Origin of the sequence: Agromyces sp. NPDC058136, from assembly GCF_042884375.1 — a bacterium.
GTDB lineage: Bacteria > Actinomycetota > Actinomycetes > Actinomycetales > Microbacteriaceae > Agromyces.
In genome coordinates this window covers 5,298-62,675 of the sequence record NZ_JBHVUA010000004.1, presented here as the reverse complement: position 1 = coordinate 62,675, position 57,378 = coordinate 5,298, and the positions used below count along the sequence as shown (strand labels likewise).

The window sequence follows — 57,378 nt, the reverse complement described above, 5'->3', positions numbered from 1 at the left end:
TCTGGACGGGCGGCGACTGCCACATCTACGACAACCACGTCGAGCAGGTGCGGCTCCAGCTCGAACGCGAGCCGTACGCGCCGCCGCAGCTGCGCCTGACCCGGGTGCCCGAGTCGATCCTCGACTACGAGTACGACGACTTCGTCGTCGAGGGCTACCAGCACCACCCGGCGATCCGCGCCGCCGTCGCCGTATGAGCGGCCTGAAGGCGGATGCCACGGCGCCCGCGCCGCACGCTTCCTCATTGAGCGAGGCCGCACCCGTGGCATCCGACCCTGCTGCCCATGACGCACCGCACCTCGGCCTCGTCTGGGCGGAGGCCCACGGCGGCGTCATCGGACGCGACGGCGGCATGCCCTGGCACGTGCCCGAGGACCTCGCCCACTTCAAGGCCGTCACCCTCGGCGCGCCCGTGATCATGGGCCGGAAGACCTGGGAGTCGCTGAACCCCCGCTACCGCCCCCTGCCCGGGCGCCGCAACATCGTCGTCACCCGGCAGCCCGCCTGGGCGGCCGAGGGCGCCGAACGCGCCGGCTCGCTGGGCGACGCGCTCGCGCTCGCCGCGGGTGCGGGGGAGCCCGTCTGGGTCATCGGCGGCGGGCAGCTCTTCGCCGAGGCGATCGGGCTCGCCGACGTGATCGAGGTGACCGAGCTCGTGCACCCCGACGGCTTCTCGCCCGAGCCCGGCGACGTGCTCGCCCCGCCCGTGCCCGACGCCTTCACCCTGGTCGCCGCCGACCCGGCCGACGGCACGCACGTCTCCCGCACCGGCATCCACTACCGCTTCCTCACCTACCGCCGCGCCTGACCGGCCCACCCGACCCAGCCGGCTCTCATTCGCTCTATCTGCCTCCCATTCCCCGTCCTCGGCACGTTTCGTCCGTCGGCCTGACGGCGGTGCCTCCGCGTGTCCGCCCTCTCCGATCAGCGTGTCAACGGGAGATGCCGACGGACGAAACAGCGCACTCGTCCTCCACAACGGTCGTCCGCCGCAAACCGATCCCGAGATCGGGAGTGTGCTCGCTCGGGCGGAGGCCCGCACCCGATCGTGGGGGAATGCCGATCACACAGAAGCGCAGGGTGCGGAGCATCGCGCGAACCGATGAACTGCGGGCGGCCGGGGTGTCCGCGCGTGCGCTCGCCGGCGCCGTCCGCAGCGGTGCGATCATTCGACTCCGACGAGGCGTGTACGCCCGGGCGGACGCGCCGATCGACGTTCGACGGGCCGCCGCGCACGGCGGGATGCTCTGCTGCCTGTCGGCGGCCCGGCAGGCAGGGCTGTGGGTGGTCGAGCACGCCGGGTTGCACGTGGCGATCGGCCATCGGGATCGCGTGCACGCGCATCCCGGTTGCCGCTGCGTCACACATCGGACGGTCAGACCTGTCGTGCTCGGTCGACGTAGCAGCATCCGTCGAGCACTGCTGGAGATTCTCCGGTGCGCCGGCGACGAGGCGTGTTTCGCCTCGCTCGAGTCGGCGCTCGCGCGCGGTCTGCTCTCCTCGGCGGATCGAGAGTGGCTCGGCATCCGCATGCCCGCTCAGCACCGGTGGATGCTGGAGTTCGCGCGTGACGACGCTGCCAGCGGTCTGGAGTCGCTGTTGCGATTCCGACTCCGCGCCGACGGCATCGTGTTGCAAGCGCAGGTCGAAATCCCCGGCGTCGGTCGCGTCGATTTCGTCCTCGGCGACCGGCTGATCCTGGAGGTGGACGGCGTGCTCGGACATGCGGACGCGGTGGAGTCGCGCCACAAGGATCTCGTTCGGGACGCCATCGCCGCCGGTTTGGGGTTCGACACGCTGCGCTTCGACTACGAGATGGTCGTGCGCGACTGGCCCACGGTACGAGCGGCGGTGCTCGGCAAGCTTGGACTGGGGTTGCACGTCAGCGTCGGAGTGCTTCGTTTCGGATGATGGTGCGTACCGTCCGTCGGCATCTTGGGCGACGAACGGGCGGTTCTGGCCGTCGAAGCCGCGTGTCGACTGCGTGCGCCGACGGGCGTCGTCGCGCGCAACGTCGCCCCGCGGCATCCGCTCGAACCGATACGCTGGTGGGCGTGACTCAAGAGAACCCCTTCGGACAAGTGCTCGTCGCGCTCGTCACGCCGTTCACGGCTGACGGCGAGGTCGATTGGCCCGGGGTCGAGAAGCACATCGATCACCTCATCGAGGGCGGTGCCGACGGCATCGTCGTCACCGGCACCACCGGCGAGACGTCGACCCTCACCGACCCCGAGAAGATCCGGCTCGTCGAGGTCGGGAAAGACGTCGCAGCGGGCCGCGCGAAGATCATCACGGGCGGCGGCTCGAACGAGACCGCCCACGCGATCGAGCTCTACAAGCACTCCGAGCAGGCCGGCGCCGACGGCATCATGATCGTCACGCCGTACTACAACAAGCCCACGCAGGCGGGCATCCTGACGCACTTCAGAATGGTCGCGGATGCCACCGATCTGCCGGTCATCCTCTACGACATCCCGGGGCGCACGGGCGTGCCGATCAAGTACGAGACGATCCTGCGGCTCGCGAAGCACCCGAACATCCTCGCCGTGAAGGACGCCAAGGGCGACTTCTCCGAGGTCAGCCGCGTCCTGAACCAGACCGACCTCATGTACTTCTCGGGCGACGACGCCAACGTGCTGCCGCACCTCTCGATCGGAGCCACCGGGCTCATCGGCGTCACCGCGAACATCGCGCCGGCCCCGTACCGCACGATGGTCGACGCGGTGAACCGCGGCGACCTGAAGGCGGCGACCGAGGCGCACCAGCAGCTCGAGCCGCTCGTGCGCGCCGTCATGACGCACGTGCCCGGCACGGTCGCGGCGAAGTACATCCTGCACGGCCTCGGCCGCATCTCGAGCCCGCGCGTGCGTCTGCCCCTCGTCGGCCCCGAGGAATGGGAGGCCGCGCTGATCGAAGACGAGATCGACCTCGTCAGCGGCATCCCGGGCGTCGACTTCCACAACTTCCGACCCGACCGCAACGCCGCCGCCGGCGGCGCCCTGCCGAAGGTCGCGGGCACCACCCGCTGAGCGGGCGCGCCCACCACGAGACATCCGCGGCGCCATGCGCGTCGCACCGAACTGAACACCGCAAACGTTAGGAGGGCACTGTGCCCGATACCGTCATCGATCCCGCTCCGCTCGAAGCCGGGACGCTCCGCATCATCCCGATCGGCGGCCTCGGCGAGGTCGGCCGCAACATGACGAGCTACGAGATCGACGGCAAGATCCTCATCGTCGACTGCGGCGTGCTCTTCCCCGAGGAGCACCAGCCGGGCGTCGACCTGATCCTGCCCGACTTCGGCTTCCTCCGCGACCGCCTCGACGACATCGTCGGCGTCGTGCTGACGCACGGCCACGAAGACCACATCGGCGCGGTCCCGTACCTCCTGAAGCTCCGCCGCGACATCCCCCTGATCGGTTCGCAGCTGACGCTCGCGCTCGTCGAGGCGAAGCTCAAGGAGCACCGCATCGCGCCCTTCACGCTCGTCGTGAAGGAAGGGCAGCACGAGGAGATCGGCCCCTTCGACCTCGAGTTCGTCGCGGTGAACCACTCGATCCCCGATGCGCTCGCGGTCGCGATCATCACCGACGCGGGCACGGTGCTCGCGACGGGCGACTTCAAGATGGACCAGCTGCCGCTCGACGGCCGGCTCACCGACCTGCGCGAGTTCGCGCGCCTCGGTGAAGAGGGCGTCGACCTGTTCATGGTCGACTCCACGAATGCGGATGTCCCGGGCTTCACCCCGCTCGAGCGCGAGATCGGCCCCGTGCTCGACCAGGTGATCTCACGGGCGACGAAGAAGGTCGTCGTGGCGAGCTTCTCGAGCCACGTGCACCGCGTGCAGCAGGTGCTCGACGCGGCGCACGCGAACGGTCGCCGCGTGGCCCTCCTCGGCCGCAGCATGGTGCGCAACATGACGATCGCCGCCGACCTCGGCTACCTCAACGTGCCGGCGGGCGTGCTCGTCGACTACAAGAAGGCCGGCGACATCCCCGACGACAAGATCGTCTACATGTCGACGGGTTCGCAGGGCGAGCCGATGGCGGTCCTCAGTCGCATGGCGAACCGCGACCACCAGATCGAGATCGGCGAGGGCGACACCGTCATCCTCGCCTCGAGCCTCATCCCGGGCAACGAGAACGCCGTGTACCGCGTGATCGACGGGCTGACGAAGCTCGGTGCGAACGTCGTGCACAAGGCGAACGCGAAGGTGCACGTCTCGGGGCACGCGGCCGCGGGCGAGCTCCTCTACTGCTACAACATCCTGAAGCCGGCGAACGTGCTGCCGATCCACGGCGAGTACCGTCACCTGCAGGCGAACGCGAAGCTCGCCCGCGACACCGGCATCCCGGCCGAGAACGTCTTCATCGGCGAGAACGGCACGGTCTACGACATGACCGACGGCGTCGTGCGCGAGGCCGGCCAGCTCGACCTCGGCTTCGTCTACGTCGACGGCTCGACGGTCGGCGAGATCACCGACGCCGACCTGAAGGACCGCCGCATCCTCGGTGAAGAGGGCTTCATCTCGGTCATCGTCGTCGTGGATGCCACGACCGGACGCGTCATCTCGGGCCCCGAGATCCACGCCCGCGGCTTCGCCGAGGACGACGCCGTGTTCGAGGACGTCAAGCCGAAGATCGTGGCCGCCCTGGCCGACGCCGCGCAGAACGGGGTGCGCGACTCGCATGCCCTCCAGCAGCTCGTGCGCCGCACGCTCGGCACCTGGGTGAACCGGCGCCTGCGCCGCCGCCCGATGCTCGTGCCGCTCGTCATCGAGGCGTAGCCGAGAGGACCGACGGGCGGAGTATCGAGGCGTAGCCGCGAGGACCGACGGGCGGAGTATCGAGGCGTAGCCGAGAGGACCGACGGGCGGAGTATCGAGGCGTAGTCGCGCGGCGGGCGGGCGCGGATCGCGCCCGCCCGCCATCCCGTGTCACGCGAAACACGGCCGAAACACCTCGGTCGTAGCATCCGCGCATGTCGACGTTCGAGCTGCGCCCTGCCGTCCCCTCCGATGGGGCGTTCCTCGCCGACATGGTCGTCGAGGCGGCGAACTGGCGGCAGGGCGGGGCTCGTCCGCGCCCCGAGGTGCTCGCCGACCCGATCTCGCGGGGCTACATCGCGGGGTGGCAGCGGCCGGCCGATCGCGGCGTCGTCGCGGTCGATGCGGGCGGTCGCCCGGTGGGGGCGGCGTGGTACCGCCTGTTCTCGGCCGATCAGCGGGCGCACGGCTTCGTCGCGACGGGGGTGCCCGAGTTGATCATCGGGGTGCGCCCGCTGTGGCGCGCGCAGGGCGTCGGTCGGGCGTTGCTGCAGGGGCTCGCGGGTGCGGCCCGGCAGGCGGGATTCGCACGGCTCACGCTCTCGGTCGAGCACGGCAACTTCGCGCGCACGCTGTACCGATCGGAGGGGTTCGCCGTGGTCGAGACGGTGGGCGGGCGCGACACGATGGTGCGTACGCTCGCCTGATCGACGCCGCGGCGGATCGCAGACACTCGCCCGCCGTTGCAGGGCGGCGTCGGTCGTCGGCCGTAACGTTGACCCTATGGCTACGAGCACCAAGTCGAACGGGCGCGCCTCGGGCACCTCGTCCCGCGGCGGTGCCTCGAGAACCGCGCCCACGAAGAAGCTGCCCGCGCAGACGACGCGCGGAAGCGCCGCGGCGAAGAAGGCGGCGGCCGCGCAGCCGTCGGGGCCGAACTTCCTCGTGAAGACGTGGATGGGTCTTGCGCACCTCGCGGGCGGCGCCGCGCGCGCGCTCGGGCCCGAGACCCTCCAGAAGGACGAGCGCCGCGACGGCCTGCCGTTCTTCCTCGTCGTGCTCGCGATCGCGGGGGCGGTGGTCGAGTGGTTCTTCATCAACGAGCCGGTCGCGCAGACCCTCGACTCGTGGAGCTTCGGCGGGCTGTTCGGCCGGGTGGCGTTCGCGCTGCCGGTGATCATGCTGATCTTCGCGGTGTGGCTGTTCCGCCACCCGAGTTCGGTGCACGACAACACGCGCATCGGCATCGGGCTGGGTCTCCTTCTCGTGAGCGTGTCGGCGCTGTGCCACATCTTCGGCGGGCAGCCCGAGCCGAGCGAGGGCATGGCGGTGCTGGCGCGTGCCGGCGGCATCCTCGGGTGGATGCTCGCGGCCCCGCTCATCCTCCTCATCACCGAGGTGGGGGCGGCGATCGTCGTCATCGTGTTCGTGCTGCTGTCGCTGCTCATCATCACCAAGACCCCGCCGACGCGCATTCCGGCGCGGTTCCGAGAACTGTACGAGTGGCTGTTCGGTGCGCCCGACGAGGCGCAGCAGGCCGAGCCGGAGGACACGGCGAAGCCCTCGCGCCGCGACCGGCGCAAGAGCGTGCCGACCGAGCTCGACGGCATCGACGGCGACGACGAGGAGGAGTCCGCGGGGCTCCTGCCGTGGTGGCGGCGCAACGCGTCGAACCGCGAGGAGGACCCCGAGTTCGAGGCACCCGGCGTCGAGGGGCTCACCGAGGTGTTCGGGCAGGGTTCGGCCGCGGGCAGCTTCGACAGCCCGATCGAGGGCGGAGGCGCTGCCGGTGCGGCTGCCGCCGGGGTCGGCGGCGCGTACGGCACCGAGGTGCTCGGCGAGCTCGAGCGGGCCGAGTCGGCGCTGCAGCAGTTCACGGGTGAGGCGCCGCAGGCGGGTCGGGGCCTTCGGGGCGACGACGCCGGGGCGACCCAGGCGGTGCCGCTCTACGACGCCGCGGCCGACTTCACGGGCGATTCCCCGATGGCCGATGCGCTCGCCGCCGAGGCGTCCGAGTTCGACGGCGGAGCCGAGACGCCCGACCGGCCGTACTTCCTGCCGTCGGCGTCGACGCTCGCGGCGGGTCCGCCGGCGAAGACGCGTTCGCAGGCCAACGACGAGGTCGTGCGTCAGATCACGGGCGTGCTCGAGCAGTTCTCGGTCGACGCGAAGGTCACGGGCTTCTCGCGCGGCCCGACGGTCACGCAGTACGAGATCGAGCTCGGCCCGGGCGTGAAGGTCGAGCGGGTCACCGCGCTGTCGAAGAACCTCTCGTACGCGGTCGCCTCGAACGAGGTGCGCATCCTCTCGCCGATCCCGGGCAAGAGCGCGATCGGCGTCGAGATCCCGAACGCCGACCGCGAGACGGTGACCCTCGGCGATGTGCTGCGTTCGCAGGCCTCGGTGGGGGCGAAGCACCCGATGACGATCGGCGTCGGCAAAGACGTCGGCGGTGGCTACGTCATCGCGAACCTCGCGAAGATGCCGCACCTGCTCGTCGCCGGCTCGACCGGCTCGGGCAAGTCGAGCTTCGTGAACTCGATGATCACGAGCCTGCTCATGCGGGCGAAGCCCTCCGACGTGCGCATGGTGCTCATCGACCCGAAGCGCGTCGAGCTCGCCCCGTACGCGGGCGTGCCGCACCTCATCACGCCCATCATCACGAACCCGAAGAAGGCGGCCGAGGCGCTGCAGTGGGTCGTGAAGGAGATGGACATGCGGTACGACGACCTCGCGTCGTTCGGGTTCCGCCACATCGACGACTTCAACAAGGCCGTCGTGAACGACGAGATCATCCTGCCGGCGGGCAGCGAACGCAAGCTCAAGCCGTACCCGTACCTGCTCGTCGTGGTCGACGAGCTCGCCGACCTCATGATGGTCGCCCCGCGCGACGTCGAGGACTCGATCGTGCGCATCACGCAGCTCGCGCGCGCCTCCGGCATCCACCTCGTGCTCGCGACGCAGCGCCCCTCGGTCGACGTCGTGACGGGCCTCATCAAGGCGAACGTTCCGTCGCGGCTCGCGTTCGCGGTGACGAGCGTCACCGACTCTCGCGTCATCCTCGACCAGCCGGGCGCCGACAAGCTCATCGGCCAGGGCGATGCGCTGTTCCTGCCGATGGGGGCGTCGAAGCCGCTGCGCGTGCAGGGCGCGTGGGTCACCGAGGCCGAGATCGAGAAGGTCGTCACGCATGTGACGCGCCAGGCTCGCCCCGAGTACCGGCAAGATGTTGCGGCCGCCGTCGAGCGCAAGGAGATCGACTCCGACATCGGCGACGACCTCGAGCTGCTGCTCGCGGCCGCCGAGCTCGTCGTGTCGACGCAGTTCGGTTCGACCTCGATGCTGCAACGCAAGCTGCGGGTGGGCTTCGCGAAGGCCGGGCGCCTCATGGATCTCCTCGAGTCGCGCGAGATCGTCGGCCCCTCCGAGGGCTCGAAGGCGCGCGACGTGCTCGTGACGGCCGAGCAGCTGCCCGGCGTGCTCGCGAAGCTGCGCGGCGAGCCGAGCGGGCCGAGCGCACCGCCCGCCGCCCCGCAGGGCGCGCCCGCCGCACCGCAGTCGATGCCGACCCCGTCGAACGAACCGTACGACGCACCCGACGACCGCTACGACGACCCGGTGGGGCGCATCACCGAGGGGCTCGAAGAGGTCGAGGCCGACGGCGGCGACGAAGACGCGTGGGGGCTCACCGGTCGCGACTGATCGGCCGCTATCCTTGGGCGTATGACCTCCTCCGCCGGCACCCCCGGGCGATCGGCGAACTGGAATCTTCCCAACGCCATCACCGTCGTGCGCATCCTCGCCGCACCCGTGTTCTTCTGGCTGCTGCTCGCCGATGCGGGCGCCGACGGGCCGTTGCGCTGGTGGGCGGCGGGCCTGTTCATCGTGGCGATCGCGACCGACGGCATCGACGGGCACATCGCCCGTTCGCGGGGGCTCGTCACCGACCTCGGCAAGATCCTCGACCCGATCGCCGACAAGCTGCTGACGAGCGGCGCGCTCGTCTGCCTCTCGCTCCTCGGCGAGCTGTGGTGGTGGGTGACGATCCTCATCATCGTGCGCGAGGTCGGCATCACGGTGTGGCGACTCGTCGAACTGCGCCGCGGCAACGTGGTGCCCGCCTCCTCGGGCGGAAAGCTCAAGACGCTCGTGCAGGCCGTCGCGATCTCGCTCGCGCTCGTCCCCCTGTGGACGATCGTCGGCGACTGGATCCTCTGGGTGAACTGGGCGGTCATGGGCCTCGCCCTCGTGCTCACCCTCTGGTCGGGCCTGCTCTACGTTCGTGACGCGGTGCGCCTGTCGCGGGGCGCGAGCACCGCGGGCTGAGTCACGCGATGGGCACTGATGCGGCCGGCGTCGGGCAGAGCGACCGGATGCCACGCGCCGACGCCGCGTCGCTTGTCGCACGGCTCACGGCCAGGGGGCTGCGGGTCGCCGTGGCCGAGTCGCTCACGGGCGGGCTCGTCGCAGCCGAGCTCACCTCGGTGCCGGGGGCGTCGCTCGTCGTGTCTGGCGGCGTCGTCGCGTACGACACGGCGGTGAAGCGGTCGCTCCTCGGGGTCGACGCCGCGCTCCTCGAGCGCGAGGGGCCGGTGCACCCCGAGGTGGCCCGGCAGATGGCGCGCGGGGTGCGGCGGGCGCTCGCGGTCGACGGCCGATCGGCCGACCTCGGGCTCGCGACGACGGGCGTGGCCGGGCCCGACTGGCAGGGCGGGCGGCCCCCCGGCACGGTGTACGTCGGGGTGTCGTTCGGTGACGACGACGCGGCGATCGAGCTGTCGCTCGCGGGCGACCGCACCGGGATCCGCCGGGCGACCGTGCAGGCCGTCATCGAACTGGCCCTGCGGCGGCTCGAAGGCTGAACGCCGCGCCGCGCCGCGCCGAGACGAGACGCTACCGCGGCACCCGGTACCGGTGTTCGGGCCGCCCGGCGCTGCCGTAGCGCGGCGCGACCTCGGCGGCCCCGGTCGCGACGAGGTGCTCGAGGTACCGCCTCGCGCTCACTCGCGACATGCCGAGGGCCTCGGCGATCTCGGCGGCCGACGCGTCGCCGGTGCAGGCGGCGAGCCCCGCGGCGACCCGTTCGAGGCTCACCGCCGAGAGGCCCTTCGGCACGGCGCCGCGCCGCACCGGCACGCTGCCGAGCGCCTCGTCGACGGCGCGCTGGTCGAGGGCGGCGGGCGCGGCGCGGTCGGCGGCGATGCTGCGCCGCACCTCGTCGAGGCGATCGCCGAGGCTCGCGCCCGAGAACGGTTTGACGAGGTAGTGGCGCACGCCGAGGAGGCGTGCGGCGCGCACCGTCTCGAGGTCGCGGGCGGCGGTGACGGCGATCACCTCGACCTCGTCGCCGGTCGCTCGCAGTCGTCGCAGCACGTCGAGCCCGCCGAGGTCGGGGAGGTACACGTCGAGCAGCACGAGGTCGGGCCGGTGGCGGGCGATGAGGGCGAGCGCCTCGGCGCCCGTGTGGGCCTCGGCAACGACCGTGAAGCCGGCGTGGGCGGTGACGAAGGCGCGGTTGACGCGCGCGACGGCGAGGTCGTCGTCGACGACGACGACGCGGAGGGCGTCGCCGGCGGAGGCGGGGGAGGGCGCGGTCATCGGACGGCTCCGCTCGTGGCATCCGAACCGATCGCGGAAACGCCGAGGCCGCTCGCGGACTCGCCCTCGCCCCAGGGCAGTCGCACGGTGAACCGCGCGCCGCCGAGCGGCGAATCGTCGACCCGCGCGCCCCCGCCGAGCCGGTGCGCGATGCGCTGCACGATCGCGAGGCCGATCCCGCGCCGCGCCTTGCCGGGCACGGGGGCCTTGCCCGTGACATCCGGTTCGAAGATCGCGGCGCGCTGCGCGGGCGGCACGCCGGGGCCGTCGTCGTCGACCCGCACGACGACGACGCCCGGGTCGAGGTCGTCGCGCACCTCGAGCACGATGCGTCCGCCGAGCACGCACGCCTCGATCGCGTTGTCGAGGAGGTTCGCGACGATCGTGACGAGTTCGGTGCGGGGCTCGCCGCCGACGGTCGCGTCGAGGTGGGTGTCGGCGGCGAGCTCGACGGTGACGCCGAGCTCCTGCGCGCGGGTGCGCTTCGCGAGCACGAGCGCGGCGATCTCGAGGTCGGCGAGCCCGTCGTGCTCGTCGAGCGTCGAGAGGGCGCCGCCCGAGCCGACCCGTTCGATGAAGTCGAGCGCGGCGTCGAGGTGTCCGAGCTCGAGGAGCCCGCTGACGACGTGCAGCTTGTTCGAGAACTCGTGCGACTGTGCCCGCAGCCCGTCGGCGAGGCTCTGCGCCCCGGCGAGCTCGCGCAGGGTGGTCTCGAGTTCGGTGCGGTCGCGGAGGATCGCGATCGAGCCGATCTCGCGCCCGTCGACCCTGACCCGGTCGCGGTGCACGAGCAGCACCCGTTCGCCCGAGAGCACTGGGCTCTCGCGCTCCTCGCCGGAGGCGATGAAGCGGGCGAGCTCGGGGTCGAGCACGTCGTCGACGGCGCGGCCGAGCACCGCCTCGGGGTCGTCGAGGTCGAGGAGGCGTGCGGCGGCGTCGTTGACGAGCACCACCCGGCCGGTGTCGTCGACGGCGACGAGCCCTTCGCGGATGCCGTGCAGCATCGCCTCGCGCGTCTCGAGCATCGCGCGGATCTCCTCGGGCTCGAGCCCGTAGATGCGGCGGCGGATGAGCCGCGCGATCCACGTCGCCCCGATCACTCCGATGATCGCGGCGACGACGAGCGCGACGAGCAGCAGCGTGAGGCTGCCGAGGAAGTCGGCGCGGAGCTCGGACTCGAGGATGCCGACCGAGACCTGCCCCATGACCTCGCCGTCGTCGTCGAAGATGGGCACCTTCACCCGCCACGACTCGCCGAGGGTGCCGGTCTGGGTGCCGACGTAGATCTTGCCCGACAGGGGGATGGCCGGGTCGGTCGAGACCTTCTCGCCGATGCGGTCGGGGTTCGGGTGCGAGTAGCGGATCCCCGCGTCATCCGAGACGACGACATAGGTGACATCGGATGCCTCGCGCACGACCTCGGCGACCGGCTGGATCGTCCTGGCGGGGTCGTCGTCGTCGAAGGCGGAGGTGATGACGGGGAGCCCGGCGACCGACTGGGCCACCGCGATCATCCGGTCCTGGTAGGCGTCGCGCAGCTGCTGCTCCTGCAGCCACATGGCGGTGAGCCCGGTGCCGACCACGGTGACGAGCACGATCGCGAGCTGCAGCAGCAACAGCTGCATGCCAAGCGTCATCGACCGGACCACCAGTCAAGTGTGACGCACGCGCGCGGGTCTCCCGGCACGGAGGACGTGACCAATACGACCGAATCGACCGAAACGACCGCATCCTCCGAAACGACCACTACGACCGTTACGACCGCAGCATTCCCTCGGGCGCAGGCCGTCCCTAGCGTCGTCCCGAATCGATCGTCGCCCGTCGAAGCCGCCGGGCGCTCAAGGAGGAGAATTGCGATCTCGCACCTGGCCGAGCAGCTCGGCCGTCCACAGCAGCACCAGCACCGCCCGCCCGGCGATCCGCCGCGGTCTCGCCGGCCTCGGGCTCGGCCTCGCCGGCGCCCTCGCCCTCGCGGCGTGCAGCACTCCCGCGGCGGGCGACGACGCAGCCGGCGACGGCGGGTCGGCCGCGGTCGCGCTCGACTCGGTGAACCTCATCGCCCCGGCCGACCCCGGTGGCGGCTGGGATCAGACCGCGCGCGCCATGTCGCAGGTGCTCACCGACGAGGACCTCGTGGGGTCCGCCCCCGTCGAGAACATCGGCGGCGCGGGCGGCACCGTCGGGCTCGCCGCGCTCGCGAACGAGCAGGACCCGGCCACGCTCATGGTCACCGGGCTCGTCATGGTCGGCGCCGTCGAGACGAACGCCTCGGCGAGCCGCATCGAGGACACGACGCCGATCGCCCGACTCACCGAGGAGGCGCTCGTGCTCGTCGTGCCCGCCGACTCGCCCTACGAGACCGCGGAGGACCTCGTCGACGCCATCGTGAAGGAGGGTGCGGCGATCTCGGTCACCGGCGGTTCCGCGGGCGGCGCCGACCACATCCTCGCGGGCATGCTGCTCGTCGAGGCGGGCGTCGATGCGGCGGACGTGCCGACGACCCTCAACTACATCCCGAACTCGGGCGGCGGCGAGGCCGTGACGATGCTGCTCGGCAACACCGTGCAGGCGGGCATCTCGGGCGTCGGCGAGTTCGTCGAGCAGATCGAGGCGGGTGCCCTGCGTGCGCTCGCGGTGTCGTCGCCCGAGCGCGTCGAGCTGCTGCCCGACACCCCGACCCTCGTCGAGGAGGGCTACGACGTCGAGCTCACCAACTGGCGCGGCGTGCTCGCCCCCGGCGGCATCTCCGAGGAGGAGCAGGCGGCCCTCACCGAGCTCGTCACCGAGATGCACGCCTCGGGCGGCTGGGCCTCGGTCCTCGAGGAGAAGGGGTGGAGCGACGCGTTCCTCGCCGGCGTCGAGTTCGACGACTTCCTCGCCGCCGACATCGACGAGGTGACCTCGACCCTCCAGACGATCGGACTGGTCTCCCCGTGACCTCCCCGATCCCGGTTCCCCCCGACGACGCCCCCGCGTCGGGGGGAACCCCCGCGGGCGGGGCGGGTGCCGTCACCGGCGCCCGCCCGCCCGTCGGCGAGTTCGTCTTCGCCGGAATCTGCGCGGCCGTCGGCGTGTACACGATCATCGGCGCCGGGTTCATCAGGGTGCCGCCCGGTTCGGCCAGCGTGCTCGGGCCCCGGGTGTTCCCGTACGCCGTCGGAGTGCTGCTGCTCGTGGCATCCCTCGTGGTGATCGCGCAGGTGCTGCGCGGCGGGCGCGGCACGCCCGACGACGGCGAGGACATCGATCCCGACGCGCCGACCGACTGGCTCACGGTCGCGAAGCTCGTCGCCTGCTTCGCGACGCAGCTCGTGCTCATCGACTGGGCCGGCTGGCCGATCGCGGTCGCCGTGCTCTTCGCGGGCGCCGCCTGGTCGCTCGGCGCCAAGCGCTGGTGGGTCGCGCTCGCCGCGGGCCTCGGCCTCGGACTCGTGACGCAACTCGTCTTCGGCGCCTGGCTCGGTCTCTCCCTGCCCGCAGGGCCACTTCTCGACTGGATCCCGATCTTCCATGGATAGTCTCACCGCACTGCTCGAGGGCTTCGCCACCGCCCTCCAGCCGCACTACCTGCTCTACGCGCTGTTCGGCGTGTTCATCGGCACCGCCGTCGGCGTGCTGCCGGGCATCGGCCCCGCGATGACCGTCGCGCTGCTGCTGCCGCTCACGTACTCGCTCGACCCGACCGGCGCGCTCATCGTGTTCGCGGGCATCTACTACGGCGGCATGTACGGCGGGTCGACGACCTCGATCCTGCTGAACACGCCGGGGGAGTCGTCGTCGATCGTGACGGCGCTCGAGGGCAACCGCATGGCGAAGGCGGGTCGGGGCGCGGCGGCGCTCGCGACCGCGGCCCTCGGCTCCTTCGTCGCGGGCACGGCGGCGACCCTCGCCCTCACCTTCCTCGCTCCCGGCATCTCGAAGCTCGCGGTGCAGCTCGGCCCCGCCGACTACTTCGCGCTTGTCGTCGTCGCGTTCCTCACCGTGGGGGCGCTGCTCGGGTCGAGCGCGTCGCGCGGGCTCGTCTCGCTCGGCCTGGGGCTCTTCCTCGGCCTCATCGGCACCGAGGTGCTCTCGGGGCAGCAGCGCTACACGCTCGGCGTGCCGAGCCTCACCGACGGCATCGACGTCGTCATCATCGCCGTCGGCCTCTTCGCCCTCGGCGAGACCCTGTACGTCGCGTCCCGGCTCCGGCACGGTCCGGTGCGGGTCATCCCGGTGACGAAGGGGTGGCGCAGCTGGATGTCGCGACGCGACCTCGCACGATCGTGGCGGCCGTGGCTGCGGGGAACGGCGATCGGGTTCCCGATCGGCACGATCCCGGCGGGCGGCGCCGATGTCGCGACGTTCCTCTCGTACGCGACGGAGCGCAAGCTCGCGAAGGGCAACGCCCGCGCCGAGTTCGGCCGCGGCGCGATCGAGGGCGTCGCGGGGCCCGAGGCGGCGAACAACGCGGCGGCCGCGGGCGTGCTCGTGCCGCTCCTCACGCTCGGCCTCCCGACGACCGCGACGGCCGCGATCATCATCTCCGCGTTCCAGTCGTACGGGATCCGCCCTGGGCCGATGCTCTTCGAGAACCAGTCGGGGCTCGTGTGGGCGCTCATCGCGAGCCTCTACATCGGCAACGTGATGCTGCTCGTGCTCAACCTGCCGCTCGTCGGCATGTGGGTGAAGGTGCTGCGCATCCCGCGGCCGTACCTCTACGCCGGAATCCTCGCGTTCGCCGGGCTCGGCGCGTACGCGCTGCACTTCAACGTCTTCGACACGCTCGTGCTGCTCGTCGTCGGGCTCATCGGGTTCCTCATGCGCCGCTACGGGTACCCGGTCGCGCCGATGGTGGTCGGCGGCATCCTCGGACCGATGGCCGAGGAGCAGCTGCGCAAGTCGATGGCGATCAGCCAGGGGGACCTCTCGTATCTCGTGCACAGCCCCTTCGCGATCGCGACGTACTCGGCGCTCGCCGTGATCGTCGTCGTCGGGCTCTGGTTGAAGCGTCGCCGGGCCCGCTACGAGGCCTCCGCGGCCGACCCGATCACCGCCTCGCTGCCCGCCTGGGACGAAGAACGGAGGTGACGGAATAGTCTTCGTGAACACCCTGTTACATACGGCAGGTTCACACGAAAGGCCCAGTGTGCGACGCTAGATTGGAAGCACGAGCAGTCAGGTAGACTGACGCTCCCGTTTCCGGCTCCAGCGGAGTCGAGGCAGTGTAGAAGGAGGTTCCCCGATGGTTCTGGTTCGACAGGAAATCGGCGATGTGTTGAGGGACTTCCGCCTGCAGAAGGGGCGCACGCTCCGGCAGGTCGCGTCCAAGGCGAGCGTCGCACTGGGCTACCTGAGCGAGGTCGAGCGTGGTCAGAAAGAGGCCTCGTCCGAGATCCTCGCCTCGGTCGCCGAGGCGCTCGACACGCCCATCTCGGTGATCATGCACGAGGTCGGCGACCGCATCGCAGTGCTCGAGGGGCTCTCCGTGGTTCCCGACAGCCTGCCCGACGAGCTCGTCGCCGAGTTCGACGCCGAGATGATGGTCCGCTGAGCTGCGCGACCCGATCGTTCTCGCTCTTCGCTTCGGCCGGTCCTCGGACCGGCCGAAGCCATGTCCGGAGGTTCCGTGAAACTCAGTGAGTTCCAGATCGCCGTCGACCGCGAGTTCGGCTCGGGCTACGGCGGCGTGGTCGTGAACGACCTCGTGCTCGCCTCGCTCGGCGGGCGCACGGCCCGCGAGGCGCTCGCCGCGGGCGTGCGGCCGCGCGAGGTCTGGTTCGCCCTCTGCGAGGCGACGGATGTCCCGGAGGGCCGCCGGCACGGCGCCGGCCGCCCCGTGCCGGGGGAGTCGCGCGGCTGAGTCGTCCGAAGACGCGTTCGACACGCCGAGTGCGTGTTCGAACATCCGTTCGGTTCCTGCGCTAGGCTCCTCAACAGCAGGAGGAACGACGAATCCGTCCACATCCCGGCCCTCGCGGGCCCGCGATGTCGGTGGCCGGCCGTACGGTCGACTCGTCGCAACACACCGCAACCGCCTTGTCGCGAGACGCCGCGGGTCAGCACCGGTCAGCCGGGGCCCGCAACGTGGAACGACAGCCTAGAGGCAGCAGCACACGAGCATCGAAGGAGTCCACACCATGGCATCACCCGCAGACCGCGAGAAGTCGCTTGAAGCCGCTCTCGCCCAGATCGACCGCCAGTTCGGCAAGGGGTCGGTCATGCGTCTCGGCAGCGAAGACCGCGCCCCCGTCGAGGTCATCCCCACCGGGTCGATCGCCCTCGACGTCGCACTCGGCGTCGGCGGGCTCCCGCGAGGCCGCATCGTCGAGATCTACGGCCCCGAGTCGTCGGGTAAGACGACGCTCACGCTGCACGCGATCGCCAACGCCCAGCGCGCCGGCGGCATCGCCGCGTTCGTCGACGCCGAGCACGCGCTCGACCCCGAGTACGCGAAGAAGCTGGGCGTCGACATCGACGCGCTGCTCGTCTCGCAGCCCGACACGGGCGAGCAGGCGCTCGAGATCGCCGACATGCTCGTGCGCTCGGGCTCGATCGACCTCATCGTCATCGACTCGGTGGCGGCGCTCGTGCCCCGCGCCGAGATCGAGGGCGAGATGGGCGACTCGCACGTCGGCCTCCAGGCCCGACTCATGTCGCAGGCGCTGCGCAAGCTCACCGGCGGTCTCAACCAGACCAACACGACGATGATCTTCATCAACCAGCTCCGCGAGAAGATCGGCGTGTTCTTCGGCAGCCCCGAGACGACCGCCGGCGGCAAGGCGCTGAAGTTCTACGCCTCGGTCCGCCTCGACATCCGTCGCATCGAGACCCTGAAGGACGGCACCGAGGCGGTCGGCAACCGCACCCGCGTGAAGATCGTCAAGAACAAGATGGCGCCGCCCTTCAAGCAGGCCGAGTTCGACATCCTCTACGGTGTCGGCATCTCGCGCGAGGGCAGCCTCATCGACTACGGCGTCGACCAGGGCATCGTCAAGAAGTCGGGTGCCTGGTACACCTACGACGGCGACCAGCTCGGCCAGGGCAAAGAGAACGCCCGCAACTTCCTGCTCTCCAACCCCGACATCGCCGCCGACATCGAGCAGAAGATCCTCGTCAAGCTCGGCATCGGGCAGGCCGGTGCGGCTGCCGCTGCAGCGGCCCCGGCGAACGTCGAGCCGATCGCGGCGAAGCAGCGCAAGGGCGCCTGAGCGGCGAGCAGCACCAGATGACCGGGGAGGGGAGCGATATGCACGACCCGTCGGCCGAGCACCTCGCCCCGGTCACCTACCTGCCGTGGGTGCGGCACGACACCGCGCCCCCGGCCGAAGAACGTCCCGACGAGGGTTCGGCGGCGCGCCGATCTGCACCGGCGCGCCGCCCTCGTCGGGCATCAGAGCTGCTCGGCGAGCGGCCCGCGCCCGATGGTGCCGACGGCTGGTACGTCGAGCCGGGTGACGAGCGTCCGGCGGTTCCCATGCGGAGCGAACCGGCCGCGGTGCGCGGGGCTCGGCCCGAGCGGGCGGCGGATGCAGAACGGCCTGCGCGCGCCGAGCGTGCGCCGCGACCCGAGCGTGCGCCGCGTGCGCCGCGCGCCATCAGGAGCATCGGCGAGTCGGCGGCCGAGCCCGAAGAGACCGGCGTCGAACGCGACGAGCGCATCGACCGGCTCGTGGTCTCGCGACTCCGGCGCTCGGCGCTCTCGGTCTCCGAGGTGCGTTCGGTGCTCGCCGAGCACGGGCTCGACGACTCCGAGCTCGACGAGTGGATCGAACGCTACGAACGGCTCGGCTACCTCGACGACGCCCGCCTCGCCGAACAACTCGTGCACAGCCACGGCGTGCGGCGCGGCAAGGGCAGCGGCGCGATCCTCAACGAACTCAGCCGCCGCGGGGTCGACGCCTCCGTCGCGCGGGCCGCGGTCGACGAGCTCGACCCCGAGACCGAGCTCGAGAACGCGCGCACCGTCGCCGAGCGGCGTGCGCGTCAACTCCGCGGGCTCGATCGGCAGACGGCCGAGCGGCGGTTGTCGGCGTTCCTGCAGCGGCGTGGCTACTCGGGTCAGGTCGTGCGCGAGGCGGTGACGGCGGCGCTGTCCGGCGAGGGCTCGTAAACTGGTTCGATCATGAGCTCCATTCACGAGGTCGCCCGCGCCGAGGCGACGATGCCCGCGCCGCGCACCTACGAGGTCCGCACCTTCGGCTGCCAGATGAACGTCCACGACTCCGAGCGTCTCAGCGGTTCGCTCGAGGCTGCGGGCTACGTGCCCGCCGACGGCACCGAGCCCGACATCGTCGTGATCAACACGTGCGCGGTCCGCGAGAACGCCGACAACAAGCTCTACGGCAACCTCGGCCATCTCGCGAGCGTCAAGCGCCGTCACGCGGGCATGCAGATCGCCGTCGGCGGCTGCCTCGCCCAGAAGGACAAGAACGTCATCCTCGAGAAGGCGCCCTGGGTCGACGTCGTCTTCGGCACGCACAACATGGGCTCGCTCCCGAGCCTGCTCGAGCGCGCCCGCCACAACGACGAGGCGCAGCTCGAGATCCTCGACGCGCTCGAGGTCTTCCCCTCGACCCTGCCGACGAAGCGCGATTCGAGCTACAGCGGCTGGGTGTCGATCTCGGTCGGCTGCAACAACACCTGCACCTTCTGCATCGTGCCCGCGCTCCGCGGCAAGGAGAAGGACCGTCGACCGGGCGAGATCCTCGCCGAGATCCAGGCACTCGTCGACGACGGTGCGATCGAGGTCACGCTGCTCGGCCAGAACGTGAACTCGTACGGCGTCGAGTTCGGCGACCGACAGGCCTTCAGCAAGCTGCTGCGCGCAGCCGGTCAGATCGAGGGGCTCGAGCGCATCCGCTTCACGAGCCCGCACCCGGCCGCGTTCACCGACGACGTCATCGACGCGATGGCCGAGACGCCGAACGTCATGCCGCAGCTGCACATGCCGTTGCAGTCGGGCTCCGACCGCATCCTCAAGGCGATGCGACGCTCGTACCGCTCCGAGAAGTTCCTCGGCATCCTCGACCGGGTGCGCGCGAAGATCCCGAACGCCGCGATCTCGACCGACATCATCGTCGGCTTCCCGGGTGAGACCGAAGAGGACTTCCTCGAGACGATGCGCGTGGTCGAGGCATCCCGTTTCGCGTCGGCGTTCACCTTCCAGTATTCGATCCGCCCCGGCACCCCGGCCGCCACGATGGAGGAGCAGGTGCCGAAGGAGGTCGTGCAGGAGCGCTACGAGCGGCTCATCGCCCTGCAGGAGCGCATCTCCTGGGAGGAGAACCAGCGCATGGTCGGGCGTCCGGTCGAGGTCCTCGTCGCCAACGGCGAGGGCAAGAAGGACGCCGAGACCCACCGCCTCAGCGGTCGCGCCGAAGACAGCCGACTCGTGCACTTCGAGGTGCCCGCGGGCTCCGAGCTGCCCCGCCCCGGCGACGTCGTCTCGGTGGTGATCACCCAGGCCGCGCCGTTCCACCTCATCGCCGACGCGACCGACGAGACGCCGCTCCGCATCCGCCGCACGCGTGCCGGCGACGCGTGGGATCGCGCGCAGGCCGAGAGCTGCGGCGTACCCGCGAGCCCGGGCGCCGGTGCGGGCGCATCGGCCACGCCGGGTCGTGTGTCGCTCGGCCTGCCGTCGCTGCGCGTGCGCGGCGCCGAACCGCTCGTCGCGCCGGGGGTCGGCACGCTGCCGATCTACGACCCGACCGACGGTCAGCGCTGACGTGAGCCTCATCGCCGTCGTCGGTGCGACCGGCACGGGCAAGTCGGCGTTCGCGCTCGACCTCGCCGAGGCCATCGAACGCACGGGTCGTCGCGCCGAGGTCGTGAACGCCGACGCGATGCAGCTCTACCGCGGCATGGACATCGGCACCGCGAAGCTCTCGCCCGCCGAACGGCGGGGTGTGCCGCACCACCTCCTCGATGTGCTCGAGGTCACCGACGAGGCCTCCGTCGCCGAGTACCAGCAGCTGGCGCGGGCGCGCATCGACGAGATCACTGCGCGCGGTGACGCGGCGCTGCTCGTCGGCGGTTCGGGGCTCTACGTGTCGTCGGTCATCCACGACTTCCGCTTCCCGGGCACCGACGCCGCGGTGCGTGCGCGCCTCGAGGCCGAGCTCGCCGAGCACGGTCCCGGCATGCTGCACGCACGGCTCCGGCAGATCGACGCCGAGACGGCCGCGAAGGTCGATCCGCAGAACGGTCGTCGGGTGGTCCGGGCGCTCGAGGTGATCGAGGTGACGGGCGAGCCCGCGGCGGCACGCCTGCCCGACGAGCCGGTGCCGTGGCGCGAGCACCGCATCGTGCACCTCCGCGCCGATCGCGCGACGCTCGTCGAACGGCTCGACGAGCGCGTGCACGAGATGTGGCGGCAGGGGATCGTCGACGAGGTGCGCGGGCTGGTGCCCGCGGGCATCGAGCGCGGGGTCACCGCGCGCAAGGCGATCGGCTACGCGCAGGCCCTCGCCGAGCTGCACGGGCGGATGCCACGCGCCGACGCCGTGGCCGAGACGCAGCAGCTGACCCGCACCTATGCGAGGCGTCAGGTCGGGTGGTTCAAGCGCTACCGCGACGCGGTCGTCATCGACGCCGACGACGCGGTCGCCCGGGGCGCGGAACTTGCCCGTCAGGCCGCCCTAGACTGAGTCGCATGCCGTTCGATCTGCGATTCACCAAGGGCCAGGGCACGGGCAACGACTTCGTGCTCTTCAGCGATCCCGAGGGTGAGAACGAGCTGTCGCCGACGCAGATCGCCGCAGTGTGCGACCGCCGCTTCGGGGTCGGCGCCGACGGCGTGATCCGTGCGGTGCGTTCGCAGAACCTCGACGACGGCGCCGCGGCGCTCGCGGCCGACCCGCGCGCGGTCTGGTTCATGGACTACTGGAACGCCGACGGCACCGTCTCCGAGATGTGCGGCAACGGCATCCGCGTGTTCGTGCGCTACCTGCTCGATCAGGGCCTCGCCGAGCTGCACCCGGGTGCCGAGATCGCGATCGGCACGCGCGCCGGCGTCCGCACGGTGACGCGAACGGCCACGGGATTCCAGGTCGACCTGGGCCGCTGGCGTCTCGACGGCGGCGAGCCGCTCGTGCGCGGAAAGCAGCTGCCGGTCGCCCGTCCGGGCCTCGGCATCGACGTCGGCAACCCGCACGTCGTGGTGGCCCTCGCCGACGACGACGAACTCGAGGGGCTCGACCTCGGCTACGCGCCGATCCTCGACCCGGTGCCCGCCGCGGGCGCCAACGTCGAGTTCGTGGTTCCGGCCGAGCCGCTCGTCGAAGACGGGGTCGGCCGCATCCGCATGCGGGTGCACGAGCGCGGCTCGGGCGAGACGCTCTCATGCGGCACGGGCGCGGTCGCCTCGGCGCTCGCGGTTCGGCACTGGGCGGGTGCGGGCGCCCCGAACGACTGGCGGGTGCAGGTGCCGGGCGGTGTGCTCGGCGTGCGCATGTTCGAAGCCGCCGACGGCGAGCGCGTCGCCCTCGCCGGCCCGGCCGAGCTCGTCTTCGACGGCGTGCTCACCCTCGCCTGAGCGCCGCCCGGGCATAGGCTCGGACGATGGACCGCGACGCTTCCGCTCGAGTGCGCGGCGGCGCGTTCCCCTGGCTCCTGCTCGCGGGGATCGCACTCGTCGCGATGAACCTCCGCGGGCCGCTCGTCGCCATCGCGCCGGTCATCGGCGACATCGAGGAGGATCTCGGTCTCTCGTCGACGGCCGCGGGCCTGCTCACGAGCCTGCCGGTGCTCTGCTTCGCGCTCGGCACGCCGATCGCGGCCTGGACGATCCGGCTCACGGGCGCCGAGCGGGCGGTCGCCGTCTCCCTCGTCGGAACCCTCGCGGGCACGATCATCCGATCGGGTGGCACGACCGAAGCCGCGTTCGCCGGCACGATCGTGATCGGCCTCGCCATCGCGATCGGCAACGTCGTGCTGCCGGTGGTCATCCGACGCGATGTGCCGCCCGAGCGGGCGCAGCTCGTCACCGGTGTGTACGCGGCCATGATGAACATCGGCTCCCTCATGACCGCCCTGCTCACGGCGCCCCTCGCCGAGGCGATCGGCTGGCAGCTCGCGCTCCTCTCGTGGTCGGTGTTCATCGTCGCCGCCCTCGTGGTCTGGGGCGTCCACCTGCGACGGACCACGATCGAGAACGCGGAGGCCCGCGCGGCCGAGGTGCTCGAGGTGACCGGCTCGATCGCCGCGATCGATGCCGCGAGCGCGGCGAAGGCGCGGTCGGCGTGGCGCAACCCGATGACGTGGCTCCTCGCGGCCGCGTTCGCGGCGCAGTCGTTCTCGTTCTACGGACTCAGCGCATGGCTGCCGAGCCTCGTCGCCGACGAGTTCGACTTCAGCCTCGTCGAGGCGGGGGCGGTCGCGTCGCTGTTCCAGCTGTCGGCCATCGCGGGTGCGCTCGGCGCTCCGCTGCTCTCGAAGTCGCGACCGGTCTGGTTGCAACCCGCGCTCGTCGGAGCGCTCTGGATCTCCCTGCCGCTCGGGCTGCTCGTCGCTCCCGAGGCGTACGCCGTGTGGATCGTGCTCGGCGGCATCGCACAGGGCGCCGGGTTCGTCGTGATCATCTCGACGGTGGTGCGCATCACCCGCGACGACCGCGAGGCGACGCAGATGTCGGCGCTCGTGCAGGCCGGCGGCTACGTGCTCGCCGCCTCGGGCCCGCCGCTGCTGGCGGCACTGCACGAATCGAGCGGCGGCTGGCAGCAGCCGATGATCGCCGTCCTGGTGGCGACGGTCTCGTTCCTCGTGCTCACGACGGTCGCGGCGCTGCGCTCGGCACGCGACGCCAGGGCGGCGGGCTGAGCTTCGAAGGGGCCCGCGAGGCGGGCTCGTCGAGCGTCAAGCGGATGCCGCGTGCGCGACCCGCAGGACGCGGAAGCCCTTCGAGTTCGCGGCGCGCTCGACCTCGAGCCCGAGCTCGGTGCCGATCCAGCGCTGCAGCGACTCGGCGCCGAGGTGCTTCGCGACGACGAGCCACGCCGCACCGTCGCTCGCCGTGTCGAGTCGGGGCAGCCAACGGCCGAGCAGCCCGTGCAGCTCGGCCTTGCCAACGCGGATCGGCGGGTTCGACCAGATCGCGGCGAAGCGCACCGCTTCGGGAACATCGTCGGGCAGCACGGCGTTGACGTTGTGCAGACCGAGTCGTGCGGCGTTCTGGCGGGTGAGTTCGAGCGCTCGTTCGTTGACGTCGACGGCCCAGACCGTGGCATCCGGCGACTGGAGCGCGAGCGAGAGCGCGACCGGGCCCCAACCGCAGCCGAGATCGAGCAGGTCGCCCGAGGCGGGGGGAGCGGGCACCGCGTCGAGCAGCACCCGGGTGCCCTGATCGAGATGTTCGGGGCTGAACACGCCGCCGGCGGTGGTGAGCTCGACCTCGCGGCCGGCGAGGCTCGCGCGGATGGTGCGGGTGCGCGAACTGCTCGACGGAGACGCGGAGAAATAGTGGTCGGAACCCATACAGCGAACCTATCGCAGCGATTGGAACTAGTCTTGAACGTGATGAATGAAGCCGAACAGAACACCGCAGACGACGCCGTCGAGCGGGTGCTGCGCGGCGCTGAGACGAAGGCCGGGGTGACCCGGTTCGGCCCGGGCACCGCCGAGGCGCTCATGGCGCAGGGCGCGGCCGGAGCGCAGGGCGCCGACACCGACGGCGAGCAGTTCGACCGTGAAGAGCGCGCAGCGCTCCGCCGCGTCGCCGGGCTCTCCACCGAACTCGAGGACGTCACCGAGGTCGAGTACCGGCAGCTGCGACTCGAGAACGTCGTGCTCATCGGCGTGTACTCGCAGGGCTCGCAGGACGACGCCGAGAACTCGCTCCGCGAGCTCTCCGCCCTCGCCGAGACGGCCGGTGCGCGGGTGCTCGACGGCGTGCTGCAGCGCCGGCCCCACCCCGACCCGTCGACCTATCTCGGCCGCGGCAAGGTCGAGGAGCTGCGGCACATCGTCGCCTCGCTCGGCGCCGACACGGTCGTCGCCGACACCGAGCTCGCCCCGAGTCAGCGGCGTGCGCTGGAGGACGCGGTCAAGGTGAAGGTCATCGACCGCACCGCCGTCATCCTCGACATCTTCAGCCAGCACGCGAAGAGCCGCGAGGGCAAGGCGCAGGTCGAACTCGCCCAGCTCGAATACCTGCTGCCGCGCCTGCGCGGCTGGGGCGAGTCGATGTCGCGTCAGGCCGGCGGCCAGGTCGGCTCGGCCGGTGCCGGCATGGGCTCGCGCGGCCCAGGTGAGACGAAGATCGAACTCGACCGCCGCCGCATCCACTCGCGCATGGCGAAGCTGCGCAAGCAGATCGCCGGCATGAAGCCGGCACGCGACGCGAAGCGGGCCAACCGCCGGCGCAACGCGATCCCGTCGGTCGCGATCGCCGGGTACACGAACGCCGGCAAGTCGAGCCTGCTCAACCGCATCACGGGTGCGGGCCTGCTCGTCGAGAACGCCCTGTTCGCGACCCTCGACGCGACGGTGCGCCGCAACACGACCGCCGACGGCCGCGTCTACACGCTGGCCGACACGGTCGGCTTCGTGCGCAACCTGCCGCACCAGCTCGTCGAGGCGTTCCGGTCGACCCTCGAAGAAGTCGGCGACTCCGACCTCATCGTGCACGTCGTCGACGCGGCCCACCCCGACCCGGCCGGGCAGATCGCCACGGTGCGCGACGTCATCGGCGAAGTCGGGGCACGGGACATCCCCGAGCTCATCGTCTTCAACAAGGCCGACCTCGTGACCGACGAAGACCGGCTGGTGCTCCGCGGGCTCGAACCGAACGCCGTGTTCGCCTCCGCCCGTACGGGCGAGGGCATCGACGAGGTGCTCGCGGCGATCACGCGCATGCTGCCCGACCCCGCCGTCGAGATCGACCTCGTCGTGCCGTACGACCGGGGCGACGTCGTCTCGACGCTGCACGAGACCGGCCGCGTCCTCTCGGTCGACTACCTCGAAGAGGGCACGCGCGTGCGCGCGCTCGTCTCGCCCGAGCTCTCGGCCCAGCTGGCCGTGTTCTCGCACGCCGTCGGAGCCTGAACCGATCGCCGCGCGGCCGTCCTGCCGGCCGCGCGGCGTCACCCTGCGTCACCTCGCGTCATAGAGGCCCGGGCGCCGCGATCGGCGCGTATCGTCGCTCCTGATCGTCGGTGCACGGCCGGATGCCGGGCACCAGGAGCGACCGCCGAGCCCGGCACCCGCCCGCGAGACCCACCCGCCGTCGTCGGCGTGGGGCGCGGCCTGCCGTGCCTCAGCCGACCTCGGCTCGCCACGCAGGAGTCCCATGGCAGCCACCGGATCCGAGTTCTCGGACGCGGCCGGCCGGACGCGCCCGCCGATCTCGTTCGAGCTGTTCCCGCCGCGTTCCGACGCCGCGGCGCTCGCGCTCGGCCGCACGATCGACCGGCTCGCCGAGGCCGACCCGGCGTTCATCTCGGTGACGTTCGGCGCCGGCGGCTCCTCGCGCGACCGTTCGCTGACGGTGCTCCGCTACATGCTCGAGCACACCGCGGTCGAGCCGATGGCGCACCTCACCTGCGTCGGCTCCTCGCACGAGGAGGCGAACCGGCTCGTGCGCGAGTTCCTCGACGCCGGCGTGACGGGCTTCCTCGCGCTCCGGGGCGACCCGCCGACCGGCGCCGGCCCAGACGCCGGCATCGGCGACCTCGGCAGCGCCGCGGAGCTCGTGCAGCTCATCCACCGGGTGCAGGAGGAGCGCGAGCCCTTCGCCCAGGTCGGCGTTCCCGGCGTACCGGGCGCGACCCGCATCCGCGAGCGGCCCAGGCCCGAGCGTGTCGCCGTCGCGGCGTTCCCGACGGGGCATCCGCGTTCGCGCAGCGCCCACCAGGACGTCGACGCCCTCCTCGCCAAGGAGATCGCCGGCGCGACCCTCGCGATCACCCAGCTCTTCTGGCACGCCGACGACTACCTCGGCTACGTCGAGCGCGCCCGCGCGGCCGGCGTCACGATCCCGATCCTGCCGGGCGTCATGCCCGTCACCACCCCGGCCCGCCTCGCGCGCCTCGCCGAGCTCACGGGCGTCGACGCGCCGGCCGAGCTCGCCATCGACCTCGAGATCGAACCCGACGCGGAGGCGCAGCACGAGCTCGGCGTCGCCTTCGCGACCCGGCTCTCGGGCGAGGTGCTCGCGGGCGGCGCACCGGGTCTCCACCTCTACACCTTCAACCGTCACGAGGCCGTGCTGGGCGTGCTCGCCCGGCTCGGCCTCGGAGTCTCACCACAGCTCGTCAATGAGAGGAACACCGCACGATGACCGCACCCGCCTTCCCCACCGGCACGATCCTGGGGTACCCCCGCATCGGCCGCCGCCGTGAGCTCAAGCGCGCCGTCGAGGCGTTCTGGGCCGGCACGATCGACGCCGCCGAGCTCGAGGCGACCGCCGCCGAGCTGCGCGCCGCGACCCGCGAGCGCCTCGCCGCACAGGGGCTCGACCGCACCGGATCGGCCATCCCCGAGTCGTTCTCGTTCTACGACCAGGTGCTCGACGCCGCCGTCGCGGTCGGTGCGGTGCCGACGCGCTTCGCCCGCTTCCTCGGCGAGGGCGGCACCGTCGACCTCGGCGCGTACTTCACGATCGCCCGCGGCGTGGGCGACGACGCCCCCCTCGAGATGACGAAGTGGTTCGACTCGAACTACCACTACCTGGTGCCCGAGATCGGCCCCGACACCGACTTCTCGCTGCACGCCGAGCGCATCCTCGGCGAGTTCGCCGAGGCGAAGGCGCAGGGCTTCGTCACCCGCCCCGTGATCGTCGGCCCGGTGACCTTCCTCCTCCTCGCGAAGGCCGCCGACGACGCCCCCGAGGGCTTCCGCCCGATCTCGCGCCTCGCCGAGCTCGTGCCGGTGTACGCCGAGCTGCTCGCCGAGCTCGCCCGTGCCGGCGCGGAGTGGGTGCAGCTCGACGAGCCCGCCCTCGTGAGCGAGTCGATCGACGAGCCGCGCGCCCGCGTGCTCGAGGCGGCCGCGCAGGCGTACGACGCGCTCGGCGCCGCTGACGAGCGCCCGGCGATCTTCGTCGCGGCGCCGTACGGCTCGCTCGACGACGCACTTCCCGTGCTCGCCGCGACGCCCGTCGAGGCGATCTCGCTCGACCTCGTGCGCGGCACCCTGCCCGAGGGCCTCGACCCCGTCACCGCCGAGGCGCTCGCCGCGAAGACCCTCGTCGCCGGCGTCATCGACGGCCACAACATCTGGCGGGGCGACCTCGCCGCCGCGTTCGACCGCGTCGCGGCCGTGCAGCGCCTGTCGGGCAGCGTCGCCGTGTCGACCTCGACGTCGCTGCTGCACGTGCCGCACGACGTCACCGACGAGCGGGCCCTCGACGCCCGCCTCGTCTCGTGGCTCGCCTTCGCCGACCAGAAGGTCGCGCAGGTCGCGACCCTCGCACGCGGACTCGCCGACGGCCGCGAGGTGATCGAAACTGAGCTCGCCGAGGCATCCGCCGCCCTCGCCGACCGCAGCGGCGCACCCGGCGTGCGCGTCGCCCCCGTGCGCGATCGCCTCGCCGCCCTCACCGACGGCGACTTCGACCGCGGCGACTACGAGACGCGCGTCGCCGCGCAGGCCGCGCTCGAGCTGCCCGAGCTGCCGACCACGACGATCGGCTCGTTCCCGCAGACGAGCGACATCCGTCGTGCCCGCGCGCGCCTCGGCAAGGGCGAGCTCGACGCCGACGGCTACGCGCAGCTCATGCGCGAAGAGGTCGAGCGCGTCGTGCGCCTGCAGGAGGAGATCGGCCTCGACGTGCTCGTGCACGGCGAGCCCGAGCGCAACGACATGGTGCAGTACTTCGCCGAGCTGCTCGACGGCTTCGCCGTCACCGAGCACGGCTGGGTGCAGTCGTACGGTTCGCGGTGCACGCGCCCCTCGATCCTCTGGGGCGACGTCTCGCGGCCGGCGCCGATGACGGTCGAGTGGTCGTCGTACGCGCAGTCGCTGACGCCGAAGCCGGTGAAGGGCATGCTCACGGGTCCCGTGACGATCCTCGCCTGGTCGTTCGTGCGCGACGACCAGCCGCTCGGCGACACCGCCCGCCAGGTGGCGCTCGCCCTGCGCGACGAGATCGCCGACCTCGAGCAGGCCGGCATTCAGGTGATCCAGGTCGACGAGCCCGCGCTGCGCGAGCTGCTGCCGCTGAAGCTCGCCGACCAGCCCGCGTACCTCGACTGGTCGGTCGGCTCGTTCAAGCTCGCCACGGCGGGTGCGGCGGCGGCGACGCAGGTGCACACGCACCTCTGCTACTCGGAGTTCGGCGTCGTCATCGACGCGATCAAGAACCTCGACGCCGATGTCACCTCCATCGAGGCGGCCCGCAGCCGCATGGAGGTCGTCGACGACCTCGCGACGAGCGGCTTCGACCACGGCATCGGCCCGGGCGTCTACGACATCCACTCGCCGCGCGTGCCGTCGACCGCCGAGGTGCAGGCGCTCCTCGAGCGCGCGGTCGCCGAGATCCCGGCGGCGCGTCTCTGGGTGAACCCCGACTGCGGGCTCAAGACCCGCGGCTACGACGAGACGGTCGCCTCGCTCGAGAACATCCTCGAGGCGACGCGCGCGGTGCGCGCGGAGCTGGCCGAGCGCGCCCAGCCGGCGCTCGCGGGCTAGCCGAGCGAACAGAAGGGGCGGATGCCGCGTGCTGCGCGGCATCCGCCCCTTCGTCGTGTCTCGTGGCCGGAGCGCGCCGCGCTCGCGGCGCAGGCCTGCGCGCCTCGGTCTGCGTCAGACCGCGCGCAGCACCGACACGACCTTGCCGAGCACCTCGGCGTGGTCGCCGACGATCGGTTCGAAGGCGCTGTTGCGGGGGAGCAGCCACGTGTGGCCGTCGCGCTGGCGGAAGACCTTGACGGTCGCCTCGCCGTCGAGCATGGCGGCGACGATCTCGCCGTTCTCGGCGGTGCGCTGGGCGCGCACGACGACCCAGTCGCCGTCGCAGATCGCGGCGTCGATCATCGAGTCGCCGACGACCTTCAGCATGAACAGCTCGCCCTTGCCGACGAGCTGGCGGGGGAGGGGGAACACCTCTTCGACCTGCTGCTCGGCCGTGATCGGGACACCTGCCGCGATGCGGCCGACGAGCGGAACCATGGCGGCGTCGCCGACGGGCGCCGAGCTCGTCTCGCCGGGCGCCGGGGTGCGGTCGTCGAGGCCGGGCACCTCGATGAGGATCTCGAGGGCACGGGGGCGGTTGGGGTCGCGGCGGAGGTAGCCCGCGAGCTCGAGCTGGTTGAGCTGGTGGGTGACGCTCGAGAGCGAGGAGAGCCCGACGGCGTCGCCGATCTCGCGCATGCTCGGCGGGTAGCCGCGGCTCGAGACCGAACGCTGGACGACCTCGAGGATGGCGAGCTGCTTGGCACTGAGGCTCTTGCGTCGACGCGCCCTTCCGATGTCACGCACGTCGTTGTCGCCCACGGTCTCCGCCCCTCGTTGCGATCGCCCGCGCGATCGGATGTCGGTGGTGCCTGTTCCACTTGTTCCAGACATTCGAAACTGTATCCGCCTCGCAGGGGTGCGGCAAACATTCGTTCGAGTGTGTCGGGTATTCGTGCACGAGTTTCCTCGCGGTCCGGGTGCTTGACTTCGAAAACATTCGAAGATATGTTCGGAACAGAGATTCGTATCCGGCCCTCCCGGCCGAGGGTCGGGTACGAACTCACTCAGGAGGTGTGAGATGAGCGCAGTGACCATGACCGGCGGGTACGCCCCGGTCCAGTACCGTTCCGAGCCCCTGCGCGCCGTCGGGTCCGCCGACGGCGAGGGCGCGGTGGTTCGCACCCGTCTGCGCCTGACCTCCCGAGGCCGCTTCGTCTTCACGACGCTCGCGGCGATCCCGCTCATCGTGTGGGCCTTCGTCCTCGTGCTCGGGGCGGGCGGCGCCGCGGCCGACGTCGCGGGCGGCGGGGCCGCCCTCGAGTACGTCACGGTCGACGTCGGCGCCTCCCTGTGGGAGATCGCGGAGGCGGTCGCCCCCTCCGCCGACCCCCGCGACACCATCGCCGAGATCGTGCGCATCAACGGCCTCGACGGCGCGACGATCGTGCCGGGCCAGCAGCTCGCCATCCCGGCGTCGCAGTAGCGGCGAACGGCGGTCATACGGGGTCGCACGCGCCGGGCACGCAGCCCCGCGTGGCTAGCATGGTTCGGTGACGAGTCTCGATGATCTCCCCATCCGCGACGACCTCCGCGGTCGCACGCCGTACGGCGCCCCGCAGAAGGCCGTCCCCGTGGCGCTCAACGTCAACGAGAACACGCATCCGATCCCCGAGGCGGTCGCGCACGACATCGTCGCCCGGGTCGCCGCCTCGATCCTCACGCTGAACCGGTACCCCGACCGCGAGTTCACCGCGCTGCGCGAAGCGTTCGCGGCGTACCTCGGCCACGGTCTCGGCGCCGCGAACATCTGGGCCGCGAACGGTTCGAACGAAGTGCTCCAGCACCTGCTGCAGGCGTTCGGCGGGCCCGGGCGCTCCGCGCTCGGTTTCGCGCCCACCTACTCGATGTACGCCCTGCTCGCGGCGGGTACGGGCACCGAGTGGATCGCCGCAGCCCGAGACGACGACTTCGAGCTCAGCCCCGAGACGGCCGTCGCCGCGGTGCGCGAGCACGACCCCGACCTCGTGCTGCTGTGCGCCCCGAACAACCCCACCGGCACTCCGCTGGATCTCGACACGATCCGGGCGGTCGCCGACGCGGCGCGCGGCATCGTGATCGTCGACGAGGCGTACTTCGAGTTCGCCGACCCGGGCACGCCGAGCGCGCTCGCCCTGCTCGAAGGCCGGCCGCGGCTCGTCGTCTCGCGCACGATGAGCAAGGCCTTCGCCTTCGCCGGGGCACGCGTCGGCTACCTCGCGGGCGACCCGGCGACGATCGACGCGCTCAGGCTCGTGCGGCTGCCGTACCACCTCTCGGCGCTCACGCAGGCGGCCGCGCTCGGGGCGCTCGCGCACTCGGGCGAGATGCTCGCCATGGTCGACGAGATCCGCGGTCAGCGCGAACGCATCGTCGTCGATCTCGCGCGGCTCGGCTTCGCACCGCACCGCAGCGGTTCGAACTTCGTGCTCTTCGGCGGCGTCGACGACCCGCACGCCGTCTTCGAGGCGCTGCTGGCCCGCGGCATCCTCATTCGCGAACTCGGCATCCCCGGTCACCTGCGGGTGACCGCGGGCACCGAGGCCGAGACGACCGCATTCCTCGAGGCGATCGCCGTGTTCGCGCCGAACGCCGAGCGCGAGCACACGCGCGACCACGAGCAAACCTCCGGGCCCGGCACCGACGGCGGGGCGCCCACCTCCACCGAGAATAGGATCGACGCATGAGCGGCCAGACCCAGAACCGCGCGGTGCGCGTGCAGCGCGAGACGAGCGAATCGAGCATCGACCTGTCGATCGACCTCGACGGCACGGGTGCGAGCGACATCGAGACGGGCGTGCCCTTCTACGACCACCTGCTCACGGCGTTCGCGAAGCACTCGCTCACCGACCTCACGGTGCGCGCCTCGGGCGACGTCCACATCGACGTGCACCACACGGTCGAGGACACGGGCATCGTGCTCGGCCAGGCGATCCGTCAGGCCCTCGGCGACAAGCGCGGCATCTCGCGCTACGGCGACGCGCTCGTGCCGCTCGACGAGGCGCTCGCGCAGGCCGTCGTCGACATCTCGGGGCGTCCGTACCTCGTCCACACGGGCGAGCCGGCCGGCTTCGAGTTCCACCTCATCGGCGGGCACTTCACCGGTTCGATGGTGCGGCACGTGTTCGAGGCGATCACGTACAACGCGGGCCTGACCGTGCACGTGAACGTGCTCGCCGGGCGCGACCCGCACCACATCGCCGAGGCCGAGTTCAAGGCGTTCGCCCGGGCGTTCCGCCAGGCGAAGGCCTTCGACCCGCTCGTCACCGGAATCCCGTCGACGAAGGGCGCGCTGTGAGCCGCACGCGTCGCGTGGTGGTGCTCGACTACGGCTCGGGCAATGTGCACTCGGCGGCGAAGGCGCTCGAGGCGGCCGGCGCCGAGGTCGAGATCACGGCCGACCGCCGTGCCGCGAGCGAGGCCGACGGCCTGCTCGTGCCCGGCGTCGGTGCGTTCGCCGCGGTGATGGACCAGCTGCGCGCGGTGCGCGGCGACGAGATCATCGACCGGCGGCTCTCGGGCGGCCGCCCGGTGCTCGGCATCTGCGTCGGCATGCAGGTGCTCTTCGAGCACGGCGTCGAGCGCGGCGTCGACACCGAGGGGCTCGGCGAGTGGCCGGGCGTCGTCACCGAGCTCCCGGCCGAGGTGCTGCCGCACATGGGATGGAACACCGTCGTCCCCGATGCGGGGTCGACCCTGTTCGACGGCATCGAAGGCGAGCGCTTCTACTTCGTGCACTCCTACGCGGCCCAGCAGTGGTCGCTCGACGTCATGCCGCCGTTCCCGGTGCCGAAGCTGACGTGGGCGGAGCACGGTGCGCCGTTCCTCGCCGCCGTCGAGAACGGGCCGTTGTCGGCCACCCAGTTCCACCCCGAGAAGTCGGCGGAGGCCGGGATCCGGCTGCTGTCGAACTGGATCGGGACGCTCGGCTGACGATTGCCGACACCCCGCACCGTCACGAACACGTCGCGCAAGCTGAGGGCGACTAGGATTCTGTGACTGTGCCGACCGTCGATTCCCGGCGGCATTCCGCGAACGAGGACAGTGATGAGTGAGTTCAACAAGACCCCCGGCCTCGTGCTGCTTCCCGCAGTCGACGTCGCCGGCGGCAAGGCCGTGCGTCTGACCCAGGGCGAAGCCGGCACCGAGACGAGCTACGGCGACCCGGTCGACGCGGCCGTCGACTGGGCCGATCAGGGCGCCGAGTGGATCCACCTCGTCGACCTTGACGCCGCGTTCGGTCGCGGCTCGAACGGCGGCATCCTGAAGAAGGTCATCCGGCAGGTCCGGGGCGTCAACGTCGAGCTGTCGGGCGGCATCCGCGACGACGAGTCGCTCGAGCACGCCCTCGAGATCGGTGCGAAGCGCATCAACCTCGGCACTGCTGCGCTCGAGAACCCCGAGTGGGCCGCCTCGGTCATCGCCCAGTACGGCGAGGCGATCGCGGTCGGGCTCGACGTGCGCGGCACGACGCTCGCCGCCCGTGGCTGGACGAAGGACGGCGGCGACCTGTGGCAGGTCATGGAGCGGCTGGAGGACGCCGGCGCCGCCCGCTACGTCGTGACCGACGTCACGAAGGACGGCACCCTGCAGGGGCCCAACGTCGAACTGCTGCGCCAGGTGATGGACCGCACGCACCGCCCCGTCGTCGCCTCGGGCGGCGTCTCGAGCCTCGACGACCTCGTCGCGCTGCGCGAGCTCGTGCCGCTCGGCCTCGAGGGCGCGATCGTCGGCAAGGCGCTCTACGCGGGCGCATTCACGCTGGCCGAGGCGCTGGATGTCGCCTCACGCTGAGCCTCCGGTGGGCGAGGGCGCGGATGCTTCGGCGCCCGCCTCGCCCGCCGCGGATTCCGCCGGCGTGCCCTGGGCGGGACGCTCGTTCGAGCCGAACCCGCACGCGGCCGACGACGGCCGCGCCCCGGCGGCACTCGCCGAGGCGATCGCCCGGTTCCGTGCCGGTGAGGGCGGGCAGGCCGAGGTCGTCGCCGCGTTCGCGACCTCTCGCCTCCTGATCCCGCTGCTCGCCGAGCTCGGCGACGGCGGCACCGAGACGGGGGCGCACGGGCTCGCGGTCGACAAGAGCCAGGAGCTCTCGATCGTGACCGTCGCCGGTCCCGACGGTCGTGCGGTCCTGCCGGTGTTCGCCTCGGTCGAGGCGATGTCGCGGTGGAACCCCATCGCCCGGCCGGTGCCGGCCGACGGGGTGCGGGTCGCGCTCGCGGCCGCCGACGACGCCACCGAGCTCGTCGTGCTCGACCCCGGATCGCCGGGCGAGTTCGTGCTGCGTCGCCCAGCCGTGTGGGCGGTCGCGCAGTCGCAGCCGTGGCAGCCGCCGTTCGAGTCGGTCGCCGTGCGCGAGGCGTTCGAGCGTTCGATCGAGCGCGAGCTCTCGGTCATCTCGGTGACGCTCGAGCCGGGCGACCCCGGGGCGCGACTCGCGGGGCCCGAACTCGTGGTGCGGCTCGAACTCGTCGCCGGGCTCAGCCGTGAGGCGCTCGATGCGACGACCACCCGGCTCGCGCACCGCTGGGCCGCCGACGAGGCGATCGCCACGGGCGTGGACTCGCTCTCGGTCAGACTCGTCGCCGCGGCATCCGAGGGCTGAAGCGGCAACGTCGCACGAGCGCGAGCGCGAGCGCGACCGCGACCGCGCATCCCGCCCGGTGACCCGTTCGGGTGATTGACCCCGCGCGCCGCCCGGGAGCATGATCGGAGTGCGCGACGGCGCGGAATCCAGGTGCGGCCATGTCCGAGCATCCCGAAACCGAACGACGAGACCGAAGCGGCCACGGCGCGGAGTACACCGCGGCGCTCGAGCGCGCCGCGCTGCACGCCCGTGAGTGGCTCGGCGCCGTGCGCGAGCGCCAGGTGCCGCCGAGCGTCGGCGCCGAGGAGATCCTCGACCGTCTCGGCCGCGATCTCCCCGAGCGGGGCGAGGCCGCCGACGCCGTCATCGACCACCTCGCCGCCGCGGCCGAGCCGGGCCTCATCGCGATCGGGTCCCCACGGTTCTACGGCTGGGTGATCGGCGGCACCCAGCCCGCCGCGCTCGCGGCCGACTGGCTGGTGTCGGCGTGGGACCAGAACACGGGGCTGCGCACGATCACGCCCGCCGCGGTCGCCGCGGAAGAGCTCGCGGGCGCGTGGCTCGTCGAGCTGCTGGGGCTGCCGCCCGGCAGCGAGGTCGGCTTCACGACGGGGGCGACGATGGCGCAGTTCAGCTGCATGGCGGCCGCCCGCGACGAGGTCCTCGCCCGTGTCGGCTGGGACGTCGAGGAGGCCGGACTGGCGGGAGCGCCGCGCATCCGCTTCATCGTGGGGGAGGAGCGGCACGGCACCGTCGACCTCGCCGGCCGCTACCTGGGCCTCGGGGCGCCGATCGTCGTGCCCTCCGACGACGAGGGCCGCATTCGCGTCGACGCGCTCCGCGACACGCTCGCCGCGGGCGAGGGGCCTGCGATCGTGCTGCTGCAGGCCGGCAACATCCACTCGGGCGCGTTCGACGACTTCGGCGGCGCGATCGCCGTCGCCCACGAGGCCGGCGCCTGGGTGCACGTCGACGGGGCGTTCGGGCTGTGGGCCGCGGCATCCCCGAACCTCCGGCACCTGACCGCGGGCATGGCCGGGGCCGACTCGTGGTCGACCGACGCGCACAAGACCCTCAACGTGCCCTACGACTCCGGGCTCGCGATCGTGCGCGACGGCCGCGCCATGCACCGCGCCCTCAGCATGCACGCGAGCTACCTGCAGGCGACCGAGGTCGGCGCCGACCCCCATGAGAAGGTGCCCGAGCTCTCGCGTCGGGCGCGCGGGGTGCCCGTCTGGGCGGTGCTGCGCGCGCTCGGACGCACGGGGGTCGCCGAACTCGTCGACGGTCTCGCCGCGGCGGCGCGCGGGCTCGCCGACGGCATCGGCCGGCTGCCGGGCGTCGAGGTGCTGAACGACGTCGTCTTCACGCAGCTCTGCATCGCGCTCGCCGACGACGCCGCGACCGAGGCGCTGAGCGAACGCCTCTGGGCCGAGGGGGAGGTGCTCGCGATGACCTCCCGCTGGCACGACCGGGCGGTCGTGCGCTTCTCGGTCAGCAATTGGCGAACGGATGCCACGGAGGTGCGCCGCACGGTCGACGCCGTCGCCCGTGCGCTCGCCGCGGGCGGGTGATCCGCGGGCCGTTGATCGCCGGCCGAGGCCGCCGACGACACGGCGGACGGCGCGCGCGTCGGTGGCATCCGCTTGAATGGGGGCATGACCGAGGCGCTCGCGGAGTTCTCGCCCGCGACCAGGGCGTGGTTCACCGAGTCGTTCGCCGAACCGACGGCGGTGCAGCGCGGTGCGTGGCAGGCGATCTCGCGCGGCGAGCACGCCCTCGTCGTCGCGCCGACCGGCTCGGGCAAGACCCTGGCCGCGTTCCTCTGGGCGATCGACCGGCTGCACCACGAGGCATCCGACCCCGCGACCGCGGGTACGAAGGTCGTCTACCTGTCGCCGCTCAAGGCGCTCGGGGTCGACGTCGAGCGCAACCTGCGCGCCCCGCTCGTCGGCATCGCGCGCACGGCCGCCGCGCTGGGGCTCGAGGTGCCCGAGGTCACGGTCGGGGTGCGCTCGGGCGACACCCCCTCCGCCGAGCGCCGAGCGCTCGTCGCCCGCCCGCCCGAGATCCTCATCACGACGCCCGAGTCGCTCTACCTCATGCTCACCTCGCAGGCGCGCGAGACCCTGCGCGGCGTCGAGACCGTCATCATCGACGAGATCCACGCGGTCGCCGGCACGAAGCGCGGCGCCCACCTCGCCGTCTCGCTCGAGCGGCTCGACGCGCTCCTCGCCGAGCCCGCGCAGCGCGTCGGCCTGTCGGCGACGGTGCGCCCGCTCGACGAGGTCGCCCGGTTCCTCTCGGCGACGGCGCCCGTCACGGTGGTCGCGCCGCCGAGCGAGAAGCGCTTCGAGCTGCGCGTCGAGGTGCCCGTCGAAGACATGTCGCGGCTTCCGGCCTCCGACGATGCGACGGGATCGATCTGGCCGCACGTCGAGCAGGCGATCCTCGACCGGGTGCTCGAGCACCGCTCCTCGATCGTGTTCGCCAACTCGCGTCGCCTCGCCGAGCGGCTCACGGCGCGCCTCAACGAGCTCGCGCTCGAAGAGACCGAGCGCGCCGAGCTCGTCGCGGCCGCGGCCGCCGGCGGGCCGCCCGCGGCGCTCATGGCGCAGTCGGGGCAGACGAGCGGGGCGCCGCCCGTCGTCGCGCGCGCCCATCACGGCTCGGTCAGCAAAGAGCAGCGCGCCGAGATCGAGGACGATCTCAAATCAGGGCGGCTGCGCTGCGTCGTGGCGACCTCGAGCCTCGAGCTCGGCATCGACATGGGCGCCGTCGACCTCGTCGTGCAGGTCGAGTCGCCGCCCTCGGTCGCGAGCGGGCTGCAGCGGCTCGGCCGCGCAGGGCACCAGGTCGGCGAGGTCTCGCGCGGGGTCATGTTCCCGAAGCACCGTGCCGACCTCGTGCACACCGCCGTCGCCTCCGAGCGTATGCTCGCCGGGCAGATCGAGACGCTCGCGGTGCCGGCGAATCCGCTCGACATCCTCGCGCAGCAGACCATCGCCGCCGCGGCCGTCGACGAGCTCGACGTCGAGGCGTGGTTCGCCGCGGTCCGGCGCAGCGCCCCGTTCCAGCATCTGCCCCGCTCGGCGTACGAGGCGACGCTCGACCTCCTCGCGGGGCGCTACCCCTCCGACCGCTTTGGCGAGCTGCGCCCGCGCATCGTCTGGGACCGCGAGGGCGGCACGATCACCGGCCGTCCGGGCGCGCAGCGGCTCGCGGTGACGAGCGGCGGCACGATTCCAGACCGTGGCATGTTCGGCGTGTTCCTCGTCGGCGACGACGCGACCGGGCGACGGGTCGGCGAGCTCGACGAAGAGATGGTCTACGAGTCGCGTGTCGGCGACGTGTTCGCGCTCGGCGCGACGAGCTGGCGCATCCAGGAGATCACCTTCGACCGGGTCAACGTCGTCCCCGCGTTCGGGCAGCCGGGCCGGGTCCCGTTCTGGAAGGGCGACGCGATCGGCCGACCGGCCGAACTCGGGCGGGCGCTCGGCGGCTTCATGCGCGAGATGGCCGCGGCCGACGAACCCGTCGCACTCGCCCGCGCGGCGGCGGCCGGCCTCGATCGGAATGCTTCGGCGAACCTCCTCGGCTTCCTCGCCGACCAGCGGGCGTCGACGGGTGCCGTGCCGAGCGACCGCACCCTCGTCGTCGAGCGCACCCGCGATGAGCTCGGCGACTGGCGGCTCATCCTGCACTCGCCGTTCGGCATGCCCGTGCACGCGCCGTGGGCGCTCGCCGTGGGCACGCGGGTGCGCGAGCGGCACGGCGTCGACGGCGCCGCGATCGCCGCGGACGACGGCATCATCGTCCGCATCCCCGACACCGGGGCCGATCCGCCGGGCGCCGAGCTCTTCGTCTTCGAGGCCGCCGAGCTCGAGCCGCTCGTCACCGAGGAGGTCGGGGGTTCCGCCCTGTTCGCGAGCCGGTTCCGCGAGTCCGCGGCGCGGGCGCTGCTGCTGCCGCACTACCGGCCCGGGCAGCGCTCGCCGCTCTGGCAGCAGCGGCAGAAGGCGGCGCAGCTGCTCGAGGTCGCGAGCGAGTACCCGAGCTTCCCGATCATCCTCGAGACACTGCGCGAGGTGCTCCAAGACGTCTACGACCTGCCGTCGCTGCTCGCCGTCGCGGGCGACATCGCCGCACGCAAGATCAGGGTCGTCGAGACGACGACCGAGACGCCGAGCCCGTTCGCGAGCGCCCTGCTCTTCGGCTACGTCGGGGCGTTCATGTACGAGGGCGACGCTCCGCTCGCCGAACGCCGTGCGGCGGCCCTCGCGATCGACCAGGCGCTGCTCGGCGAACTGCTCGGGCGCGTCGAACTCCGGGAGCTCCTCGACCCCGGCGTGATCGACGAGGTCGAACGCGAACTGCAACGGCTCGACCCCGAGCGACGGGCGCGGGGCGTCGAGGGTGTGGCCGACCTGCTGCGCGGGCTCGGCCCGCTCACCGTCGACGAGATCGGCGCGCGCGTCGACGAGGCGACGAACGCGTCGCTGGCCGCGGCGGTCGCCGAGCTCGTCGAGGCCCGACGTGTCGTGCGCGTCGGGTTCGCCGGCCGCGAGCACCTCGCCGCCGTCGAAGACGTCGGCCGCCTGCGCGACGCGCTCGGGGTGCCCGTGCCGCCCGGCGTCGCCGCCGCGTTCGAGTCGCACGTCGCCGACCCGCTCGGCGACCTGGTGAGTCGCTACGCCCGCACGCACGGCCCGTTCACCGTCGACGGGGTCGCCGAGCGCTTCGGCATCGGCATCGCGGTCGCCCGGGGCGCGCTGCGACGGCTCGCCGACGAGCGGCGCGTCGTCGAGGGCGAGTTCCGCCCGCACGGCACGTCCACCGAGTGGTGCGACGCCGAGGTGCTGCGCCGGCTCAGGCGACGGTCGCTCGCGGCGCTGCGCCATGAGATCGAGCCCGTGCCGCAGCGCACCCTCGCCCGGTTCCTGCCCGCGTGGCAGCACGTCGGCGGGGGGCGCAGCGGGGCGCTCCGCGGGGTCGACGGGGTCGTCTCGGCGATCGAGCAGCTCGAGGGCGCGCACCTGCCGGCCTCGGCGTGGGAGTCGCTCGTCCTGCCCGCCCGCGTCGCCGACTACTCGCCGGCCATGCTCGACGAACTGATGAGCGCGGGCGAGGTGCTCTGGGCCGGTTCGGGAGAGCTCGCCGGCGACGACGGCTGGGTGAGCCTGCACCTCGCCGACTCGGCGCCGCTCACCCTGCCGTGGTCGCCCGAGATCGAGCTCGCGCCCCTCGAACGCGAGGTCGTGCTCGCGCTCGGCTCGGGCGGGGCGTTCTTCTTCCGTCAGCTCGCCGACGCGGTCGGCGCGGCGGGCTCGCTCGAGGCGCCGCTCGACGATGCGGCGCTCGTCGACGCGATCTGGTCGCTCGTGTGGTCGGGACTCGTGACCAACGACACCGCCGCTCCGCTGCGCGCGCTGGTCGGCAGCGGTCGCAGTGCGCACAAGACCCAGCGCGCGATGCCGCGGGCGAGGGCGCTGCGCGGTCGCACGATGCCTCGCAGTGCGATGCCGAGCCGCACCGGACCGCCTTCGGTCGCCGGCCGCTGGTCGCTGCTTCCCGTGGCGGAGAGCGACGCCACCCGCCGCGGGCACGCGCTCGGTGAGACCCTGCTCGACCGATACGGCGTCGTCACGCGCGGCGCCGTCGTCGCCGAGGGAGTGCTCGGCGGCTTCGCCCTCGTCTACAAGACGTTGCGCGGCTTCGAGGAGTCGGGCCGTGCGCGGCGCGGCTACTTCGTCGAACGCCTGGGCGCAGCGCAGTTCGCCGCCCCCGGGGCCGTCGACCGGCTGCGGTCGTTCGTCGAGCAGGAGGCATCCGGTTTCGAGGGCGAGCCAGCGCCCCAGCGCCCCGCCGCGTCCGGCCGCCCCGCCGTTCCCGCAGCTGCGATCATCCTCGCCGCGACCGACCCGGCCAACGCGTACGGCGCAGCCCTCCCGTGGCCCGATCCGCCGGGCGAGAGCTCGCACCGGGCAGCCCGCAAGGCGGGCGCGATGGTCGTGCTCGTGCAGGGCGAGCTCGTCGCCTATGTCGAACGCGGCGGCAAGACGGTGCTCGTCTACGACGACGACGAGACCCGGCTCGGGCTCGCCGCGCAGGCGATCGCCGAGACGGTGACGAGCGGCCGCATCCGGCGGATCGCCGTCGAGTCGGTGAACGGCGCCTTCGTGCTCGGCACGCCGTTCGGTCGGGCCCTCGGCGCGGCGGGCTTCAGCGAGACGCCGAGGGGGCTGCGGCTCGATGCCCGAAGGTGACTCGGTCTTCCAGGCGGCGGCGCGCCTGCGGGCGGCGCTCGTGGGCGAGGTGCTCACCCGCACCGACTTCCGCGTGCCCGCCTTCGCGACGGTCGACCTGTCGGGCGAGCGCGTCGACGAGGTGCTCGCGCGCGGCAAGCACCTGCTGATCCGCACGCCGGCCCACACCGTGCATTCGCACCTGAAGATGGAGGGGGAGTGGCGGGTCCTGGCCCCGGGGGAGCGCTGGCCGAAGCCGGCCCGGCTCGCGCGGGTCGTGCTCGAGACCGGGCGTTCGGTCGCCGTCGGCTTCGAGCTGGGGCTCGTCGAGGTGCTGCCGCGCGCCGCCGACGAGGCCGCGCTCGCATACCTGGGCCCCGACCTGCTCGACCCCGGCTGGGGGCCGGCGGAGCTCGACGAGGCCGTGGCGAGGCTCGCTGCGGCGCCCGACACCCCGATCGCGGTCGCGCTCCTCGATCAGCGCAATCTCGCGGGCCTCGGCAACGTGTACGTCAACGAACTGTGCTTCCTCCGGGGCATCCGCCCTGATCGCCCGGTCGGCGAGGTGCACGACCTCTCGGCGATGGTGGCGCTCGCGCGCCGGCTCCTCGTCGCGAACCGCGACCGGCCCGCCCGGGTGACCACGGGCGTCGACCGGCGCGGGCGCCGGCTCTGGGTCTACGGGCGCACCGGGCAGCCGTGCCTGCGCTGCCGGACGACGATCGCGGGGGGACTCTTCGGCCGCGACGTGCGCGCGGGCGACGACCCGCAGGCGCGCGTCACCAGCTGGTGCCCGAACTGCCAGCGTTGAGCCGCGTGGCGGTGAGCGCCGCAGTTCGGGCCCGTGCGGGCGGGGTCAGCTGACCGGCCCGGTCCACTTCTCGCCCGGGCCCTGCCCGATCGGGTCGGGGATGGTCGAGGCTTCGCGGAACGCGAGCTGCAGCGAGCGGAGGCCGTCGCGGAGCGAGCGGGCGTGCATGTCGCTGATCTCGGGGGCGCCCGCCGTGATGAGGCCGGCGAGGGCGTTGATGAGCTTGCGCGCCTCGTCGAGGTCGAGCTGCTCCTCGGGGTTGTCGGCGAGTCCGAGCTTCACGGCGGCGGCGCTCATGAGGTGCACGGCGGCGGTCGTGATGATCTCGACGGCGGGCACCTCGGCGATGTCGCGCAGGGCGCCGTCGACGGACTCGTTGACGGCCTCCTCGTAGCGGTGGGTGGACTCGTCGTGACCCGGGTTGGCGGGCGAACTATGTGACACGGACTTCCTCTGCTAGACTACTTCGGGCTCCGGGGCTTCTCCCCGGTACGAAAGTGGAGATTCTCCCACCCGCGCATACCGCTTCATCAAGGTTACCGGGTCGATTGCACTCCGCTTCCTCGCCGTGGTTCTTCCAGAACCGCAGCGGAGAAGTAGACAGGGTGCCGTATGAGCCGCGGTGAGATTCCGCGCCACATACGTGAAATCTCCTCCTTCGGCGCACAGAAAGCTTGAGTAGAGGAGTACACGCATCAGCGATCCCCGTACCAATGACCGCATCCGCGTTCCCGAGGTCCGCCTCGTGGGCCCCGGCGGAGAGCAGGTCGGCGTCGTGAAGATCGAGGTGGCCCTGCGGCTCGCGCAGGAGGCCGACCTCGACCTCGTCGAGGTCGCACCGAACTCGAAGCCGCCGGTCGCCAAGATCATGGACTACGGCAAGTACAAGTACGAGGCTGCGCAGAAGGCGAAAGAGGCCCGGCGCAACCAGGCGAACACCATCCTCAAAGAGGTCCGGTTCCGCCTCAAGATCGACAAGCACGACTACGAGACCAAGATGAAGCGCGCCATCGGCTTCCTGAAGGCCGGCGACAAGGTCAAGGCGATGATCCTCTTCCGCGGGCGCGAGCAGTCGCGCCCCGAGATGGGTGTCCGCCTCCTGCAGCGCTTCGCGGAGGACGTGGTGGAGTTCGGCACCGTCGAGCACAACCCCACGATCGACGGCCGCAACATGGTCATGGTCATCGCGCCCCTGAAGAACAAGTCCGAGGCCAAGGCCGAGGCGAATGCACAGCGTGCTGCGGCGAAGGCGCGACCGTCGGCGGATGCCGACGGCGACGCCGAAGAGCAGACGGCCGAGCCGAGCGAGGCTTAGCCAACACCCGCGTCCGTCACCCGCGTGGCGGCAGAACCAAGGAGAAACACGAGATGCCGAAGCAGAAGACCCACTCCGGGTCCAAGAAGCGCTTCAAGTTGACCGGCACCGGCAAGGTCAAGAAGCAGCAGGCCGGGATGCGCCACAACCTCGAGGTCAAGGCTTCGAAGCGCAAGATGCGCCTCAACCAGGACCAGGTCGTTTCGCCCGCCGACGCGAAGAACATCAAGAAGCTTCTCGGCCACTGAGCCGCGAGACCCGTTAAGGAAGAAACAGAGTCATGGCTAGAGTCAAGCGCGCAGTCAATGCGCACAAGAAGCGTCGCGTCATCCTCGAGCGCGCCGAGGGCTACCGCGGTCAGCGTTCGCGCCTGTACCGCAAGGCGAAGGAGCAGGTCACCCACTCCCTCGTCTACTCGTACAACGACCGCCGCAAGAAGAAGGGCGACTTCCGTCGTCTCTGGATCCAGCGGATCAACGCGGCCTCGCGTCAGAACGGCCTCACCTACAACCGCCTGATCCAGGGCCTCGGCCTTGCGGGCATCGAGGTCGACCGCCGCATCCTCGCGGAGCTCGCGGTCAACGAGCCGGCCACCTTCGCCGCGCTCGTCGAGTCGGCCAAGAAGGCCCTCCCCGCCGACACCTCGGCGCCGAAGACCGCCGCGTAAGCGTCGACGTCTCGTCGAACGGCCCGTCACCCCTGTGGGTGGCGGGCCGTTTCGCATGCCCACGTCGTGCGGGGGCGACGGCTCGCGATGTCGAGGATGTCTCGACCGGGGCATCCCGCTGAATAGACTGGGTCCATGCTCGAGAACCCCCGCTCGCCGCGTGTCCGTGCCGTCGCCAAGCTCGCGAAGAAGGCGGCCCGATCCGAGAGCGGCCTGTTCCTGCTCGAGGGGCCGCAGGCGGTCGCCGAGGCGCTCGAGTTCCGGCCCGAACTGGTCGTCGAGCTCTACGCCACGCCGACGGCGCTCGACCGCTACACCGACATCGCCGAGAACGCGGTGCGGGCCGCGGTCGACGTCGAGTACGTCACCGAAGAGGTGCTCGCGGCGATGGCCGACACGGTCACCCCGCAGGGCTTCGTGGCCGTGTGCCGCCAGTTCCCGACGGCTGTGAAAGACGTCTTCGCCGCCGAGCCGAAGCTCATCGCGATCCTCGAGGAGGTGCGCGACCCGGGCAACCTCGGCACGATCGTGCGCGCGGCCGATGCGGCCGGCGCCGACGCGGTGATCCTCACGGGTCGCGCCGTCGACCTGTACAACCCCAAGGTGGTGCGCTCCTCGACGGGGTCGATCTTCCACCTGCCGGTCGCGGTCGGCGCCGATCTCGACGACGTGCTCACCCGGGCCCGCGCAGCCGGCCTCACGGTGCTCGCGGCCGACGTCAAGGGCGAGGACCTGCTGACCGCCCGCAACGAGGGCGTGCTCGCGAACCCCACGGCGTGGCTGTTCGGCAACGAGGCCCGGGGGCTGCTCGACGAGCACCTCGCGCTCGTCGACCGCGTCGTCATCGTGCCGATCTACGGCAAGGCCGAATCGATGAACCTCGCCACCGCGGCGTCGGTGTGCCTCTACGAGAGCGCCTTCGCGCAGCGCAGCTGACCGACGAGCCGGCGGGCAGGCGGCCGGGCCGAGCGCGACCGCCTGGTCACGAATCGGTAACCGCAGGGCCGAACAGTGGCGGCCGGGTGCGAAACGTCCCTAGTTTTGGGGATATGGAGCCCACCCAGCCCGCCCCTCCGACCTCGAACATCAGCGTTCGCCGAGGCGAGCCGCTCGTCGTCGTCGACCACGTCGACAAGCACTACGGCGAGCTGCACGTGCTCAACGACATCAACACGGTCGTGAACCGCGGCGAGGTCGTCGTCGTCATCGGCCCGTCGGGCTCGGGCAAGTCGACGCTCTGCCGTGCGATCAACCGCCTCGAGACGATCGACTCGGGATCGATCTCGATCGACGGCGTCAAGCTGCCCGAAGAGGGTGCCGCGCTCGCGAAGCTGCGCGCCGACGTCGGCATGGTGTTCCAGTCGTTCAATCTCTTCGCGCACAAGACGGTCCTCGAGAACGTCACGCTGGCACCCATCAGGGTCAAGCGGATGTCGCGCAAGGACGCCGAGGCGAAGGCGATGGAGCTCCTCGACCGGGTCGGCGTCGCGAACCAGGCGAAGAAGATGCCGGCGCAGCTCTCGGGCGGTCAGCAGCAGCGCGTCGCGATCGCGCGGTCGCTCGCGATGAACCCGAAGGTCATCCTGATGGACGAGCCGACGAGCGCGCTCGACCCCGAGATGATCAACGAGGTGCTCGACGTCATGGTCGGGCTCGCGAAGGACGGCATGACGATGATCGTCGTCACGCACGAGATGGGCTTCGCCCGCAAGGCGGCCGACCGGGTGCTCTTCATGGCCGACGGCCGGATCGTCGAGGAGGCGGCGCCCGCGGAGTTCTTCGACAACCCGAAGTCCGACCGGGCGAAGGACTTCCTCTCGAAGATCCTCGAGCACTAGACCTCCGCGACCACGAGTCGCGAGGACCACCACAGGAGAAGAGGCAATGGACATGAAACGCAAGAGCATCGCACTCCTCGCGGCCGCCGCGGCGACCGCGCTCGCGCTGGCCGGCTGTTCGAGCGGCGGCGGCGACACGGCATCCTCCGAGTCGGCGGAGCCGGCACCGACGTTCGAGGCGGGCACGACGATGGCCGCCCTCGCCGAGGCGGGCACCATCACCGTCGGCACGAAGTTCGACCAGCCGCTCTTCGGCCTCAAGGGTCCGTCGGGCGATCCCGAGGGCTTCGACGTCGAGATCGCGAAGATCATCGCCTCCGAGCTCGGCATCGCCGAAGACAAGATCGAGTGGGTCGAGTCGGTCTCGGCCAACCGCGAGCCGTTCATCGAGAACGGACAGGTCGACATCGTCGTCGCGACGTACACGATCAACGACAAGCGCAAAGAGGTCGTCTCCTTCGCCGGGCCGTACTACATGGCCGGCCAGTCGATCCTCGTGCTCGCCGACAACGACGACATCAAGAACGAAGACGACCTCGTCGGGCAGCCCGTGTGCTCGGTGACCGGTTCGACCCCCGCCGCCAACCTCAAGGAGCTCGGCGCCGAGGTCATCGAGACCGACACCTACACCAACTGCCTCGAGCCGCTGCGCAGCGGTCAGGTCGTCGCGGTGTCGACCGACAACGTCATCCTCGCGGGCCTCGCCGCCCAGAACGAGGGCGAGTTCAAGGTCGTCGGCGAGCCGTTCACCGAGGAGCCCTACGGCATCGGCCTGAAGCTCGATGACACCGACTTCCGCATGTGGATCAACGACGTGCTGGAGAAGGCCTACGAGGACGGGCGCTACGAGGAGGCGTGGAACTCCACCGCCGGAACCGTGCTGCCGTACGTGGACCCGCCCGCGGTCGACCGCTACTGATCCGTTCGCGGCCCGGGTGCACGAGCACCCGGGCCGCGACCCAGGCCCGGGAATCTCGGGCCCACGAGCCTGAAGGAGGCGCATGGACGCCGTCATCGAGAACCTGCCGACCTACTGGCGCGGGTTCAGCATGACCCTGCTGCTGCTCGGGGTGAGCGGCGTCTCGGCGCTCGTGATCGGCACGCTCATCGCCGCGATGCGCATCTCGCCCGTGGCATCCCTGCGCACCTTCGCGACCGTCTACACCGAGCTGGTGCGCAACACCCCGCTCACGCTCGTCCTGTTCTTCTGCGCGATCATCCTGCCGTACCTGGGCTCCAGGCTCGACTACGTGACGGCGGCCATGATCGGCCTCTCGGTGTACACCTCGCCGTTCGTCGCCGAGGCGCTGCGCTCGGGCATCAACGGCGTGCCGGTCGGGCAGGCCGAGGCCGCCCGCAGCGTCGGGCTCGGCTTCGGGCAGACGGTGAGCCTCATCGTGCTGCCGCAGGCGTTCCGCATGACCATCCCGCCGCTCATCAACGTCTTCATCGCCCTCACGAAGAACACCTCGGTCGCCGGCGGCTTCTTCGTCTTCGAACTCTTCGCCGCGACCCGCGAGCTCGCGAACGCGAACGGCAACGCCGTCATCGCGATCCTGCTCGCGGCGGCCACGCTGTACCTGGTCATCACCATCCCACTCGGCCTGATCGCCGCCCAACTCGAACGGAAGTGGGTGGTGCAGCGATGAGCGGCTCGAGCGTCCTCTTCGACGCCCCCGGCCCCCGGGCCCGGCGACTCTCCCTGATCTCCTCGATCGTCACGGGCGTGGTGATCCTCGCCGGCCTGACCTGGATCGTCATGACGCTCGCGGCGCCGCGCGAGAGCGGCGGCATCACGCTGCCGGGCTTCTTCGACCCGAGCCGGTGGAACATCTTCGCCGATCCCGAGGTGTGGAGCTTCATCATCTTCGAGGGCGTCTGGGGCACCCTGCGTGCGGCGCTCACGGCGTCGGTGTTCGCGATCGCCCTCGGCATGGTGTTCTCGCTGCTGCGCAGTTCGGAGGCCCGATGGATCCGGGTTCCGACGGCGGTCGTGCTCGAGTTCTTCCGCGGCATGCCCCTGCTGCTCATGATGCTGTTCATCCTGCTCGTGTTCAGCGTCGACGCATTCTGGGCGGTCGTCGTCGCGCTGACGCTCTACAACGGGGCGCTCATCGGCGAGGCGCTGCGCGCGGGGCTCGCGGCGCTGCCGCGCGGCCAGCGCGAGGCGGGTCTCAGCCTCGGCATGCGACCGCTGCAGTCGAAGATGCTCGTCGAGTTCCCGCAGGCGTTCCGGCAGATGCTGCCGATCATCGTCGCGCAGCTCGTCGTGCTCCTCAAAGACACGTCGCTCGGCTACATCGTCGGCTACGTCGAGCTGATGCGGGTGACGCTCAACAACCTCGCGAGCTTCTACGGCAACCGCTACCTGTTCTCGCTGTTCATCGTCACGCTGGCGCTCTACCTCATCATGAACCTCTCGCTGTCGTGGTTCGCCCGCTGGCTCTCGCGGCGCACGGCCTCGAAGTCGAGCGGCAAGAAGCTCGACCCTGAGAACCCGGGCCAGGCGATGCTCATGGCGCAGGCATCAGCTGCTGCGCGGCAGTCGGAGGACAACACGCCGCGATAGTCATCACGACTAGACTCGGTCTTCGTGTCCGAGCCCCTCGAAATCACCGAATCCGCGGTCGCGTCCGCGGTCGATGCAGCCCTTGCGGCGATCGCGTCGGCCGACGACTCCGCCGCCCTCAAGACCGTTCGCAGCGAGCACACCGGCGAGAAGTCGGCGCTCGCGCTCCTGAACGCCGAACTCCGCAACGTGCCGAACGAGCAGAAGGCCGCACTCGGCAAGCTCGTCGGCGGTGCGCGCGGCCGCGTGAACCAGGCGTTCGCCGCTCGCGAGGCCGAGATCGTCGAGGCCGAGGCGGCCGCGCAGCTCGCCGCCGAGACCGTCGACGTCACGGCGCTGCCCTCGCGGATCACCTCGGGTGCGAGGCATCCGCTCGCGCTGCTGCAGGACCGCGTGTGCGACGTCTTCACCGGCATGGGCTGGGAGATCGCCGAAGGCCCCGAGGTCGAGAGCGAGTGGTTCAACTTCGACGCGCTGAACTTCGACGCCGACCACCCGGCGCGCGCCATGCAGGACACCTTCTTCGTCGACCCGCCCGAGGCGCACCTCGTGATGCGCACGCACACGAGCCCCGTGCAGGTGCGTTCGATGCTCGACCGCGAGCTGCCGCTCTACGTGCTCGCGCCGGGCCGCGTGTACCGCACCGACGAGTTCGACGCGACCCACCTGCCCGTCTTCATGCAGTTCGAGGGCGTCGCCGTCGACAAGGGCCTCACGATGGCCCACCTCAAGGGCACGCTCGACCACTTCGTGAAGGCGATCTTCGGCGACGAGGCGAAGATCCGCCTGCGCCCGAGCTTCTTCCCGTTCACTGAGCCGAGCGCCGAGCTCGACTTCTGGCACCCGACCTTCAAGGGCGGCGCCCGCTGGATCGAGTGGGGCGGTTGCGGCATGATGCACCCGAACGTGCTGCGTGCGGCGGGCATCGACCCCGAGGTGTACACGGGCTTCGCCTTCGGCATGGGGGTCGAGCGCGGCCTCATGCTCCGCAACGACGTGCAGGACATGCGCGAGATGGTCGAGGGGGACGTTCGTTTCTCCCAGCAGTTCGGAATGGTGGTCTGATCCATGCGAGTACCCCTGAGTTGGCTCGCCGAGTACGTCGAGCTTGTGCCGGGCACGACGCCCGAAGACGTGCACGCCGCCCTCGTCAAGGTCGGCCTCGAAGAGGAAGACGTGCACACGTTCGAGCTGCAGGGCCCGATCGTCGTCGGCGAGGTCCTCGAGTTCGTCGAGGAGCCGCAGTCGAACGGCAAGACGATCCGCTGGTGCCAGGTTCGCGTCGCCCCCGACGGCGAGCAGGCGGCCGACGGCGGCGACGCCGTGCACGGCGTCGTCTGCGGCGCCCGCAACTTCTTCGTCGGCGACAAGGTCGTGGTGACGCTTCCGGGTGCGGTGCTGCCCGGGCCGTTCCCGATCGCCGCGCGCAAGACGTACGGACACGTGTCCGACGGCATGATCGCCTCGGCGCGCGAGCTCGGCCTCGGCGACGAGCACGACGGCATCCTGCGCCTGTCGACGCTCGGGCTCGACGCGCCCGTCGGCAGCGACGCGATCACGCTCCTCGGCCTCGACGACGCCGCGATCGAGATCAACGTCACGCCCGACCGCGGGTACGCGTTCTCGATCCGCGGTGTGGCGCGCGAGTACGCGCACGCCACCGGGGCGGTCTTCCGCGACCCGGTCGAGGCGACGCCCGCGACGGATGCCACGGCGGAGGGCTTCCCGGTCGTGATCGACGACCGGGCGCCGCTGCGCGGCAAGCTCGCGTCGAACGCGTTCGCGACCCGCATCGTGCGCGGCGTCGACGCGTCGAAGCCGACGCCCGCGTGGATGATCGCGCGGCTGAAGCTCGCCGGGATCCGGTCGATCTCGGTGCTCGTCGACATCACGAACTACGTCATGCTCGAGCTCGGACAGCCGATCCACGGCTACGACCTCGACACGCTCCGCGGCGGCATCGTCGTGCGCCGTGCCGAGCAGGGCGAGCGCTTCACGACGCTCGACGGCAAGGAGCGCACGCTCCACGCCGAAGACATCGTCGTCACCGACGACCGCGGGCCGATCGGGCTCGCGGGCGTCATGGGCGGCGCCGAGACCGAGATGGGCGACGCGACGCAGAACGTGCTCATCGAGGCCGCGCACTGGGACCCGGTGTCCATTGCGCGCACGGCCCGCCGTCACAAGCTGCCGAGCGAGGCGGCGAAGCGCTACGAGCGCGGCATCGACCCGACCATCGGTGCGGTCGCCGTCGCGCGCGTCGCCCAGCTCATGGTCGACCTGGCGGGCGGCGCGGCGGACGCCGGCGGTTCGCTCATCCAGACGACGCCCGATCGTGCCGCGATCGTGCTTCCCGACGGCTTCGTGTCGCAGCTCATCGGCGTCGAGTACTCGAACGACGAGGTGCACGACGCGCTCGCCGAGATCGGCGGCGCGCTGACCCGGGTCGAGGGCGGCTTCTCGGTCGTGCCGCCCGCGTGGCGTCCCGACCTCACCGGCCGTGAAGAGTTGGCCGAAGAGGTCGCCCGTCTCGTCGGCTACCACCGCATCCCGTCGGTGCTTCCCGTGGCCCCTCCTGGGCGCGGGCTCACCCGTTCGCAGCGGCTCCGTCGCCAGACGGCCGATGTGCTCGCCGGTGCCGGTTCGACCGAGGTGCTGTCGTTCCCGTTCGCGACCGAGCAGGAGAACGCGCTCTTCGGCAGCGCCGACGGCGCGCCCGTGGCATCCGTTCGCCTCGCGAACGCCCTCGACCAGTCGACGCCGTACCTGCGCCGTTCGCTGTTGCCCGGCCTCATCGCCGCGGCGAAGCGCAACCGTTCGCGGGGGCTCGTCGACGTCGACCTGTTCGAGCTCGGGCTCGTCTTCCTGCCCGAGCTGGGCCGTGCGTACGGTTCGGCCGAGCTGCCCGCGGGCTCCGCGAAGCCGAGCGACGAGACGCTCGCGGCGCTCGACGCCGGCATCCCGCCGCAGCCGCGCCACCTCGGCGTGCTGCTCGTGGGCGAGCGCATCGCGAAGCAGCCCGGTCAGCAGGCCGAGGCGTACGGCCTCGTCGACGCGCTCGACGCGGCTCGCCGGGTCGCCCTCGCGACGGGCGCCGAGCTCGAGATCGTGCAGGGCTCGCACCAGGCGATGCACCCCGGCCGTACCGCCGAACTGCGGGTCGGCGGCCGCGTCGTCGGCTTCGCCGGCGAACTGCTGCCGGCGCTCGCCGAGGAGCTCGACCTGCCGCGCGTCGTCGCGGTCGCCGAGCTCGACCTCGACGCCGTCATCGCGGCGGCCGACCCTGCGGTCGAGGCGCACACGATCGGCACGTTCCCGGCGGCCACGCAGGACCTGTCGCTCCTCGTCGACGCCGGTGTCCCGGCGGCCGAGGTCGCGGCGGCGGTGCGCGGGGGGGCCGGCGAGCTGCTCGAACACGTCGGACTCGTCGACGACTACCGCGGCCAGGGCGTGCCCGAGGGGGCCAAGAGCCTCACGTTCGCGCTGCGCTTCCGCGCGGCCGACCGCACGCTGACGGCGGCCGAGGCGAGCGAGGCGAAGCTCGCGGGCGCCGCCCTCGCGGGCGAGCGCACGGGCGCGGCGATCCGCGACTGAGCGCGTCGCCCCACTGCGACCCGATCGAGACGACCGCCGACGACGGCGCCGCGCATCCGCGCGGCGCCGTCGTCGCATTCCGACGCACCGGGTGCGCTCGGTTTGCACCTCGACTCTCCCCGCGGATAGGGTCGAGCCATGTCCATCACCCGGTTCGTCGCCGCCGCACGCGTCTCGCGTGTCTCGGTCGTGCGCAGCCGACGCCGTGGCGGCCGCCGAATCTCGGCGACCCCTTCGCAGGCGTAGCGGCCTGTCGCGGGGCGTCGCCGGAACATCGCCCCGACCAGACAGACCCTAAGGTGGATTCCATGACGTACTCCGTCGCCGTTTCCGGCGCGTCCGGCTATGCCGGAGGAGAGATCCTGCGGTTGCTCGCCGATCATCCCGAGCTCGAGGTGCGCACCGTGACGGCGCACTCGAACGCCGGCCAGCCGCTCGTCGCGGTGCAGCCGCACTTGCGCACCTACACGCATCTCACCCTTCAAGAGACGAGCGCCGAGACCCTCGCGGGCCACGATGTCGTCTTCCTCGCCCTGCCGCACGGCGCCTCGGGCGCGATCGCGGCCGAGCTCTCGCCCGACACCCTCGTCATCGACTGCGGTGCCGATCACCGGCTCGAGAGCAAGGCCGACTGGGCCGCCTTCTACGGCGGCGACTTCCACCCGGCGTGGGCGTACGGCGTGCCCGAGCTGCCGCGGCTCAGCGGCACGCAGCGCGACCGCCTGACGAAGTCGCGTCGCATCGCGGCCCCCGGGTGCAACGCCTCGACGGTCGCGCTCTCGCTCGCACCGGGTATCCGGGCGGGGGTCATCGAGGACGGCGATCTCGTGTCGGTGCTCGCCGTCGGACCGTCGGGCGCGGGCAAGAGCCTCAAGGCGCACCTGCTCGGCTCCGAGATCCTCGGCTCCGCGAACCCGTACTCGGTGGGCGGCGTGCACCGTCACATCCCCGAGATCCAGCAGGCGCTCCGCTGGGCGGGCGCCGCGAACCCGACCATCTCGTTCACGCCGGTGATCGTGCCGATGTCGCGGGGGATCCTCGCGACCTCGACGGCGCGCATCATGCCCGGCACCTCCGCCGCCGACGTTCGCGCCGCATGGGAGGACGCCTACGCGGGGGAGCGCTTCGTGCAGCTGCTGCCCGAGGGGCAGTTCCCGCGCACGGCCGACGTGCTCGGTGCGAACACCGCGCTCATGGGCCTCGCGGTCGACGAGCGCGCGGGTCGCGTCGTCGTCGTCACCGCGGTCGACAACCTCGTCAAGGGCACCGCGGGTGCCGCCATCCAGTCGGCGAACCTCGCGCTCGGGCTCACCGAGTCGACCGGCCTTCCCGTGAACGGAGTCGCCCCGTGACCGTCACCGCCCCCGCCGGATTCGAAGCGGCGGGCATCGCCGCCGGCATCAAGCGCAGCGGCGCCCTCGACCTCGCGGTCGTCGTGAACCGCGGCCCCTCGCAGCAGGCGGCGGTGGTGTTCACCTCGAACCGTGCGCAGGCGAACCCGATCATCTGGTCGAAAGAGGTCGCCAAGGACGGCATCGTCTCGGCGATCGTGCTGAACTCGGGCGGGGCGAACTGCTTCACCGGGCCCGAGGGCTTCCAGGTCACGCACCGCACCGCGGAGGCGGCGGCCTCGGCGCTCGGGGTGTCGGCGGGCGACGTGCTCGTCTGCTCGACGGGCCTCATCGGCGACCAGCTCGACGGCGAGGTGCTGGAGGAGGGCGTGCTGAGCGCCGCGAACCGGCTCGCGGACGACGCGCAGGCAGGTTCCGATGCGGCCCGCGCGATCATGACGACCGACACGAAGCCGAAGACCGTCGTCGTTGAGGGCGCCGGCTGGCGGATCGGCGGCATGGCGAAGGGTGCGGGCATGCTCGCTCCGGGCCTCGCCACGATGCTCGTCGTGCTCACGACCGACGCCGAGCTCGAGGCATCCGCCCTCGACGCGGCCCTGCGGCAGGCGACGCGGGTGAGCTTCGACCGACTCGACTCCGACGGCTGCATGTCGACGAACGACCAGGTGACGCTGCTCGCGAGCGGCGCCTCGGGCTTCGCGCCCGATCAGGCCGCATTCACCGAGGCGCTCACGGCCGCCTGCCTCGACCTCGCGGCGCAGCTGCAGGCCGACGCCGAGGGGGCGAGCCACGACATCGCGATCGAGGTCGTCGGCGCCGTCACCGAGGACGACGCGGTCGAGGTGGGTCGTTCGGTCGCCCGCAACAACCTGTTCAAGGCCGCGATCTTCGGCAACGACCCGAACTGGGGTCGGGTGCTCGCCGCGATCGGCACGACGCAGGCGCCCTTCGACCCGTACCTCGTCGACGTGACGATGAACGGCGTCCGGGTCTGCCACGCAGGCCGCCCCGACCGCCCGCGCGACGAGGTCGATCTCACGCCGCGGTCGACGCACGTGCTCATCGAACTGCACGCGGGCGAGGCATCCGCGACCATTCTGACGAACGATCTCACGCACGACTACGTGCACGAGAACAGCGCCTACGCGAGTTGAGCATGAGCGAGAACGAAGTCGAGAACGAGGCGGATGCCACCGGCGCCGCCGACCACGCCGCGCAGAAGGCGGGCGTGCTCATCGAGTCGCTGCCGTGGCTGAAGCGCTTCCACGGCGAGACGATCGTCGTGAAGTTCGGCGGCAACGCCATGGTGAGTCCCGAGCTCCAGCGGGCGTTCGCCGAGGACATGGTGTACCTCCGCTACGCCGGCATCAAGCCGGTCGTCGTGCACGGCGGCGGGCCGCAGATCTCCTCGATGCTCGAGCGGCTCGGCATCGAGAGCGAGTTCCGCGGCGGCTACCGGGTGACGACCCCCGAGGCGATGGACGTCGTGCGCATGGTGCTCTCGGGGCAGGTGAACCGCGAGCTGGTGTCGCTCATCAACGAGCACGGGCCGATCGCCGCGGGGCTCTCGGGCGAGGACGCGGGCCTGTTCACGGGTCGTCGCCGTGGTGCCGTCGTCGACGGTGTCGAGGTCGACCTCGGGCTCGTCGGCGATGTCGTCGCGGTCGACCCCGAGGCGGTGCAGGCGCAGCTCGACGCGGGGCGCATCCCGGTCGTCTCCTCGATCGCGCCCGACGGCGACGCGCCCGGGCAGTCGCTGAACGTGAACGCCGACTCGGCGGCCGCGGCGCTCGCGGTCGCACTCGGTGCGGCGAAACTCGTCATCCTCACCGATGTCGCGGGCCTCTACCGCGACTGGCCGAATCGCGACTCGCTGGTCTCGGTCATCGAGGTTCCCGAGCTGCTCGCGCTGCTGCCGTCGCTCGAGTCGGGCATGATCCCGAAGATGCGCGCCTGCCTCGACGCCGTGGCCGGCGGCGTCGCGAAAGCGGCGATCATCGACGGGCGCGTCCCGCACTCGATCCTGCTCGAGGTCTTCACCCAGTCGGGCATCGGCACCGAGGTCGTCCCCGCGAACGCAGGAGGCGACGCGTGAACGAGTGGCAGCAGCGGTTCGACAGCCGCATCATGCGTTCGATCGGGATGCCCCTCGCGAAGCTCGAGCGCGGCGAGGGCGTGTGGGTGTGGGATGACGCGGGCACGCCGTACCTCGACTTCCTCGCCGGCATCGCGGTGAACGCGCTCGGCCATGCGCATCCCGTGTTCGTCGATGCGGTGTCGCGGCAGGCGGCGACGCTCGCGCACGTGTCGAACTACTTCACGACGGAGCCGGCGCTCGAACTCGCCGAGCGCATCACGCGCCTGGCCGGCGCGGGCGACGAGGGCCGTGCCTGGTTCGGCAACTCGGGCGCCGAGGCGAACGAGGCCGCGTTCAAGCTCGCGCGGCTCAACAACTCGGGCGGCGCGCGCACCCGGGTGCTCGCGCTCGTCGACGGCTTCCACGGCCGCACGATGGGTTCGCTCGCCCTCACCGGCAAGCCGCACATGCGCGATCCCTTCGAGCCGCTGCCCGGCGGGGTCGAGCACATCCCGGCGACGATCGACGCGCTCGAGGCATCGATCGACGACGCGGTGGCGGCGCTCATCGTCGAACCCATCCAGGGTGAGGCGGGCGTCGTCGAGCTGCCCGAGGGGTTCCTCGCGGCCGCACGCGAACTGACGCATCGGCACGGGGCGCTGCTCATCGTCGACGAGATCCAGACGGGCGCCGGCCGCACCGGAACGTGGTTCGGGTTCCAGCACGCGGGTATCACGCCCGACGCGATCACGGTCGCCAAGGGCATCGGCGGCGGGTTCCCCATCGGCGGTCTCGTGACCTTCGGCCGGGCCTCCTCGCTCTACACGAAGGGCCAGCACGGTTCGACGTTCGGCGGCAACCCGCTGGCGACCGCGGTGGCGAACGCCGTGCTCGGCGAGATCGAGCAGGCCGGGCTCGTCGAGAACGCGGCGTTGCGCGGCGCGCAGCTGCGCGAGCGCATCCTCGGGCTCGACTCCCCGCTCATCGCGGGGGTGCGCGGCCGCGGGCTCCTCATCGGCATCGGCCTCGAGCGACCCGTCGCGGGGCAGCTCGTCGCCGCGGCGATGGAGGCCGGCCTCATCGTGAACGCCGCCAACGACGCCACGATCCGCATGGCGCCGCCCCTCATCATCGGCGACGCCGAGATCGACGAGTTCGTCGCACGCTTCACGCGGGCGCTCGCCGCCGTCTCCTGACCTCCTCCGAGCCGATCCTCCGATCCTCACCGAACTGATCCTCACCGACACGAAACGGATCCCATGACCCGCCACTTCCTCCGCGACGACGACCTGAGCCCCGGCGAACAGGCCGAGGTGCTCGACCTCGCCGCCCGGCTCAAGGCCGACCGCTACGCCGAGCGCCCGCTCGAGGGCCCGCAGACCGTCGCCGTCATCTTCGACAAGACCTCCACCCGCACTCGCGTCTCGTTCTCGGTCGGCATCGCCGACCTCGGGGGCGTGCCGCTCGTCATCGCCTCGAACGAGAGCCAGCTCGGCGGCAAGGAGTCGGTTTCCGACACCGCCCGCGTGCTCGAGCGGATGGTCGCCGCCATCGTGTGGCGCACCTACGCCCAGTCGGGTCTCGAGGAGATGGCGGCCGGCACGACGGTGCCCGTCGTCAACGCGCTCTCCGACGACTTCCACCCGTGCCAGATCCTCGCCGACCTGCAGACAGTGCGCGAGCAGAAGGGCGAGCTCGCCGGGCTCACCATGTCGTACTTCGGCGACGGGGCGAACAACATGGCGCACTCGTACCTCCTCGGCGGTGCGACCGCGGGCATGCACGTGCGCATCGCGGCACCCGAGGGTTACCTGCCGCGCCCCGACCTCCTCGCCGACGCCGAGCGCATCGCCGCGACCACGGGCGGCTCGGTGCTCGTCACGAGCGACGCCGTCGAAGCGGCCCGTGGAGCGGACGTGATCGTCACCGACACCTGGGTGTCGATGGGCCAGGAGGCCGAGAAGGCCGAGCGCCTCGCCACCTTCGGCGACTACCGGGTCACGGAGTCGCTCATGGCGGAGGCATCCGACGACGCGGTCTTCTTGCACTGCCTGCCCGCCTATCGCGGCGTCGAGGTCGACGCCGCGGTCATCGACGGCCCGCAGTCGCTCGTCTGGGACGAGGCGGAGAACCGCCTGCACGCGCAGAAGGCGCTGCTCACCTGGCTCTTGAACCGGAAGGACGCATGATGGCCGAGCACGGCACCAATCCGTCGGCACCTCTCGCTCACCCGCTGAACCGGAAGGACGCATGATGGCCGAGCACGGCACCAATCCGTCGGCACCTCTCGCTCACCCGCTGAACCGGAAGGACGCATGATGGCCGAGCAG

General features: G+C 71.7%; 52 protein-coding genes (1 of these 52 cut by a window edge). 47 read left to right on the top strand and 5 right to left on the bottom strand.

Annotated features, from left to right (window positions below; translation table 11 throughout):
• From ACFVTX_RS12450 to ACFVTX_RS12410, 9 genes are all read left to right on the top strand, one after another.
• Positions 1-197, top strand: the final stretch of a protein-coding gene (locus ACFVTX_RS12450) for a thymidylate synthase (RefSeq protein WP_386900521.1). Its footprint begins 613 nt before the window's first position; only the last 197 of its 810 coding nucleotides appear in the window; its start codon lies beyond the left edge, outside the window; the stop codon is at positions 195-197.
• A gap of 47 nt (positions 198-244) precedes the next feature.
• Positions 245-808, top strand: a complete 564-nt coding sequence (locus tag ACFVTX_RS12445) for a dihydrofolate reductase (RefSeq protein WP_386900519.1) — start codon at positions 245-247, stop codon at positions 806-808.
• A gap of 248 nt (positions 809-1,056) precedes the next feature.
• Positions 1,057-1,911: a type IV toxin-antitoxin system AbiEi family antitoxin domain-containing protein gene (locus ACFVTX_RS12440; protein WP_386900517.1), complete on the top strand. Its 855-nt coding sequence runs from the start codon at positions 1,057-1,059 to the stop codon at positions 1,909-1,911.
• Between the two features lie 143 nt (positions 1,912-2,054).
• Positions 2,055-3,029, top strand: a complete 975-nt coding sequence (dapA, locus tag ACFVTX_RS12435) for a 4-hydroxy-tetrahydrodipicolinate synthase (RefSeq protein ID WP_386900515.1) — start codon at positions 2,055-2,057, stop codon at positions 3,027-3,029.
• 80 nt (positions 3,030-3,109) lie between these two features.
• The gene (locus tag ACFVTX_RS12430) at positions 3,110-4,786 is read left to right on the top strand and encodes a ribonuclease J (protein ID WP_386900513.1); all 1,677 of its coding nucleotides are present in this window, start codon (positions 3,110-3,112) and stop codon (positions 4,784-4,786) included.
• A 194-nt stretch (positions 4,787-4,980) separates the two neighbouring features.
• The gene (locus ACFVTX_RS12425; protein ID WP_386900512.1) at positions 4,981-5,472 is read left to right on the top strand and encodes a GNAT family N-acetyltransferase; all 492 of its coding nucleotides are present in this window, start codon (positions 4,981-4,983) and stop codon (positions 5,470-5,472) included.
• 76 nt (positions 5,473-5,548) lie between these two features.
• Complete coding sequence (locus ACFVTX_RS12420) at positions 5,549-8,467, top strand: DNA translocase FtsK 4TM domain-containing protein (RefSeq protein ID WP_386900510.1); 2,919 nt, start codon at positions 5,549-5,551, stop codon at positions 8,465-8,467.
• A gap of 21 nt (positions 8,468-8,488) precedes the next feature.
• Positions 8,489-9,091, top strand: coding sequence for a CDP-diacylglycerol--glycerol-3-phosphate 3-phosphatidyltransferase (gene pgsA, locus ACFVTX_RS12415; RefSeq protein WP_386900508.1), 603 nt, complete (start codon positions 8,489-8,491; stop codon positions 9,089-9,091).
• A gap of 47 nt (positions 9,092-9,138) precedes the next feature.
• The gene (locus ACFVTX_RS12410) at positions 9,139-9,627 is read left to right on the top strand and encodes a CinA family protein (RefSeq protein ID WP_386901140.1); all 489 of its coding nucleotides are present in this window, start codon (positions 9,139-9,141) and stop codon (positions 9,625-9,627) included.
• A 31-nt stretch (positions 9,628-9,658) separates the two neighbouring features.
• Here the strand turns inward: ACFVTX_RS12410 and ACFVTX_RS12405 are convergent, their stop codons facing one another.
• Complete coding sequence (locus tag ACFVTX_RS12405; protein WP_386900506.1) at positions 9,659-10,363, bottom strand: response regulator; 705 nt, start codon at positions 10,361-10,363, stop codon at positions 9,659-9,661.
• Entirely contained in the window at positions 10,360-12,012 is a 1,653-nt protein-coding gene (locus ACFVTX_RS12400) for an ATP-binding protein (protein ID WP_386900505.1), read from the bottom strand. The genes ACFVTX_RS12405 and ACFVTX_RS12400 overlap by 4 nt, the downstream gene beginning before the upstream one ends.
• A gap of 202 nt (positions 12,013-12,214) precedes the next feature.
• Here ACFVTX_RS12400 and ACFVTX_RS12395 point away from each other — a divergent pair, with 202 nt between their 5' ends.
• From ACFVTX_RS12395 to ACFVTX_RS12345, 11 genes are all read left to right on the top strand, one after another.
• Positions 12,215-13,300 carry a Bug family tripartite tricarboxylate transporter substrate binding protein gene (locus ACFVTX_RS12395; RefSeq protein ID WP_386900503.1) on the top strand — a complete coding sequence of 362 codons (1,086 nt, stop codon included), beginning with the start codon at positions 12,215-12,217 and terminating at the stop codon, positions 13,298-13,300.
• Positions 13,297-13,881: a tripartite tricarboxylate transporter TctB family protein gene (locus ACFVTX_RS12390; RefSeq protein WP_386900501.1), complete on the top strand. Its 585-nt coding sequence runs from the start codon at positions 13,297-13,299 to the stop codon at positions 13,879-13,881. Before ACFVTX_RS12395 ends, ACFVTX_RS12390 begins: the two co-directional genes overlap by 4 nt.
• Positions 13,874-15,433: a tripartite tricarboxylate transporter permease gene (locus tag ACFVTX_RS12385; RefSeq protein WP_386900499.1), complete on the top strand. Its 1,560-nt coding sequence runs from the start codon at positions 13,874-13,876 to the stop codon at positions 15,431-15,433. The genes ACFVTX_RS12390 and ACFVTX_RS12385 overlap by 8 nt, the downstream gene beginning before the upstream one ends.
• 154 nt (positions 15,434-15,587) lie before the next feature.
• On the top strand, positions 15,588-15,896 hold the full coding sequence (locus ACFVTX_RS12380) for a helix-turn-helix domain-containing protein (protein ID WP_157422714.1): 309 nt from the start codon (positions 15,588-15,590) through the stop codon (positions 15,894-15,896).
• 75 nt (positions 15,897-15,971) lie between these two features.
• Entirely contained in the window at positions 15,972-16,205 is a 234-nt protein-coding gene (locus ACFVTX_RS12375; protein WP_386900497.1) for a DUF3046 domain-containing protein, read from the top strand.
• Positions 16,206-16,482: 277 nt separating this feature from the next.
• Positions 16,483-17,553, top strand: a complete 1,071-nt coding sequence (gene recA / locus ACFVTX_RS12370; RefSeq protein WP_386900495.1) for a recombinase RecA — start codon at positions 16,483-16,485, stop codon at positions 17,551-17,553.
• A 38-nt stretch (positions 17,554-17,591) separates the two neighbouring features.
• Complete coding sequence (locus ACFVTX_RS12365) at positions 17,592-18,455, top strand: RecX family transcriptional regulator (RefSeq protein WP_386900493.1); 864 nt, start codon at positions 17,592-17,594, stop codon at positions 18,453-18,455.
• 12 nt (positions 18,456-18,467) lie between these two features.
• Entirely contained in the window at positions 18,468-20,072 is a 1,605-nt protein-coding gene (miaB, locus tag ACFVTX_RS12360) for a tRNA (N6-isopentenyl adenosine(37)-C2)-methylthiotransferase MiaB (RefSeq protein WP_386900491.1), read from the top strand.
• A 1-nt stretch (position 20,073) separates the two neighbouring features.
• Positions 20,074-20,994 carry a tRNA (adenosine(37)-N6)-dimethylallyltransferase MiaA gene (gene miaA / locus ACFVTX_RS12355; protein WP_386900489.1) on the top strand — a complete coding sequence of 307 codons (921 nt, stop codon included), beginning with the start codon at positions 20,074-20,076 and terminating at the stop codon, positions 20,992-20,994.
• Between the two features lie 5 nt (positions 20,995-20,999).
• Entirely contained in the window at positions 21,000-21,881 is an 882-nt protein-coding gene (dapF, locus tag ACFVTX_RS12350) for a diaminopimelate epimerase (RefSeq protein ID WP_386900487.1), read from the top strand.
• A gap of 26 nt (positions 21,882-21,907) precedes the next feature.
• Positions 21,908-23,164, top strand: coding sequence for a CynX/NimT family MFS transporter (locus ACFVTX_RS12345; protein WP_386900485.1), 1,257 nt, complete (start codon positions 21,908-21,910; stop codon positions 23,162-23,164).
• A 36-nt stretch (positions 23,165-23,200) separates the two neighbouring features.
• Here the strand turns inward: ACFVTX_RS12345 and ACFVTX_RS12340 are convergent, their stop codons facing one another.
• Complete coding sequence (locus ACFVTX_RS12340; RefSeq protein ID WP_386900483.1) at positions 23,201-23,818, bottom strand: class I SAM-dependent methyltransferase; 618 nt, start codon at positions 23,816-23,818, stop codon at positions 23,201-23,203.
• A gap of 42 nt (positions 23,819-23,860) precedes the next feature.
• Here ACFVTX_RS12340 and hflX point away from each other — a divergent pair, with 42 nt between their 5' ends.
• The 3 genes from hflX (at position 23,861) to metE (ending at position 28,972) form a co-directional block, all read left to right on the top strand.
• Positions 23,861-25,387, top strand: a complete 1,527-nt coding sequence (gene hflX / locus ACFVTX_RS12335; RefSeq protein WP_386900481.1) for a GTPase HflX — start codon at positions 23,861-23,863, stop codon at positions 25,385-25,387.
• A gap of 244 nt (positions 25,388-25,631) precedes the next feature.
• Positions 25,632-26,621: a methylenetetrahydrofolate reductase gene (locus tag ACFVTX_RS12330; protein ID WP_386900479.1), complete on the top strand. Its 990-nt coding sequence runs from the start codon at positions 25,632-25,634 to the stop codon at positions 26,619-26,621.
• Entirely contained in the window at positions 26,618-28,972 is a 2,355-nt protein-coding gene (gene metE / locus ACFVTX_RS12325) for a 5-methyltetrahydropteroyltriglutamate--homocysteine S-methyltransferase (RefSeq protein WP_386900477.1), read from the top strand. Before ACFVTX_RS12330 ends, metE begins: the two co-directional genes overlap by 4 nt.
• Before the next feature lie 114 nt (positions 28,973-29,086).
• Here the strand turns inward: metE and lexA are convergent, their stop codons facing one another.
• Entirely contained in the window at positions 29,087-29,776 is a 690-nt protein-coding gene (gene lexA, locus ACFVTX_RS12320) for a transcriptional repressor LexA (RefSeq protein ID WP_386900475.1), read from the bottom strand.
• A gap of 259 nt (positions 29,777-30,035) precedes the next feature.
• Between lexA and ACFVTX_RS12315 the strand changes: the two genes are divergently transcribed.
• The 9 genes from ACFVTX_RS12315 (at position 30,036) to ACFVTX_RS12275 (ending at position 41,636) form a co-directional block, all read left to right on the top strand.
• Complete coding sequence (locus ACFVTX_RS12315; RefSeq protein WP_386900473.1) at positions 30,036-30,440, top strand: LysM peptidoglycan-binding domain-containing protein; 405 nt, start codon at positions 30,036-30,038, stop codon at positions 30,438-30,440.
• A 67-nt stretch (positions 30,441-30,507) separates the two neighbouring features.
• Positions 30,508-31,680, top strand: a complete 1,173-nt coding sequence (locus ACFVTX_RS12310) for a histidinol-phosphate transaminase (RefSeq protein ID WP_386900471.1) — start codon at positions 30,508-30,510, stop codon at positions 31,678-31,680.
• A complete protein-coding gene (hisB, locus tag ACFVTX_RS12305; RefSeq protein WP_386900469.1) occupies positions 31,677-32,291 on the top strand; it encodes an imidazoleglycerol-phosphate dehydratase HisB in 615 nt (204 codons plus the stop codon). Before ACFVTX_RS12310 ends, hisB begins: the two co-directional genes overlap by 4 nt.
• A complete protein-coding gene (gene hisH, locus ACFVTX_RS12300; RefSeq protein ID WP_386900467.1) occupies positions 32,288-32,926 on the top strand; it encodes an imidazole glycerol phosphate synthase subunit HisH in 639 nt (212 codons plus the stop codon). The genes hisB and hisH overlap by 4 nt, the downstream gene beginning before the upstream one ends.
• A gap of 114 nt (positions 32,927-33,040) precedes the next feature.
• Positions 33,041-33,787, top strand: a complete 747-nt coding sequence (gene priA / locus ACFVTX_RS12295; RefSeq protein ID WP_386900465.1) for a bifunctional 1-(5-phosphoribosyl)-5-((5-phosphoribosylamino)methylideneamino)imidazole-4-carboxamide isomerase/phosphoribosylanthranilate isomerase PriA — start codon at positions 33,041-33,043, stop codon at positions 33,785-33,787.
• Complete coding sequence (locus tag ACFVTX_RS12290) at positions 33,771-34,598, top strand: SseB family protein (RefSeq protein WP_386900463.1); 828 nt, start codon at positions 33,771-33,773, stop codon at positions 34,596-34,598. Before priA ends, ACFVTX_RS12290 begins: the two co-directional genes overlap by 17 nt.
• 140 nt (positions 34,599-34,738) lie before the next feature.
• The gene (locus ACFVTX_RS12285) at positions 34,739-36,154 is read left to right on the top strand and encodes a pyridoxal phosphate-dependent decarboxylase family protein (RefSeq protein WP_386900461.1); all 1,416 of its coding nucleotides are present in this window, start codon (positions 34,739-34,741) and stop codon (positions 36,152-36,154) included.
• Between the two features lie 84 nt (positions 36,155-36,238).
• Complete coding sequence (locus ACFVTX_RS12280) at positions 36,239-40,846, top strand: ATP-dependent helicase (RefSeq protein WP_386900459.1); 4,608 nt, start codon at positions 36,239-36,241, stop codon at positions 40,844-40,846.
• The gene (locus ACFVTX_RS12275; protein WP_386900457.1) at positions 40,833-41,636 is read left to right on the top strand and encodes a DNA-formamidopyrimidine glycosylase family protein; all 804 of its coding nucleotides are present in this window, start codon (positions 40,833-40,835) and stop codon (positions 41,634-41,636) included. The genes ACFVTX_RS12280 and ACFVTX_RS12275 overlap by 14 nt, the downstream gene beginning before the upstream one ends.
• A 45-nt stretch (positions 41,637-41,681) precedes the next feature.
• On the opposite strand, the gene ACFVTX_RS12270 is transcribed toward ACFVTX_RS12275, so the two are convergent.
• On the bottom strand, positions 41,682-41,993 hold the full coding sequence (locus ACFVTX_RS12270; protein ID WP_386901138.1) for a DUF1844 domain-containing protein: 312 nt from the start codon (positions 41,991-41,993) through the stop codon (positions 41,682-41,684).
• Between the two features lie 337 nt (positions 41,994-42,330).
• Here ACFVTX_RS12270 and infC point away from each other — a divergent pair, with 337 nt between their 5' ends.
• The 15 genes from infC (at position 42,331) to argF (ending at position 57,237) form a co-directional block, all read left to right on the top strand.
• Positions 42,331-42,951: a translation initiation factor IF-3 gene (infC, locus tag ACFVTX_RS12265; protein WP_386901136.1), complete on the top strand. Its 621-nt coding sequence runs from the start codon at positions 42,331-42,333 to the stop codon at positions 42,949-42,951.
• Positions 42,952-43,004: 53 nt separating this feature from the next.
• Complete coding sequence (gene rpmI, locus ACFVTX_RS12260) at positions 43,005-43,199, top strand: 50S ribosomal protein L35 (protein ID WP_386900455.1); 195 nt, start codon at positions 43,005-43,007, stop codon at positions 43,197-43,199.
• A 32-nt stretch (positions 43,200-43,231) separates the two neighbouring features.
• Positions 43,232-43,618, top strand: coding sequence for a 50S ribosomal protein L20 (rplT, locus tag ACFVTX_RS12255; RefSeq protein ID WP_157422736.1), 387 nt, complete (start codon positions 43,232-43,234; stop codon positions 43,616-43,618).
• A gap of 135 nt (positions 43,619-43,753) precedes the next feature.
• Positions 43,754-44,554, top strand: coding sequence for a TrmH family RNA methyltransferase (locus tag ACFVTX_RS12250; RefSeq protein WP_386900452.1), 801 nt, complete (start codon positions 43,754-43,756; stop codon positions 44,552-44,554).
• Positions 44,555-44,667: 113 nt separating this feature from the next.
• Positions 44,668-45,456, top strand: a complete 789-nt coding sequence (locus tag ACFVTX_RS12245) for an amino acid ABC transporter ATP-binding protein (protein ID WP_386900450.1) — start codon at positions 44,668-44,670, stop codon at positions 45,454-45,456.
• A gap of 52 nt (positions 45,457-45,508) precedes the next feature.
• Positions 45,509-46,375 carry a glutamate ABC transporter substrate-binding protein gene (locus tag ACFVTX_RS12240; protein ID WP_386900448.1) on the top strand — a complete coding sequence of 289 codons (867 nt, stop codon included), beginning with the start codon at positions 45,509-45,511 and terminating at the stop codon, positions 46,373-46,375.
• An 82-nt stretch (positions 46,376-46,457) separates the two neighbouring features.
• Positions 46,458-47,105 (top strand): amino acid ABC transporter permease, encoded by a 648-nt coding sequence (locus ACFVTX_RS12235; RefSeq protein WP_386900446.1) that lies wholly within the window; start codon positions 46,458-46,460, stop codon positions 47,103-47,105.
• A complete protein-coding gene (locus ACFVTX_RS12230; protein ID WP_386900444.1) occupies positions 47,102-48,025 on the top strand; it encodes an amino acid ABC transporter permease in 924 nt (307 codons plus the stop codon). The genes ACFVTX_RS12235 and ACFVTX_RS12230 overlap by 4 nt, the downstream gene beginning before the upstream one ends.
• A gap of 24 nt (positions 48,026-48,049) precedes the next feature.
• On the top strand, positions 48,050-49,090 hold the full coding sequence (gene pheS, locus ACFVTX_RS12225) for a phenylalanine--tRNA ligase subunit alpha (RefSeq protein ID WP_386900442.1): 1,041 nt from the start codon (positions 48,050-48,052) through the stop codon (positions 49,088-49,090).
• 3 nt (positions 49,091-49,093) lie between these two features.
• Positions 49,094-51,619: a phenylalanine--tRNA ligase subunit beta gene (pheT, locus tag ACFVTX_RS12220; protein WP_386900440.1), complete on the top strand. Its 2,526-nt coding sequence runs from the start codon at positions 49,094-49,096 to the stop codon at positions 51,617-51,619.
• Positions 51,620-51,927: 308 nt separating this feature from the next.
• Positions 51,928-52,971, top strand: coding sequence for an N-acetyl-gamma-glutamyl-phosphate reductase (gene argC / locus ACFVTX_RS12215; RefSeq protein WP_386900438.1), 1,044 nt, complete (start codon positions 51,928-51,930; stop codon positions 52,969-52,971).
• Positions 52,968-54,125 carry a bifunctional glutamate N-acetyltransferase/amino-acid acetyltransferase ArgJ gene (argJ, locus tag ACFVTX_RS12210; RefSeq protein ID WP_386900436.1) on the top strand — a complete coding sequence of 386 codons (1,158 nt, stop codon included), beginning with the start codon at positions 52,968-52,970 and terminating at the stop codon, positions 54,123-54,125. The genes argC and argJ overlap by 4 nt, the downstream gene beginning before the upstream one ends.
• Positions 54,126-54,127: 2 nt before the next feature.
• Complete coding sequence (gene argB, locus ACFVTX_RS12205) at positions 54,128-55,066, top strand: acetylglutamate kinase (RefSeq protein ID WP_386900434.1); 939 nt, start codon at positions 54,128-54,130, stop codon at positions 55,064-55,066.
• 32 nt (positions 55,067-55,098) lie between these two features.
• A complete protein-coding gene (locus tag ACFVTX_RS12200; RefSeq protein WP_386901134.1) occupies positions 55,099-56,244 on the top strand; it encodes an acetylornithine transaminase in 1,146 nt (381 codons plus the stop codon).
• A 63-nt stretch (positions 56,245-56,307) separates the two neighbouring features.
• Positions 56,308-57,237 carry an ornithine carbamoyltransferase gene (gene argF / locus ACFVTX_RS12195; protein ID WP_386900432.1) on the top strand — a complete coding sequence of 310 codons (930 nt, stop codon included), beginning with the start codon at positions 56,308-56,310 and terminating at the stop codon, positions 57,235-57,237.
• Positions 57,238-57,378: the final 141 nt, after the last annotated feature.

Bases quoted from the DNA above. Each gene is read 5' to 3' on its own strand.
- ACFVTX_RS12385 (WP_386900499.1), top strand. From the start codon at position 13,874: ATGGATAGTCTCACCGCACTGCTCGAGGGCTTCGCCACCGCCCTCCAG.
- priA (WP_386900465.1), top strand. From the start codon at position 33,041: ATGAGTGAGTTCAACAAGACCCCCGGCCTCGTGCTGCTTCCCGCAGTC.
- miaB (WP_386900491.1), top strand. From the start codon at position 18,468: ATGAGCTCCATTCACGAGGTCGCCCGCGCCGAGGCGACGATGCCCGCG.
- pgsA (WP_386900508.1), top strand. From the start codon at position 8,489: ATGACCTCCTCCGCCGGCACCCCCGGGCGATCGGCGAACTGGAATCTT.
- ACFVTX_RS12245 (WP_386900450.1), top strand. From the start codon at position 44,668: ATGGAGCCCACCCAGCCCGCCCCTCCGACCTCGAACATCAGCGTTCGC.
- ACFVTX_RS12340 (WP_386900483.1), bottom strand. From the start codon at position 23,818: ATGGGTTCCGACCACTATTTCTCCGCGTCTCCGTCGAGCAGTTCGCGC.
- ACFVTX_RS12200 (WP_386901134.1), top strand. From the start codon at position 55,099: ATGCGTTCGATCGGGATGCCCCTCGCGAAGCTCGAGCGCGGCGAGGGC.
- hisB (WP_386900469.1), top strand. From the start codon at position 31,677: ATGAGCGGCCAGACCCAGAACCGCGCGGTGCGCGTGCAGCGCGAGACG.
- argF (WP_386900432.1), top strand. From the start codon at position 56,308: ATGACCCGCCACTTCCTCCGCGACGACGACCTGAGCCCCGGCGAACAG.
- argB (WP_386900434.1), top strand. From the start codon at position 54,128: ATGAGCGAGAACGAAGTCGAGAACGAGGCGGATGCCACCGGCGCCGCC.
- hflX (WP_386900481.1), top strand. From the start codon at position 23,861: ATGAATGAAGCCGAACAGAACACCGCAGACGACGCCGTCGAGCGGGTG.
- ACFVTX_RS12420 (WP_386900510.1), top strand. From the start codon at position 5,549: ATGGCTACGAGCACCAAGTCGAACGGGCGCGCCTCGGGCACCTCGTCC.
- pheT (WP_386900440.1), top strand. From the start codon at position 49,094: ATGCGAGTACCCCTGAGTTGGCTCGCCGAGTACGTCGAGCTTGTGCCG.
- ACFVTX_RS12290 (WP_386900463.1), top strand. From the start codon at position 33,771: ATGTCGCCTCACGCTGAGCCTCCGGTGGGCGAGGGCGCGGATGCTTCG.
- ACFVTX_RS12235 (WP_386900446.1), top strand. From the start codon at position 46,458: ATGGACGCCGTCATCGAGAACCTGCCGACCTACTGGCGCGGGTTCAGC.
- rplT (WP_157422736.1), top strand. From the start codon at position 43,232: ATGGCTAGAGTCAAGCGCGCAGTCAATGCGCACAAGAAGCGTCGCGTC.
- ACFVTX_RS12315 (WP_386900473.1), top strand. From the start codon at position 30,036: ATGAGCGCAGTGACCATGACCGGCGGGTACGCCCCGGTCCAGTACCGT.
- ACFVTX_RS12405 (WP_386900506.1), bottom strand. From the start codon at position 10,363: ATGACCGCGCCCTCCCCCGCCTCCGCCGGCGACGCCCTCCGCGTCGTC.
- recA (WP_386900495.1), top strand. From the start codon at position 16,483: ATGGCATCACCCGCAGACCGCGAGAAGTCGCTTGAAGCCGCTCTCGCC.
- ACFVTX_RS12365 (WP_386900493.1), top strand. From the start codon at position 17,592: ATGCACGACCCGTCGGCCGAGCACCTCGCCCCGGTCACCTACCTGCCG.
- metE (WP_386900477.1), top strand. From the start codon at position 26,618: ATGACCGCACCCGCCTTCCCCACCGGCACGATCCTGGGGTACCCCCGC.
- ACFVTX_RS12425 (WP_386900512.1), top strand. From the start codon at position 4,981: ATGTCGACGTTCGAGCTGCGCCCTGCCGTCCCCTCCGATGGGGCGTTC.
- ACFVTX_RS12440 (WP_386900517.1), top strand. From the start codon at position 1,057: ATGCCGATCACACAGAAGCGCAGGGTGCGGAGCATCGCGCGAACCGAT.
- ACFVTX_RS12345 (WP_386900485.1), top strand. From the start codon at position 21,908: ATGGACCGCGACGCTTCCGCTCGAGTGCGCGGCGGCGCGTTCCCCTGG.
- dapF (WP_386900487.1), top strand. From the start codon at position 21,000: ATGCCGTTCGATCTGCGATTCACCAAGGGCCAGGGCACGGGCAACGAC.
- rpmI (WP_386900455.1), top strand. From the start codon at position 43,005: ATGCCGAAGCAGAAGACCCACTCCGGGTCCAAGAAGCGCTTCAAGTTG.
- ACFVTX_RS12280 (WP_386900459.1), top strand. From the start codon at position 36,239: ATGACCGAGGCGCTCGCGGAGTTCTCGCCCGCGACCAGGGCGTGGTTC.
- ACFVTX_RS12240 (WP_386900448.1), top strand. From the start codon at position 45,509: ATGAAACGCAAGAGCATCGCACTCCTCGCGGCCGCCGCGGCGACCGCG.
- argC (WP_386900438.1), top strand. From the start codon at position 51,928: ATGACGTACTCCGTCGCCGTTTCCGGCGCGTCCGGCTATGCCGGAGGA.
- ACFVTX_RS12380 (WP_157422714.1), top strand. From the start codon at position 15,588: ATGGTTCTGGTTCGACAGGAAATCGGCGATGTGTTGAGGGACTTCCGC.
- ACFVTX_RS12285 (WP_386900461.1), top strand. From the start codon at position 34,739: ATGTCCGAGCATCCCGAAACCGAACGACGAGACCGAAGCGGCCACGGC.
- ACFVTX_RS12250 (WP_386900452.1), top strand. From the start codon at position 43,754: ATGCTCGAGAACCCCCGCTCGCCGCGTGTCCGTGCCGTCGCCAAGCTC.
- ACFVTX_RS12410 (WP_386901140.1), top strand. From the start codon at position 9,139: ATGCCACGCGCCGACGCCGCGTCGCTTGTCGCACGGCTCACGGCCAGG.
- ACFVTX_RS12275 (WP_386900457.1), top strand. From the start codon at position 40,833: ATGCCCGAAGGTGACTCGGTCTTCCAGGCGGCGGCGCGCCTGCGGGCG.
- ACFVTX_RS12330 (WP_386900479.1), top strand. From the start codon at position 25,632: ATGGCAGCCACCGGATCCGAGTTCTCGGACGCGGCCGGCCGGACGCGC.
- ACFVTX_RS12230 (WP_386900444.1), top strand. From the start codon at position 47,102: ATGAGCGGCTCGAGCGTCCTCTTCGACGCCCCCGGCCCCCGGGCCCGG.